The organism is Mycobacterium sp. E3339 (assembly GCF_001666915.1).
In the GTDB taxonomy this organism is placed as follows: Bacteria; Actinomycetota; Actinomycetes; order Mycobacteriales; family Mycobacteriaceae; genus Mycobacterium.
The window spans coordinates 1-55858 of sequence record NZ_LZIZ01000211.1; the positions used below are offsets into that span (position 1 = coordinate 1).

Below are 55858 nucleotides of genomic sequence, written 5' to 3' on the forward strand. Positions count from 1 at the left end.
ACCGGTTGGCCGCGGTGCGCGCCTCGTTGCGGTTGGTGTCGACGCCCGCCTGCCGCTCCGCCCGGGCGATCGACGGGGGACCGTTGGACGCGGTCGACCACGTGATGACGTACTTCTTCACCGACCCGGCCGGACTGCGCGGATTCAACGAGCTGTCCACGGCACTCGGGAACGCCGGCCGTAAGATCCCGCTGCTGCCGCCCGTCGAGCGCGGAGTTTACGAGGTGCAGAGCAAGGCGGCCTCGCCTCGGGTCAAGGTCGGGTCGGACGTCCTGCCCTGGCTGCCCGTGCGGGGCGCGTTCGTGTTGGTCGAGCGGGGATCGGCGGCGACGGACCCGCTCGTGGAGGTGGCCGGCGTCGCGGGCGTCTGGTCCGCACTCTCGCGGCGGGTCGACGCGAATTTGGCCAGCGCCCAAGGGGGGCAGTCCATCACGTATTGCTTCCTCGACGACGACCCGGTTGACACCGCCATTCGGCTGGGTCCGGTGCTCGCGGCCCGCTGGGCGGACCCGGGTGTCCAACCCTTGTTCGCCGCACCGTTTTTCACGGTGGTGCCGTTCGAGTGGGACCGGTATGTGCCGTAGCGGGGCCGCCTGGCCGCGCTCACTACCGCGCTGTGATCAGCGCGTGAAACCCCACTCCGCCTCGTTCTCTTCGGTTTTCAGGTGCGCGGCGGGATCCTCGGCGTCGGTGAGCGGCGGGTGCGGGGCGGGGGAGGTGCGCTCGCCGATCTCGGCGATCGCGTGCACGGGGCAGTCCATCAGGGCGCGCATGACCGCGTCGCGATCGGACTCCGCTACGGTGCCATCGCCGATGAGGGACGCGTAACCCCAGTCGTCCAGTGAGAAGTATCCGGGCGCGTACTTCGCGCAGATGCCGAAGCCGTCACAGACGGTGCGGTCCAGGCGGATCTTCATGCGTGCCTCCGTTCCGCCTCGTAGGGGCGCTCGGCGCGAAACACGCCGCGGACGCAGCCCTGGCAGGTGCCGTCGAGATGCGCGGCTACTTCGGCGGGGAACTGACAGAGCAAGCTGGCGGCCACGTTGGTGGCGGCGTCCAGCGTCGCGCACGCGCCGCGGCCGCGCAGCAGCACCGACCAGCGGCGCAACCGTTCAACGTCTTCCGTCGTGGCGGCGCCGTCGCGCAACGCGCCGGCGGCGGCCGCCATCGCCGCGGTCCCGTTGAAGCACGATCCGCACTGCCCGGCGTTCTCCCGATCGAAGTAGGCGAGTACCGACGCCGCGACGGCGACGGGGCAGTCGTCGGTGATCACCGAGATCGCGCCGCAGCCCAGACCGCTGCCGAGGCGCCGCATGGTTTCGTGGTCCAAGGTCGTGTCCAGCACGGTGCGGTTGAGCAGGCCGGCAAAGTAGCCGCCCATCAGCGCACCGCGCACCTGGTCGTGCGAAACACCGTGCAGCGCAAGAAGTTCCGTAAACGGCAGACCGTGGGGGAGTTCATAGAGGACGGGCGGGCGGCCTGCCCCGGTGATGGTGGCCAGGAAGGTGCCCGGGGACAGCGACGTGCCTTGCGCGCGGAACGCGGTCGAGCCGTGGCCTCGCAGGAAGGGCAGATTGGCCAGGGTTTCGACGTTGCTCACCAACGTCGGGCGATTGTCGACGCCGGTTTCGAAGGGGCGCGGGGGCTTGTCCGTCGGCTTGGCCGGGCCGCCGTTGATCGCTCGGACGGCGGCGGTCTCCTCGCCGGCCACATAGCCGGGCGGCACGTGAAACATGCCGACCGTGACACCGCCGAGCGCGCCGGAATCGAGCTCGCCCAGGGCGGTTTCGACGCTGTGCGCAGACTCCGGGTCGGACACGTAGACGTGGGCGCGCTCGGCCTCGACCATCGCGGCGGCCAACCGCAGTCCGTCCAGGATCAGGTGGGGTCGGTTGCGCAGCAGCCAGCGGTCTTTGACCGAAGCCGGCTCACCCTCTTCACCGTTGGCGACGACGACGTCGCCGCCGGCGATGCGCCCGTTGTCGCGCACCGCGCGCAACTTCACCGCAAGCGGGAAGGCCGCGCCGCCGCGACCGACCAGCCCGCTGGATTCGACCTCGCGTAGCAATTCCTCGGTGCCGGCGAGGGGCCGGTACCCGGCGAGCCTTCGATAGGCCGCGAGATCTTCCCGCTGGCCGGCCAGCAGCCGGGGTTCGAGCCCGGGCGGGGTGGCGGTGGTGACGGAAGTGGATTGGGTGGTGTTCACGGCTGGCCTGCCATCGTCTTAGTTAGGCTTGCGCACATGCGAACTGCGGTGGTGCGCGTCAACGTCGACCCGGCGAGCTCCTGCACGGCCGCGCAGCTACGAGACGGCATGGCGGAGCTCCTCGGGCTTGCGCGTGCGGCGGGGGCCGATGTGGTCGAGAACGACCTCGCGGCGATGCCCGCGGGCCGCCGTGAAGTCGAATTGCTGATCGGGGCCGAAGACGTGGAAGCGGCCAGGAGTACGGCGATGCGGTTGTGCGCCAAGGTATTCGCCGCAAAACCGGTCCCGGGGGTGGTCACCTTCATCAGCCGGGGCACCGACGACGACGCGCACGGGGTGCTGTCCGGCTTCGGGCTCACCGGTGACATCGAGCGGACGCCGGGCGACGACGGTTTCGACATTGTGTACGTGACGCTGCGGGAGTCCGACCTCGAACGCATCCCGGAGAGCCGGGTGCACACGGCCCTGGAGGCGTCGCTCAACTGCGAGGTTCACATCCGCACCCGCTAGCGCCGTCACGAGCCGAGGAACTCGAGGATCGCGGGCGCGGCCTGCACCCACGTGTCGAACATGTTGAAGTGCTGCACCCGGCCCGCCGCACGGTCCTCGGCCGCCCTTTCCCACGCGTCCTCCGGCCACGGCGGATCGATCAGCTTCGATCCCTTGATCAGGCAACTGACCTCGAGCGAGGTCCGCTTGGGGTGATCCATGTCGTTCTCGCCGCCACGAATGATCAACGTGGGCACCTTGATTCGGTCGAACATCTCGTCCTCGACGCCCGGGATCGTCTGCCCCGGTTTGGAAACGAAAGCGTTGAGCCAGCGCAGCATCACCTTGAGGAACTCGCCGGAGTCGAAGTCGAGGAAGCGCTGCTTGTTGTTCGGGTTCTCCTCGATGCGATCGCGCCACTCGGCCACCTTCACCACGCCGTCCATCCCGGTGCCGCGCACCGCGAGAATGCTCGGCACGATGTAGAAGGAGCCGAGCACGAAGGTGCCGTAGATGCCGCCGACGATGTTCCACACCACGAGCTTGGTGACCATCTCGGGGTAGAGCATCGTGGTGAGCATGGAATCCCTTGCGCCGCCGGAGCCGCCGGCGAGAATGCAGCGCTCGAAGCCCAGCCCGGTTACCAGCTTGTGCAGCGTCTCGGCGCGCATGTGCGATTCGCTCTGGCCGTAGAACTGCACATCGGAGGCGCCACAGTTGGGCCGGTCCCACAACAACACGCGGTAGCCGCCGGCGGCAAGCGCGTCGGCAAGCGGGCGCAGGCCCTCGATCTCCTTGCTGAACCGGCCGCCCGGCGTCAGGGCAATGAGATCTCCGGATTCCCCGAGGATTTCGTAGACGACATTTCCCCCGTTGATCTCGATTGAAGGCACCCGAATTCTCCTGTGGTTAGGCCTGCACCAGAACGTCGTTGCCGACGACGCGCACCGGGTAGGTGCGGATACTCCATTCGGGCTTGACCGCGGTGGTGCCGGTCGCCAGCTCGAAACCCCATTGATGCCAAGGGCAATAGATGTACTCCAGGTCACGAACCATGACCGAGTCGCCCGGGGTGGTCTCGTCGACGATCGTGCGTCCCCGCGCGCGGCCCGAACAGAGCGGACCGCCCTGGTGCGGGCAATAATTGGCGATGGCATAGAAGCTGCCGTTGACGTTGTAGACGCCGACGCCGTGGCGCCCGATGGGCACGAGTTTGTGCTTGCCCGGCGGGATCTCGTCGACCGTGGCGACAACGTGCTCACGGCCCTGGGCGAGACGGGGCTCGGGCCGCTTGGTTTCTTCCGTCAACTCAGAGCACCCGGGTCTGACCCTCGAGGACCGGCACGGTCTCGGGCAGGTGATAGGTGGCGATGCCGTTCTTGTACATCACCGCGTCTCGGGCCGCCTTGGGCAGGTGCTTGACCAACCATCGGGGGTCGTCGAACGTCCAGTGTGGGTAGTCCGAGGAGAACAGCAGGATCTTCTCGCACTCCATCCATTCCAACGCGCGGGTCAGCTCCGTCTTGTCCTCGGGATAGTCCAGCGGCTGGGTGGTGAACTTGATGTGGTCCTTGACGTACTCCGAGGGCTTGCGTTTGATCTCCACCCACGATTTGCGGGCCTCATAGATCGAATCCATGCGCCACATCAGCGGCAGGATCCAGCTGAACGCGTGCTCCACGAAGACGATCCGCAGCGTCGGGAACCGGTCGAACACGCCGTCGAAGATCAGGCTCATCACCTGGTTTGCCGCCAACAGCGAGTAGGTCACCATGAAGTCGTGGTTGTAGCTGGGGAACCCCACCGGCGGGATGGGCAGCTCGTCGAATTGGCTGCGCGACAGGTGGCAGCTCACGGTGATGTCGTGCTTGGTGGCGGCGGCCCAGATCGGGTCGTATTTCGGGTGACCCCAGGACGGCCGCGGCTCGGCCTTGATCAGGATCTGGGCCATATAGGGGTGCCCGGCCCATTTCTCGATCTCGCGGACCGATTCTTCCGGCTCCTCGATGGCGCAACAAATTGAACCCCGCCACCGTTGGTGCCAGTTGTTGTGGCTGTCCAGCCAGTGATTGGCCTGCCACTCGTTCAGCGCGCTCGACATCGCGTGCTGCGCCTCGGGCAGGCGCGCCGGGTAGGCGGCGGGTTCCAGGATCGCGATGTCGGAACCGGCCTCCATGATCAGCTGGCGAAACGCCATATCCGGGTCGCTGCAAGGGAATTCGCCGTTGGGGGGAAAGGAGTCCACTCGCATCGCGTAGGAGTGGGCGTAGTCGGGGGCGTCGTAGTAGATCTGCTCACCCACGGTGCGCGTGAGGAAGTATTTGCTGCGCCAGGGCTCTGGGATGTAGGGCAGGAGTTCGCCGCGCTTGGGTGCGGGGTGGACGTCTGAGTCGACGCAGCGGACGGCTATGCGCTCGGCAGCGGGGACCCGCTCCTGCGAATGGGTCAACGTCATCGCAAACTCCTCGGTCTCACGTCGTGCTTCTACTGTGCGCCAACTCCGGCGGGGATGTCTATGTTGTAGAGCTGCGCCGCGTTGCGCCAGCACAGCTTCTCGCGCTGTTGCGCCGACAGCGCGCGGGGAAGCTTCGCGATGTCACCGCACTGCCAGTGCGGGTAGCTGGAGCCGAACATCACCATGTCGTCCTTGCCGGTGAAGCCGAACCATTCGCCGGCGAACTCGGTGTCACCGGGGCCGTCGAGGCTGCCCTGAACGAAATACACGTGGCCGGGCAGGTAGTCGCTGGGGATCCGCGGCGCCCACGGCGTCTGCTCGAGGTGGGGCCGGCCGAAGGTGTCCATCCGCCAGATGAACGGCGTCAAGAAGTCCGCCGCTCCGTCGCCCCAGACGAATTTCAGGCCGTCGAAGCGCTCGAACACGCCCTCGGCGATCATGTTCATCAGGTGATAGATGTAATTCAGCGCCATGAAGCTGACGTACTGCTCGTAGGTGCGGGTGTTGCCGTTCGGGGTTGGCGGAAAGGCGATGCCGGAGCCGACTTCGATGTGGGCGGCCACCGGGAGGCCGGCGTCGACGGCGGCTTCCCACAGCGGCCAGAACTGCGGCTTGCCGTAGAGGTCGCGGGATTGCAGGGGGACGCCGATCTGGACCACCCGCGGGTGCGCGCGCCACCGCTCAATCTCGCGCAGCGCGCCTGCGATGTCGTCGGGGTTCACCCGGATGGTGCCGCGGAACCGCTCGCCGAACTCGTTGGATTCCAGCCAGTTCGACACCATCATCTCGTTGTGCGCGGCGTGCAAGGCGCTGCCCAGGTGGCGGTCCGGCATGATGCCGCGCGCCATCGGGTGCAGCACCGCGATGTCGACGCCGCGCTTCGAAAAGAGTTCGCTGGCAACGAATTCCGGGTCCGAGCCGGGGTACTGGCGGTCCGGGCCCTCGGTGTCGGGCGCGTATTCACCGCCCGGTGCCCCGTACCAGTCCATCTCGTAATCGGGGAAGCCGCGGCTCTTGAACGGCTCGCGCAGGGTCTCCCGCAGCGCCTTGTTGGACGGAAAGAAGATGTGCACGCTCGCGTCGATGAGCGGTGTGCGGGTTCCGTCGGCGTGTTCGATCACGAAGGCCATCCATCGGCAGTCGAAGCGACCCCACTCGGGTCATATGATAGATAATCTAACATTTTCTTCAGCGGTCCATCAATGTGTTTCCCGTAAGCGTTTCGTTTAACCATCGTCCCTGGTGGAGGGCACTTTCGCAGTTAGCGTGCAAGTATCGTTCTTAAATCGGAATAATACCATTCTCGTCGTCGCGACCGCAGGTCCGGCGCCGGTCGAAGCGCGCCGACGGACTTACTCGTTCGGGCTGCCCACGGTCACCCCGGCGGCCTTCTCGAAAGGTTTGATCACCGCGGTGAAGTCGGAATCGGCGCCCTGGTCATCCGCGGTCCGCTCCCAGAGGCGGGCGATGGTTGCGGCGACGTCCGTCGGCACGCCGAGCGCCTCCGCCTCCTCCAGATACAGGCGCACGTCCTTGACCATCAACCCGGTGGCAAACCCGTAGTCGAAGGTCCGCGGGAGGATCGCGCGGGGGAATTTGTCGCGGCTCGCGCTGGTCGCGCCCGAGCCGGCGTTGAGCACCTCAATCATCACGCCGGGGTCGAGACCGGCCTTGACGCCCATCACGACGACCTCTGCGGTGGCGGCCAGGACGTTGGCCGCCAGGATGTTGTTGGCCAGCTTCATCGTCTGCGCCGAGCCGGGTTTGGGCCCGACGTAGAAGGGCCGGCCGATCACCGCGAGTGTGGTTCGCACAGCGTCGAATTCGGCGCGCGGGCCGGACACCATGACCGCGAGCGCGCCCTTCTCCGCTCCGCCGACCCCGCCGCTGACCGGACTGTCGAGTGCCGCGATGTTTCGCTCGGCGAGTCGGTCATGGATCTGCACGGCGGTGCGGCTGCCGACGGTGGACAGGTCGACATAGCGCTTGACCCGCGCCCCCTCGAGAACGCGCGTCGCGACCTCGAGCGAGGCGAGCGGCGTCGGGAGGCTGGCCATTACGGTTTCGGTACGGTCGGCGACTTCCTTCGGTGACGACGCGGCGCGCGCGCCGAGGTCGACGATGCGCCGCAGCGCCGCCTCGCGGGTGTCGAAGGCGACGACCTCATGGCTTTCCTGAATCAGGCGGCGCGCCATGGGAAAGCCCATGTTGCCGAGCCCGATGAATCCCACCTCCACGACGCGGCCCTAGTCCCCTAGCTCGGCGAAGGCCTCGCGCGCGATGCGGAAGCTGTCGACGGCCGCCGGCACCCCGGCGTAGATCGCCACCTGCAGGAAGATTTCGCGGATCTCCTCGCGGCTGACGCCATTGGTCAGCGCCGCCTTGACGTGCGTGCGTAATTCGTTCGGCCGGTTCAATACCGAGATCATCGCCAGGTTGAGCATGCTGCGCGTCTTCCGGGGCAGCTCTTCGCGACCCCAGATGGCTCCCCAGCAGTATTCGGTGACGAGATCCTGTAGCGGCCTGGTGAAGTCGTCCGCGTCGGCCAGGGCGCGGTTGACGTACTCCTCGCCGAGCACCTCGGAGCGGACGTGCAGTCCCCGCTGGTAGGTTTCGCGATCCAATGGTCTTCTCCTTCGTCGTGGCGGCGTCGGCGCTTGCATTCGCCCCGACCGCAGTCTCCCATCGCCGCCGGAGACACCGGCCGCCGCGCCCGCACCTACCGGGCGACCTACGAATTGCATGACCCCGCCGGTGAATTCATGTCGGTGCTTGGCCGCCCGCGCCCACGGCCTGGACGCCTGCCTCACAAGCTGGGCGTCCTACGGCGGCGCACTGCTGGCCGACGGTTAACGCCCCCCAACTGCCGTTGGTGAGCTCATGCCCGGATTCCGAGATTATTACTTCCACATCGGAGAATGTTATTCTCGCAATGGCGGTGACGACAGGAGGCGGCGCGGATGCTGTTGGAATTCGATGCTGATCAGCGGCTGTGGCAGAGCACCGTGCGCGACGCCGTCGCCAAGCAGTGCCCGCCCTCGCTGGTCCGGAGCGTGGCCGAGGACGATGGCGACCCAACGCCCCTCTGGGAAGGATTGTGGAAGGCCTATGTCGACCAGGGCTGGACCGAGCTGAACGACCCCGAGAGCACGGTGGAGCTCGCCATCATCCTCGAGGAGCTGGGGCACGCCACCGACCCCACCCCGTTCCTGGCGACGATGAGTCAGTTCGCGCCGCTGGCGGCCGAGCATTTCGATCCGCACCAGTCGGGCACCGCCGTGTACGCCGGTGTCGTGGCGCACCGGGACGCCGAGGGTTGGGTGCTGGACGGGACCGCGCGCCATGTGCTCGACGGCGATCGGGTCGACCGGCTGGCGGTGGTGACCGACGCCGGGGTATTCCTCGCCGGGGCCAATCAGGTAACCGCCCGGCGGGTCGCGGTGTTCGACCCCGTCCTGCACGTCGCCGACTTGTCGTTCAACGAAGTCCGCGTACCCGACACCGCCCGCCTCGCCGTCGATTGCGAGCGCGCGAGGCATATTGCCTTGACGGGCATGGCGATCACGATGGTCGGCGCCTGCCAACGGATCCTCGATCTGGCGCTCGAACACGTGCGTAGCCGTCAGCAGTTCGGTGTGCCGATCGGCTCGTTCCAGGCCGTCCAGCACAAGGCGGCCGACATGCACGTCGCGGTGGAACGCGCCCGCGCGCTTGCGTACTTCGCCGCGCTGACGATCGCCGCCAACGATCCGCGCCGCCGGCTGGCGGCGGCGATGGCCAAGGCGTCGGCGGGGGAATGCCAGTCGCTGGTGTTCCGGCACGGCCTACAGCTGCATGGCGCAATGGGATTCACGTGGGAGAACGATCTGCAGTTCGCGCTGAAGCGGGCCAAAGCGGGTGAGCTGATGCTCGGCGGCGCGGCCGAGCACCGGGCGCGGATCGCGGAGGAATACCGTGCAGCTGACTTTTGATTCCGACGTCGAGGAGTTCCGGGCCGAGTTTTCGGCGTTCCTCGACGAAAACCTGCCCCCCGCAAGCGAAACGCTCGAGCGACCGCGCTCCGTCTCGCACATGCCGCAGTGGGCGCGCGACTGGCAGCGGCTGCTGTTCGACAACGGCTGGCTGCTGCCGAGCCAGCCGCCGGAGTTCGGCGGCCGCAACGCGACGGTCATCCAGCAGTTCGTTTACCTCGAGGAACTCAGCCGCCGGCGGATCTACCACAGCTTCAACCCGCAGGGCGTGAATATCGTTGCCGCTTCGCTGTTGTCGTTCGGAAGCGACGAGCAGAAGCGGCGCTGGGCCGTGCCAATCCTGCGGGCCGAGATCACCGCATCGCTGGGGATGAGCGAACCCAGCGCGGGCTCCGATTTGGCGTCGCTGCGCACGCGCGCGGTGCTGGACGGTGATCACTTCGTGGTCAACGGGCAGAAGGTGTGGACCTCGGGCGCCCACGATGCCGACGTCCTGCTGACATTCGTTCGGACCAATCCAGATGTGCCGAAACACAAGGGAATCAGCGTGCTGATCATCCCCACCGACACCCCCGGTGTGGTGCGCCGGCCGTTCCCGTCGATCTGCGGTGCCGACGACCTGGATTTCAATGAGGTCTTCTTCACCGATGTCCGCGTGCCGGCGGAGAATCTGGTCGGTGAACTCGACCAGGGCTGGCGGGTCGCCAACGGTTCGCTGGGCCACGAACGCACGATGATGTGGCTGGGTTTCGCCGATCGACTCGACAACATGATCGACGACTTCCACCCCAGCACGGAGGTCGAGCGCGATCAGTACGCCAGCACGATCATGGACAAGCAGGCGCTGCGGCTGCTGGGTTCAGTGGCCCTGGCCCGCGCCGCGCGCGGCGAAGATGACGTGGCGGCGATCTCGGTTCTGAAGCTGCTCGGATCCGAGGCCGAGCTGCGCGGCATGGAGCTCGCGCTCACGTCGGCGGGATCCGACGGGCTCGTCCATCCCGGGCTGACGGGGCCGTACGCGCACATGAACCTCGACCACTACTTCGCCAGTTGGTTCGAGCGCTACGCCCGCAGCTTCTCCGGCACGATCGCCGGGGGCACCTCGGAGATCCAGCGCAACATCATCGCCCAACGGGTGCTCGGGCTCCCGCGAGGCTAGCCGCCCCGGGCAATGCGGCGGGCTAGACCGGGTCGAACTTGGTGATCAGCCACTGGCCGTTGACCCGGGCCATACTCACCAGCACGCTGCTGGACGCCATCGCGGGGTCGGGGTTGTCCTTGCTGGTGGTGCTCTGGTCGACCAGCACCAGCACGACCGCCGAGTCGGGCCGCAACTCCGAGACGGCGGCGCCTATCACCCGGGCGCTGGTCTTCAGCGACTTCTGTTTGGCCGCCGGCGCGACGATCTGGTCGGTGAACTGGTTGTAGTACGACAGGAAATCGCCGGACAGGTGCGTCTTGGCGGCGGCGAAGTCCTTGTCGAGGGTGTCGGGCGAATACGACAGCAAGGCGACCGTTCCGTCGGACGCCGCGCTTACGACGGTGTTCGCGACGCGGGTGTCGGTTTGTTTATCGGGCCGGTATTGCTTGAAATACAGCCAGGTCGCCACGCCACCGGTAATCAACAGCAGTGAAATCAGGGCGACGGGAACGGCTTTCACTTTCCGCCGCGCGCGAGGCTCGCTGCTTTCATCGCGGTCGATCTGTTCGGCAGAGTCGTCGGCGGTGTCGGTGCTCTGCTTGTCCTCGCTCATGGGATGAACTCCACGTTGGACATCTTGTATTGCCCGGCTTCGTCTTTGACGGTCACCTTGAGTCGCCAATTGCGCGGTTCGTCTTTGGCGCCCGCTGCGTTGGTGATGTGCGATGTCGCCGCGACGAGAACCAACGCGAAATCCCCGTTTATGGATTGCACGGCCGCCGCATTCACGGTTCCCTGGGTGACCACTTTGGACTGCTCGACGACGGTCGTGAAATCCTTTGCACGGGCCTGGAAGTCGTCCCGGAACTGGCCGGTCGAGCTGTCGATCACCCGCTGGACATCCTCCTTAGCCTTGTTGAAGTCCATAGAGGTCAGGTTGACGACACCCTGGCGGGCCCCCGCGATGAAGTTCGCGGCGCGCTGATTGCGCTCGACGGTTTCATGGCGGTTCCACATCATGTATCCGCTGGCCGCGGTGAAGGCAACGATGAGCACGATGGCGGCCGCTTTCCACGCCGCCGACAGCGATGGCAGGTGCAGCCGCCGCCGGGACCGTGCGGGCTCGGCCTCCGATTCCGCGTCTTCCGGGGGCTCGTCGGACGCTTCCTCCTCGGTCTGCGGTTCGTCGCCATCCGTGGCTTCGACAGTTTGGGTGACGTCGTCCTCGATCTCCGCTTCGGCGGTGCCGGTTGCGTCCTGGCCGGCGTCGGGCGATTTGTCCTCGCCGGCTTCGGCGGCCGCAGCGTCCTCGGCCGCCTGCGCTTCGCGGCGGAGCCGGGCGGCACGAGCGCGGGCGCGCGCCGCGTCGGCCAGCGCTTCGGCTTCGGCTGCCTCGGCCTCGGCTTCCTCGAGTAACGCCTTCACGTCAGTTTTCGAAGTGGCCGAATCGTCCCGCGTTTTCTTTGCCTCAGCCATCGTGCTTACTGCCCGCAGCCCTCATGATCAACCGACTCCTGTACCTCTCACGCGGCTACCATCGCACGAGCGAGAAGGGCCAACTGCTGGTGCCCCCCGGTCCGCCGCCGCAGCCGGTGTCGAACGTCGAGTCGACTTGACCCGCCAGCGTCACCGCATCCCACGAGTACACGTCGTGCGAGGGAAAGAACTGGACCACGCAGCGCACACCGTCGGGCACATCAACGGACAGGGTGTAGCGGCCGTTGGACAGACGGGCGTCTCCCCGGTAGGGCGCCGCTTGCCCGTTGGGCTGCGGAGTTGCGTACACGCTCACGCATTCCGGCTCCGGGTGGGCGCACGGGTTGATCGACCAAATCCAGCTGTGGCCGGGGTCCCGGGTCGTGTCCACCCTGTAATTGGCATACGGCATGCCCGCGTGGGCGCTGGGCGGGACAGTCAGCGCGACCATGGCAAGCGCAAGGCTCACTGCGAAAGTCTTCACCGATGCGTCTCCCATCTCTGCATACGCGCTTGGCCCAAATATAGGGTGCGGCCACCGTGAACATGGCTACTCGTAATAATTGGCGCCGTCGGCGTCCGGCTGTCGCCGGGGTGAAGTCGCGCGCCCACCTAGTCGATAACCGCGGCTTCCTTGCGTTCGGTGATCGGCCTGGCGAGCTCTTGTTCGTCGCAGATGCGCTGCAGCTTCTCCAGCGTCGCGTCCAGGCCCTCGCCGATTTTTCGGCCGGGGGTGAAGGTGGCCGGCAACTTGCGCATGCCCTGGATGACGCCGATGGTCTCGTAGTGAACGGTGCCCTCGGGGTCGCACTTGTAGTCGGGTATCCGGTCCAGAACCGCGGTCAGCATGGATTTGAACACGGTGCGTGCCACGTTCGATCCGGCGCACCGGTGCACGCCCAATCCGAAGCTGAAGTGGCGGTTGCCTTTACGGTCCAGGACGATGTCGTCCGGGTCGTGGAACACCGCCGGGTCGCGGTTGGCCATCGCCCAGGAAATCCATAGGCGCTCCCCCTCTTTGAATCGCGTGCCGTCGAGTTCGACGTCGTCGGAGAATGTCCGGCCGTCGCCGGGCGCGGGGGTGAAGTAACGCAGGAATTCCTCGGTCGCGGGGTCCAGCAGCGTCTTGCGTTGCTCGCTGAGCAGTTCGCGTTCGGCGGGATGCTCGGAGAGCCATTCCAGCGAGTGGGCGGTCAGCGCGGTGGTGGTGTCGAATCCACCCCCGATGACCAGGCCGAGGTTGCCGAGGATCTCCAGATCCGGGGCGGGCTCGCCGTCGATGCGCATCTGCAGCAGCGCGTTGACGATTCCAGGCCGCGGGTTCTCGCGAATCTCGATCATGGTGTTGACCATGTCGAGCCCCATCTGGCGGTGCATCTCGGTGACGCGCTCGATGTCCGGGGAGTGCTCGGGGGTGTAGACCGCGGCGTGCACCGGCTCGCTGTACATGTTCCACTTCTTCAGCGGAATGCCCAGCATGGCCAGCGTCAGGACGGCCGGCACGATGTTGGCCAGGTCGTCGACGAAGTCGATCCTGCCCTCCTCGATCTTCTCGTCCAGGCAGGCGCGCGTCACGTCGTCGATGAAGGGTTCCCAGCGCTTGACTGCGGCGGGCGACAGGTAGGGGTTGAGCACCGTGCGATAGATGCGGTGCTCGGGTTCGTCCATCTCGAGGATGCCGCCCCGGACCGCGCTGACGCGGCTGGCGGTGGGGATCGAAATGCCTTTATAGCCGCGGCGTTCCCCGTGGATGTCGTGATCGTTGGACACCGCGGGGCAGCGGGCCAGCTCGAAGACCTCGTGGCTGCCGGCCGCGACCCAGTGCCCGCCGTAAGTGTCACTCCATGCCATCGGGCACTTGGCGTGCATCTCCTTGGTGATCGCCTTGAACTGCGACCGGTACTCCGGCGAATGCCGGTCGAAGTGGAAGGTGTTTTTCTTGCGGTCGCTGCCGCTGACGACGTCGTCGACACTCAACGCTCTGTCTCCCTACGTGTTTCGTCGGTCAGTATCTGCCGGCTCAGGCGTCGTCGGTGATGATGATGGCCTGCTCCGGGCAGGATTGCGCGGCTTCACGAACCTGGTCCTGCCGATCTTCCGGCACCACTTCGTCGACCGCGGACGAGCTGCCGTCGATGTCGCTGAGCTCGAACGACTCCGGCGCGATCATCGCGCACAGGGTGTGGCCCTGACAGCGCTCCGGATCAACCCAGACCTTCACGGTGTCTCCTTGCGGTGGTTCGTTGGGGCTCGAGTACGTAGCCGAGGCCGGACGGCTCAGGTGTTGCGCCCGCCGTTGACGCCCAAGATCTGCCCGGTGATGTAGCCGGCTTCCTCGGATATCAGGAAGGCGCAGGCCGCCGCGATGTCTTCCGGCCTGCCGATCCGGCGGACAGGCGTTCGGGCGATGGTTTCGTCGATGTCGCCCAGGAATCCCTTCTCCGCCGCGGCGCGCAGCATCGGGGTGTCGATGAAACCGGGTGGCACGGCGTTGACGGTGATGCCGCTGGGGCCGTATTCGAGTGCCAGGGATTTGGTGAGCCCGTTGACGGCGGACTTGGCCGCCACGTAGTGACTCATGTAGGGCGCGCCGGAATGCGTGCTCGACGACGAGATGTTGACGATCCGCCCCCACTTCGCCTCGAGCATGTCGGGCAACACCGCCTGGATGGTGTGGAAGACCCCGTTGAGGTTGACGTCGATCACCCGCTGCCAGTCGTCGAAGGTGATGTTGTTGAAGCGCTTGAATCCGTCCAGCCCGGCCGCGTTGACGAGCACGGTGACCGGCCCGAGCTGGGCGCGGATCGCCGCCAGGGCGGCATCCACCTGCGATCGGTTGGTGACGTCCGCGGTGAAAGAGTGGTCGTCGTCCGAGGGCCGGAGGTCGATCGTGGCGACGTCCAGCCCGTCGGCGCGCAGCCGTTGCACGACGGCAAGACCGATGCCGGACCCGCCACCGGTGACCACCGCAGTCTTCACGTTGAGACCTTTACTCCCGAGGTGACCGTCTCAGCCACAAAGAATCTCGCTTACAATTATGAGAACCTTACTCTCAGGCCGAAGCGGCGTGCAACACACTCGGGAAACCGTGTTTGGCCTGCGTCAAACTGCGTTGTCCGGCGCCCCGCTTGCGGTTGCGGCGCTGGTCAGTGGCCCGGTCCCATTCCTGAGAGTTTCTTGAATTATCGAGACTCGAATGTAAGATTCGCCGGGAAGGAGAATGAAATTATCGTGACCGTCACCACATTAGGGAGTGCGGATGCCGGCCCAGAACACGGCAGAGCCTGCGATCACCGCGAGCATTGAGAACGCCGCGCCCGAGTCACCCGTCGACCGCCGGCTCTTGATCGGTGGCCGACTGGTCGCCACCGACAGGACGTTCCCGTCCAGCAATCCCGCGACCGGCGCCGTCATCGGGTACGCCCCTGACGGGGAGTTCCTGGAGCGCAAGACGTTTGCGGTGCCGGCGGCGGTGGCCCGGGCATGAGGCCGCTGGAGGGGATCCGCGTCCTGGAAGTGGCCATGTACGGCTTCGTCCCTTCGGCCGGCGCCGTGCTCGCCGAGTGGGGCGCGGACGTGGTCAAGGTCGAGCACGCGGTGACGGGCGACCCCCAGCGCGGACTGCGCCAGACCGGCATGCTGCGCGTCGAGGGCGACCCGAACCCCAACATCGAGCACGCCAACCGGGGCAAGCGCAGCATCGGCCTGGACATGTCCGTGCCCGAGGGCAAGGAGGTGCTCTACGAGCTTGCCCGCCGGGCCGATGTGTTCTTGACCAGTTTTCTTCCCGCTCACCGGAAGAAATTCGGCATCGACGTCGAGGACATTCGTACGGTCAACCCGAAAATCGTCTACGCCCGCGGGAGCGCGCTCGGTCCGCGCGGCCCCGAGTCAGAAAAGGGCGGCTACGACATGACCGCGTTCTGGTGCAGGGCCGGAACCGCCGCGACCATCACCCCGGCGGGAATGCCCGGCATGATCGCGCCCCCCGGCCCGGCCTACGGCGACACCATCTCAGGCACCAACCTCGCCGGCGGCATCGCGGCGGCGCTGCTCAAGCGCGAACGCACCGGCGACCCGTCGGTCGTCGATGTGTCGCTGCTGGGCAGTGGCTTCTGGGCGATGGGCCACACGGTCGCGCTGACAAAGCACTTGGGACAGCGGATGGAAGCGCCGCCGCCGGGCGTGCACGGCGCTCCGAACAATCCGTTGGTGGGCCTGTACACCACCTCCGACGGCCGCTACATCTCGTTCGTGATGATGCAGCCCACCAAGTTCTGGGCCGACGTCTGCCGGCATGTCGACCTGCCTGAGCTGGCCGATGATCCCCGCTTCGTCACCGTGGAATCGATCGCCGCGAACACCGCGGACGCCGTGGAGATGCTGACGAAGGCGATCGCGACCCGCACGCTGGCCGAGTGGAGCGAACGCTTCGCCACGCTCGCCGGGCCGTGGGCCCCGGTGCAGGACACCCTGCAGGCCGCGGACGACGCGCAGATTCGGGCGAACGACTACCTGGTGCGCGCGGGCGAGCTGGAACTGGTCGCCAACCCGGTCCAGTTCGACGTGGCGGCGCCGCAGACCGGTCCCGCGCCCGGCTTCGCCGAGCAGACCGACGAGATCCTGATGGAACTCGGGCTGGACTGGGATCGAATCATCGAACTGAAGACGGCCGGCGCCGTCACTTGAGTACGACAGCGACCGGAGGTGTCCCACATGTTCGAGCCAACCGTCGCGCCGGTTGCGACCAAGCTGCCCCGGATAAGCGGTGTGCTGATGGCTTGTCGGATAACGGTTATGCGTTTTCCATTCCGCCCGGACTCGGCATGAGTCATAATCGCCGGACGCTTCAAGACATGGGGCCCCACGTTTTGATGCGGCGACTCACGCAACAGAACGGAGGGCCTGGCGTGAGGATGGACAGTGCTGTCATGCCCGACGAGGTCGCTGAATTCGGGCTGCCGACTGGGCTTTTCACCGTCGACCGCTCGCCCTCTTGGCTGTTGCTTGAGCCGAATCTACCGCAGCACGCGGCGCACAACAAGACCATCGGTCTCATAACTCAGGAAAGGGTTTGAGGCCGATGGCAACCAGGGGAGCAGACCGCTGGTCGGCGGGATTGCCTCAGCTGAAACTGAAATGGGACATTTCGGGGCCCATGCAGGCCGTCGGAGCCTTATTCGCGATGTCGGCCGATGCGGTCAAGTTCGCATTCCGCCGACCGTTCCAGTGGCGCGAGTTCTTGGAGCAGTCCTGGTTTGTCGCGCGAGTGTCGCTGGCCCCCACCTTGTTGGTCGCGATCCCGTTCACCGTCCTCGTCAGCTTCACGCTCAACATCCTCCTGCGGGAACTGGGCGCCGCGGACCTATCGGGTGCGGGCGCCGCGTTCGGTGCGGTCACCCAGCTCGGACCACTGGTCACGGTGCTGATCGTGGCGGGCGCGGGAGCCACCGCGATGTGTGCAGACCTGGGGGCGCGAACAATTCGCGAGGAAATCGACGCGATGGAAGTGCTGGGCATCAACCCGGTGCAACGGCTCGTCACCCCGCGCATGCTGGCCTCCGGGTTGGTCGCCTTCCTGCTGAACAGCCTCGTCGTCATCATCGGCGTGCTGGGCGGCTACGTCTTTTCGGTGTTCGTGCAGGACGTCAACCCCGGCGCTTTCGCCGCGGGCATCACCTTGCTCACCGGCGTGCCCGAGGTCATCATTTCGTGCGTCAAGGCAGCGCTTTTCGGCCTTATCGCGGGCTTGGTCGCCTGCTATCGGGGTCTGTCGATCACCGGCGGGGGCGCCAAAGCCGTTGGCAACGCGGTCAATGAAACCGTGGTTTATGCCTTCATGTCCCTGTTCGTCGTCAACGTGGTCGTCACCGCGATCGGCATCAAGATGACGGCGAAGTAGGGGCTGCCAATGGCGCTGAGGGCCGCATACCCGCGTTTGTTCCGCCAATTCGAGAGGCCGGTCGCCTCGTTGGGCCGGATTGGCGACCACACCCTGTTCTACGGCAAGGCACTCGCCGGGGTGCCGTTCGCGGCCACCCACTACACGCGCGAGGTCGTTCGGCTGGTGGCCGAGATCAGCATGGGCGCGGGCACTTTGGCGATGATCGGCGGCACCGTGGTGATCGTCGGCTTCCTGACGCTGGCGGCGGGCGGCACCCTGGCCATTCAGGGTTACACCTCGCTGGGCAACATCGGGATCGAGGCGCTGACGGGCTTTCTGGCCGCGTTCATCAACGTGCGCATCGCGGCGCCGGTGGTTGCCGGGATCGGCCTGGCGGCGACCTTCGGCGCCGGGGTGACCGCTCAGCTGGGCGCCATGCGGATCAACGAGGAAGTCGACGCGCTGGAAAGCATGGCCATTCGGCCGGTTTCGTACTTGGTCAGCACCAGGATCCTGGCGGGAATGATGGCGATCACGCCGCTGTACAGCATCGCCGTGATCCTGTCGTTTTTGGCCAGTCAGTTCACCACGACGTTCCTGCTCGGTCAGTCGCAGGGGCTGTACCAGCACTACTTCAACACGTTCCTGAACCCGATAGACCTGTTGTGGTCGTTCCTGCAGGCCATCCTGATGGCGCTCACCATCCTGCTGATCCACACGTACTACGGCTATTTCGCCTCCGGCGGGCCGGCCGGTGTCGGCAACGCGACCGGCAACGCCGTGCGCACCTCGCTGATCGTCGTGGTGTCGGTAACGCTGTTGGTCTCGCTGTCTATCTACGGTACGAACGGCAACTTCAACCTGTCCGGTTAGTAAAGGAGGTGAAAGGGCAGTGACGCAGAGTGTGCCAGCGGGTCGCGGCGCCGTCGGCGGCCGGCACCCGCGCGCCGGTCACGCCCGGCCACCGGTCGGACGCAACTACCTGCCGCCCCTGCTCGGGTTGGCCACGGTTCTCATCATTGGCGTGATTTTCGCCGTGGCGGTCGGTCTGTTTCAGGGCTCCTTCACCGAAACCGTGCCGGTGACGGTGATCTCGCAACGAGCCGGCCTTGTCATGAATCCCGACGCCAAGGTCAAGATGCGCGGCGTGCAGGTGGGCAAGGTCTCCTCGATCGAGCCGCTGCCCAACGGCGAGGCCGCCATTCATCTGGCGATGGACCCGTCGCAATTGCGCTTCATCCCAAGCAACGTGCTCGTCGACATCGCGTCGTCGACAGTGTTCGGCGCGAAGTCCGTCCAGCTGGTGGAGCCCGCCCAGCCCGCGGCCCAGCGTCTGCACGGGGGCCAGACGCTGCAAGGCCAGCACGTCATGGTCGAAATCAATACCGTGTTCCAGCAACTGGTTTCGGTGCTCAGCCACATCGACCCGCCCAAGCTCAACGAGTCACTGGGCGCCCTCGCCCAAGCGTTCAGCGGGCGGGGCCCACAGCTTGGTCAGTCGCTGAGCGACCTGGATTCGTTCCTGGCCAAACTGGAGCCGAGCCTGCCCGCGTTCCGTCATGACTTCTCGGTCTTACCGGCGGTAGCCAACGCCTATGCCGACGCGGCACCCGACCTAGTGAAGACCGCGGCCAACGCGACCCGAATCAGCAAGACGATTGTCGATGAGCAGCACAACCTGGATGCGTTGCTGATCAGCACGATCGGATTGGCCGACATCGGCAACGACGTCCTGTCGACGAACCGCCAACCGCTGACGGACGTCATGCATCTGTTGGTGCCAACCACCGATCTGACCAATGAGTACAACCCCGCGCTTACCTGCGCTTTTGGCGGACTCGTACGCCTATCGCACGCGGCGCCACTGTCGGAACCCAGTATCAACATCTCGGCGAGTCTCGTCTGGGGTGCCGAACGTTATCGGTATCCGACGAACCTGCCCAAGGTTGCGGCGACGGGCGGTCCGCGCTGCGTGGGTCTGCCGTCGCTGCCGTTCAATACGGCTCCCCCGCAGCTGATTGCCGACATCGGCGCGGACCCGGTGGTGTACGGAAATCCGCAGCTGATGATCAATTCCGATCTGCTCAAAGAGCTGCTGTACGGACCGATCGCCGGACCGCCGCGCAACTCCGCCCAGATCGGACAACCGGGATGAGAACACGCGCCACGCTGGTCAAATTCACGATCTTCGCGATCGTGATGGCGACGCTGACCGCCTTCCTGTTCTTCATCTTCGGCCAGTACCGGACGGGTGCGACGAACGGGTATTCGGCGGTGTTCACCGATGTTTCGCGTCTCAAGCCGGGGCAGTCGGTGCGGGTCGCCGGGATCCGGGTCGGCACCGTCAACGGCGTCTCTCTGCAGCCGGACAAGAAAGTCGTGGTGAAGTTCGACGTCGACCGCAACATCGTCTTGACGGAGGGCTCCCGGGCGGCGGTCCGCTACCTGAACCTGGTGGGCGACCGCTACCTCGAACTCGTCGATGGCCCGGGCTCGACCAAGCGGCTGCCGGCCGGCGGGCAGATCCCCGTCAACCGGACGGCGCCAGCGCTAGACCTCGATCTGCTACTCGGTGGACTCAAACCCGTCACCCAAGGCCTGAATGCGCGTGACGTCAACGCGTTGACCGCGGGATTGTTACAAGTTTTCCAGGGGCAGGGCGGGACCCTCGACTCGCTGTTCGCCAAGACGACGTCGTTCTCAAACGCTCTGGCCGACAACGATCAAACCGTGCAGCAACTGATCGACAACCTCAACATCGTGATCGGCACGGTTTCCAAAGACGGCAAACAGTTCTCTGGCACGATCGATCGACTCGAGCAGCTTGTCAGCGGCCTGTCGAATGACCGCGACACGATCGGCTCCGCCATCGACGCCTTGGACAAGGGAACCGCGTCGTTGGCGGATCTGCTTGCCGAGGCCCGCCCGCCGCTGTCTGGCACAGTAGCTCAGCTGAATCGGCTGGCGCCGATTCTCGATAACGACAGGGACCGCCTCGACGGCGCACTTCAGAAGGCGCCGAAGAACTACCGCAAGCTGGTCCGGCTCGGCGTGAACGGCGCCACCATCCCGTACTACCTCTGCCAGTTCGGGATCCGCGGCACAGATCTTCAGGGCAAGACAGTGCGCGCCAACATCTATCGGTCAGATGCAGGAAGGTGCACGGAACCCTGATGCTCAAGTATCGCGGAGCTCAGCTCGTGAAGCCTGGCTTCATCGGCGTCATCCTGGCGGTGATGGTCATCCTGGTCGGCCTGTCACCCGACCGATTCATCCAATGGGCGACGATGGTCAGGTACCAGGCGCTGTTCACCGAAGCCGGCGGCCTAGCGAAGGGCAATCCGGTAATCGTGTCGGGGATGAAGGTCGGCACGGTGTCGGACGTGAAGCTGCGGCAAGGCGACGCTCTCGTGACGTTCGCGATGAAGGGCAACGTCCTGCTCGGCTCGGAAACGTCCGCCCACATCCGCACGGGCACACTGCTCGGCGAGCGCATGCTGACGGTGGAGTCCGCCGGCACCGGCACGATGCACCCGATGGCTCTCATCCCCGTCTCGCGCACCTCTTCTCCGTACTCGCTGACGGAAGCGGTCAGCGACTTCACGTCGGATACGGCCGGCACCAACACCGCCGCGCTGAATCAATCGTTGGACACGCTGGCGGCCACGCTCGACCAGATCGCACCCCAAATGGGGCCGGCCTTCGACGCGCTCACCCGGCTATCGCGAACCCTCAACAGCCGCAACAAGAACCTGGGCGAGTTATTCAAAAGCGCCAGCGATGTCACCGGGATACTCTCCGAACGCAGCATGCAGGTCAACAAGCTCATCCTCAACTCCGATTCCCTGCTCCAAGTGCTGGTCGCACGCCGGCAAGAGATCGTGGACCTGCTGGCCAACACCTCGGCAGTGGCCAAGCAGCTGACGGGCTTGGTGCACGACAACGAAAGCACCTTGGCGCCAACGCTGGAGAGGCTGAACAGGGTCCTCGCGGTCTTGGAAAAGAACCGAGACAACATCGGCAAGGCCCTTCCGGGCCTCGCCAAATTCCAGATCACGGTCGGTGAGGCCATCGCCGGTATGTACGCCTACCAGGCGTTCGTCCCGAACTTCCTTGTCCCGCAACTTTTCCAGGAGTTCTTCGACTACCTCTGGGGATTCCGCACCTTCGATACTTCAAAGGGTCCGGGCTTCCCGTCACCGGTACCTCGGGCGCTGACCCCCTGGCCGTACAACTCCATTCCGCAGTGCCCTGGCTGCACGTTGGGCGGACGGATCGGGGGATCACAATGACCTCTCGGATTCCGCGCAAGCGGCTGGCGGCCGTCACGGCGGTTGTCTTGGTCGGGCTGACAATTGCCGCCGCCGCCGTGCTGGTCCGTAATACGTTTTTCGGCCCACGAACGATCACCGCCTACTTCACCACCGCCACCGCGATCTATCCCCATGACGAGGTACGGGTCTCGGGCGTCAAGGTCGGCAGCATCAAGTCCATTGCGCCGCAAGGCACCCAGGCCAAGATGGTCCTCACGGTCGACCGCGGCGTGCCCATCCCGGCCGACGCGAAGGCCGTTATCGTCGCCCCGAATCTGGTGGCTTCCCGCTACGTCCAGCTCACGCCGGCTTACCGCGACAGTGGGCCGGTGATGCGCGACGGGGCGGTCATCGGAGTCGAACGGACCGCGGTGCCGGTTGAGTGGGACGAGGTCAAAACCCAGTTGATGCGGCTGGCAACGGATTTGGGGCCCAAGAGCGGGGTATCGGGCACGTCGGTGGGCCGATTCATCGACAGCGCCGCCAATGCGCTCGACGGCAACGGCGACAAGCTGCGCCAGACGCTCGGTCAATTGTCGGGCGTGGGCCGGATCCTCGCCAACGGCAGCGGCAACATCGTCGACATCATCAAAAACCTGCAGACCTTTGTCGGCGCCCTGCGCGACAGCAACGTCCAGCTCGTGCAGTTCAATGACCGCCTGGCCACGCTCACCAGTGTGGTCAATGACAGCAAATCCGAACTGGACGCGGCTCTGACCGATCTGTCGACGGCGGTCGGCGAGGTGCAGCGATTCATCGCCGGGACTCGCAACCAGACCAGCGAGCAAATCGCCAGGCTGGCCGATGTCACGCAGAACCTGGTCGATCACCACATGGCCCTGGAAAACATTCTGCACGCGGCGCCGAACGCGTTCGGCAACTTCTTCAACGACTACAACGCCGACACCGGAACCATCATCGGAGGATTCGGGCTCATGAATGCGGCGAATCCGACATGGGGCGGTCAGGTTCTGCTGTCCGTACCGGGCTGCACGCAAATCGGCGCCATCGAGAACATCACGGCGGTCGAATCCGGCAAGCTGTGCTCGCTGTTCCTCGGACCCGGACTGCGGCAGACCAACTGGAATAACTCTCCCATTCCCATCAACCCGTTCCTACACAAGTCGATTGACCCGTCCAAGGTTCTCTACACCGAACAGCGCCTGGCGCCCGGCGGCGAGGGTCCGAAACCCGGACCGCCCGAGATCCCGCCCGCGGTGTCGGCCTACACCGGGCTGCCGGGCGATCCGGTCGGCCCCCCGGGGGCGGTGCCGCCGGAGCGGATACCGGGCGCGGCGATGCCGCTGCCGCCCCCGCCTTCGACACCGCCACCACCGCCGGCGCCCAGCGTGTCGGGCATGCTGCTGCCAGACGGAGGGCCACAACAATGAGCGCATGGGTTGCGGCCAAGCGGGTATTCGCCACCGGCTGTTGCGTGGTGGTGACGGCCACGGGATGCGCATTCCACGGCCTGAATTCGCTACCGCTGCCCGGCGCGGTCGGACGCGGGCCAGGGGCCAACATCTACCACGTCGAACTCCCGAATGTCGGTACGATGGAGTCGAATTCGCCGGTGATGATCGATGACGTCGTCGTCGGAAGTGTCGGTGCGATGAAGGTGCAAGGCTGGCACGCGGACGTCGAGATCTCGGTCAAGCGCGATGTGGTGGTCCCAGCCAATGTGGTAGCCACCGTCGGTCAGACGAGCCTGCTGGGCTCGATGCATGTGGAGCTCAATACTCCGCCGGGTCAGCAGGGAAGCGGACGGCTGCAGCCGGGCGCCACCATCCCGCTGAGTCGGTCATCGGCCTACCCGTCGACCGAGCAGACGCTGTCGTCGCTGGGCGCGGTCGTCAACGGCGGTGGACTGGGACAGATCGGGGAGGTCATCCACAACTTCTCGGCCGCCCTGTCCGGGCACGAGGGCGCCGTGCGTGATCTGATTACCCGCCTGGACACATTCGTCGGGACTTTGGACGACCAGCGCGACGACATCGTCGCCTCCATCCAGGCGCTGAATCGGCTGTCGGCAACGTTCGCCGACCAACGCGACGTTCTTACCGATGCGCTGCGTAAAATACCGCCGGCGCTCGAGGTGTTGACCAGGGAGCGGCCTCGTCTGACGGCCGCCCTGGACCACCTCCGTGTGTTCAGCAACACCGCCAACAGACTGGTCAACGATGCCCAGGCCGATCTGGTCACGAACCTCAAAAACCTGGAGCCGACCATCAAGGCGCTCGCCGACGTCGGACCGGAGTTCGGCGCTGCCATCGCGGGGTCGTTCGTGTTCCCGTTCACGCAGAACTTTGTCGACCGAGCGGTCCGAGGCGACTTCTTCAACCTGCATTTCGACTTCGACCTGACGATTCCCCGGCTTAAGCGAGGACTGATGCTGGGGACGCACTGGGGACAGCTGGATATGCCCGAGCCGCCGGTGCCCGGGGACCCGTATCGCCTGAATTACACACTCGATCCGCTGCATAACCCGCTACGGCCGCCGTGGATCGATCCCAATGCCTTACCGCTGCCCCCGCCACCGCCGGGTGCGGTACCGGGACCGGGGCTGGGGAATTATGGACCGCTGCCCGGACCTCCGCCGGCTGCGGCCTCGCCGCCCGACGCGGGTCCTGGTCAGACGCCGGCGCCCGCAGAGGCGCCTGGAACGGGAGCCGGTGGATAGATGCTGACGCGCTTCGTTCGGATCCAGCTGGCGATCTTCGCGATCGCCGGGACCATTGGCGTGATCGCGATGGTCCTGTTCTACATCCAAGCGCCGACGCTACTGGGCATCGGTCGGATGACGGTGACGCTGGAGCTGCCGGCCACCGGCGGCCTGTATCGGTTCTCCAACGTGACCTATCGTGGAGTTCAGCTCGGCAAGGTCACCGCCGTGGGTTTGACGCCGAACGGCGCCAAAGCGACGCTGTCGCTTAGCACTTCACCCAAGGTCCCGGCGGACTTGACCGCCGAGGTGCTCAGTGTCTCCGCGGTGGGTGAACAGTACGTGGACCTTCGGCCCAGAAACGACTCGCCGCCCTACCTGCACGACGGCTCGGTTATTGCCATGCGCGACACGACAATTCCGCAACCGGTCGCCCCAATGCTCGAGCAGGTCAATGCGTTGGTCCAGAGCATCCCGAAGACCAAACTCGGCCAATTACTCGACGAGTCATTCCAGGGCTTCAACGGTTCCGGTTACGACCTGGGGTCACTGCTCGACTCGTCACAGACGTTGTCCCGCGACGCCAACGGCGTGGTCGATCGCACCCGGGCCCTCACCGAAGACACCGGGCCGCTGCTGGACAGCCAGGCGCGCACCCTCGATTCGATAAGAACGTGGGCGCGTAGCTTCGCAGGCATTTCGGATACGTTGGTGACCAACGATTCTCACTTCCGCACCATCCTGCAAACGGGTCCGGAGACTGCGAACGAAGCATCCCGGCTTTTCGAACAAATCAAACCGACGCTGCCGGTGTTGCTTGCCAACCTCACCACCATCGGCCAGATCGGCGTCACCTACCATCCCTCGCTCGAGCAGCTGCTCGTATTGCTTCCGTCGGGCGTGGCAATCGAGCAGGCCGCTGCGGGTGAGAACCACCCCGACGGTAGGGCTTACGGTGACTTCGCAGCCACGGTCGAGGATCCACCCATCTGCACGGTCGGCTTCATGCCGCCCAACACATGGCGATCCCCGGACGACCTCACCGACATCGACACACCGGACGGGTTGTATTGCAAACTCCCGCAGGATTCACCGATCGCGGTTCGCGGCGCCCGCAACTACCCCTGCATGGGTCACCCGGGTAAGCGGGCGCCGACCGTCGAAATCTGTAACAGCGACAAGCCGTTCATGCCGTTGGCGATGCGCCAGCACGCCCTCGGTCCCTATCCGCTGGATCCGAATCTACTATCCCAGGGCGTCCCGCCCGATGACCGGATCACCACCAACGACAGGATTTTCGGCCCAGTCGAGGGAACGCCGCTGCCGCCTGGGGCCGTACCGCGCGGCTCACCCGCGGGGCCCCGGGGCGAAAATCCCCCACCGGGCACGGTGGGAGCTGCTGTACCGCCCGTGCCGTCGTCCGGACCCCTTGCGCTGGCGCCCATGTCGAGAATGTCGGCGGAGCTTCCGCCCATCGCGCCACTCGACGTCCCTGCGCCGGGAGAGCTTCCCGCACCGCCCGCCGCGCCAGCACCGCCTTTGGCCCCGCCCGTTCCTTCCGATCCGGCACCGGCAGACACAGCTGGCGGCGGAGGACCCCAGGCTGCGCCAAGCTCGTTCGGAGCCAACGCATCCAAACCCGCGCCCTCGGTCGTGGTGGCAAAGTACGATCCGCGCACCGGTCGTTATATCGGCCCGGACGGGAAGCTGTATCAGCAGTCGGACCTCGTTGCTCCGAAAGCGCCCAGGACGTGGAAGGACATGCTCCCCACCTGAATTCGCCCCGACATGAAGCGGTCGGCAGGGCCGGCCTGCGGCTACGACCGCCCGGTCAGGAGAGCTGGTCCAGGCGCAACGGCATCGTGATATCAAGCCAATTGTTCTGCCCGCAGGCGCCGCTTGGGCCGACCGTCTTGTCCTTGCCCGAGAAGACGCGCGACCCGAGTTGGAATCCACCATTGTCATTCACCGGATAGAAAAAGAAGGCCTGCATCCCGGAAAACGCGGTACCGTCTTCGCACCGCTCCCAGTTCGGCACTTCGTGTTTCACCTTCCACATCTGGCCATCATTCATATACATGGGCGCGCTCCAGCCCTGGTCGCTCGTGACCGTGCCATGGCATTCCTGGGTGGTTTCGCACGTCGAGTTGATGGTCCACACTTGGTAGACCGTCGGTTCGCCGAAGTACTGGTCATTTCTCTGGGCCCAGTCGCCGATGGACGTGGCACGGTAAGTCCCGTTGATCGCCACGTCTTCCTTGGTTATAGCCTTGGCCGTGGATGCAGTGCTCAGACCGCCGAAGGCGGTGAGAGCCACCAGCGTTGCAGTGCTGAGTGTTTTGGCTGGACGCATCGGCTGCTCCTCGAACCGGGTAATCCGAGAGTGCCTGTGGCACCTTTTCGCCGTCGGTTGCGGCGCTCTTGAGCGATGACGTTACACCGCTTCGGGCCGCCGGTTAACGGTTAGGGCAAGATCAGCCGCGCTTATCCGGAGGGGTCGAATTTCGCGATCAGCCAGGAGCCGTTGACTTTCGACAGCGTGACCAGGACGCTGCTCTGCGTGTTCTCAGGATCCTTCTTTTGCTCGCTTTTCGTCGTCTGGTTGACGAAAACCAGCACGACGGCCGAATCGGGATGCAATTCCGAGACCGCGGCCCGAATCACCTTGGCAGACGCCGTCAGCTGTCCCTTCTGCGCCGTCGGCGCGACGACATCGTCGCTGAATTTGCTGTAATACCGTAGAAGGTCACCGGTGAGATGTGACTTCGCGTTGGTGAAATCGCGGTTCAAATGGTCATAGGAATACGACAACACGGCCACGGCGCCATCTGACGCTGCCTGGATCGCCCGGTGCGCCGCCACATCGTCGACCTGCTGATCCGGCCGGTACACGATGAAGTACACGCCGCCAGCGACTCCCAGTGCGGCAATAACCAACGTTGTCGCGACGATCGAACGCCAACTCGCCGCATACCGGCGGGCGCGGCGCCCGATCTCGGCCAGCCGGTGCAAGCGCGCCGGTCCCACTCCAGCGCGCGCCAGTTCGTCCTCGCCGTCGGGCGAAGTATGGGCGCCGTCAATCGCCTTTCCGGTCCCGTCCGGCGGCGAGCCGGGTTCGACAGTCATCGCACGAATTCAACTTTCGACATCTTGAGCTGGCCGCCGTCGCGGTCCATATTGACGCTGAGCCGAAACAGGGCGGGCGGCGGTTTGGCGGTATCTGGCCCAATGGGATCGGTTTTCGCCGCCACAAGCACGACTCCGGAATTGTCGCTAAACGACTGGACGGCGACGGCTTCGATGGTGACCTTGGCGCCGACCTTAGTCTCCTCGGCCCTCTTGACCATCAGGGCCGACAGCACGGAGAGCTGGTCCTTTTGGTCGCCCGTGGAGGCATCGATGGCGCGCTGGACACTCTCCTTGGCGCGATCGGGGTCAATCGACATGAAGGCCGTAATCCCTTGCCGGGCGGCTGCACTGAACTCCGCGGCGAGTTGGCGATTATGCAACGCGGTGTGATGCTGCCACAGCATGTAGCCGCTCGCGGCGAGAGAAGTGGAGAAGAGAACGATGCCGATGCCGGCGGCTACAGTCTTCCGCCCTGGGCGCCTTAGCCACCGTGGCCGCCTGGGGCGTCGCGGCAAACGTAGCCGTTTCCGGGTGGACGTCGCCGATCGCTGCTCGACGTCGTGGGCGTCGTCCTCCGCGCCCCCGGATTCGGCTGCCCCGAGCAGGCTTTCCAGGCGCGCCCGAGCCGCCGCGGCCCGCGCTTCGGCGTTGGCAACTTCGTCTTCTTCCGGATGCTCTCCGGATGCGGCCGCTACGTCGCCGCTCTCAGCCCCTGCGTTTGACTGCGGTTCGTCGGGATCGGTCGCATCCCTCGGGTCACCACAATCGTCGGTGTCGGGTCCCACCGGATCGTGCACGGGGAGGAAGCTTATCACTCCGACCTGGGGTCAACGCCGTCACCGGGCGGCTGGGTTGTGCCCCTGACATGCGGAACTGCTCCCCCCGGGAGGCGCGCGGAGCGGCGTTCGAGACGGCCCGGCGCCGCCCCCGGTCGCCCGAGTTGATCTCTCCAAGCAGGAGAATTTTCTTTTCGGGTGTGGCAAAGTAATTGGGTGCGATTCATCGTGGCGATGGCGGCCGCGTTGGTCGGCGCCCGCGTGCTGGCGGCGCCGCCATCCTTTGCGGGGCCAACGGTCTGCGACTACCCCGCCTGCACCCCGGGGATCATGCCCCACCAGGTTCTAGGTGCGCCTTGCGAAAACACCACCTACTACGCCTTCGGTGTCGCCGATGGATACGTGTCGTTCGCCTCGGAGCCCGGACGGCTGATGTTCTGCGGTTCACCTAGGAGGTACCAGCCCCGATGGTTCCGCTCACCTCCGATGGCGGGGGTCAAGGATGAGAACGCAAACTGCCAGAACTACCTGAACTACGTCGCGCAGGCACCTGACGGTCTATTCCTGATCTGTATCGCTCACGACGGCATAGCGAGTTGGGTCCGCGCCGACACCTAGCCACAGCGTTTCGGGTCAGCCTGGCCCGCCCCGGGGCAGACCGAGCAGGCGCCGGCTCAAATCGGTGACCCTGTCGAGCAACGTCTCGTCGTCGATGTCGGCAACCAGCGGATGCATGACGGCGGTGCTGAGCGCGCCGGAGAACATGGCCGCCTCGATCCGCCCGTCCAGGCCCGCATCACTCAGCAGCACGCTGTACAGCCGGTCCATGAAGACCTGAAAGGGCCTGTGCTCGGCCAGCAATCGGACGACGACGGGATCGAATTGCAGCGTGCGCACCAACCGGCGGTCGCGCACGGCCATCTCAATCACGCTGACCAGCAAGGCATCTCGCGCTTGCGGACCGTCGCCGTAGGCCTCGGCCTCCTCGAGCGCCGGCTCGAGCCGGCCGAGCTCGCGCTCGGTCACAGCGATGACGATCTGCTCCTTGGTCCGGAATTGATGGTAGACAGCGGCTTTGGTGATGCCGACGGCGTCGGCGATCATCTGCAGCGACGTACCGCTGACGCCGTGAGTGGCGAACAGATCCAGCGCGGCATCGAGTACCCGCGTCCTGGCCGGGCTGTGCTCGATCAGCCAGAATTGCTCAGCGGTAACTGGTCGCCGTGCTGTTCCCACGCACCGAGACTAGACGATGCTATTGACTCCAAGCTAGCCGATCGGCTAGCTTCGCTGACTAGCCGTGTGTGCAGCCGATTTCGGGAGGGGTGCTGATGTCCGACGCCGACGGGGAGGATGCACCGGGCCGGGGGACGACGCGGGCCGCGCCGCGGCGGACCGACGGTGAGCTGATCCTGCTGTGGACGCTGCCCGCGGCCCTGATCCTCTGGATCGCGGCGTTCTTTCTCTTCCCGGGTTTCAACCCGCCGATGTCGCCGTCGATGCCCGCGGAACAGGTCGCCGCGTTCTACCGCGATCCGGCCCACCTGCCGGAGATCCGGTACAGCATGATCGTGTTCAACTGGTTCGGCGTATGCCTGGTCCCGATCCTGGCCCTGATCGTGCTGCAGATCCGCAGGATGGCGCACCGGACGCCGATCTTCTCCTACGCGATGCTGGGTTGCGCGGCCGGCGGCCCGACCCTCTTCCTCGTCGCCAACGTCTGCTGGTTACTGGCCGCCTTTCGGCCGGAGCGCAGTCCCGCGCTGACCCAGCTGCTCAACGACCTCGGCTGGATCACCTTCACGATCCTGGTTCCTTTCCTGATCGGCCAGAGCGTGATCCTCGCCCTGGCAATCTATTTCGATGATCAGCCGCGCCCGGTGTTCGGCCGCTGGGTGGCTTACTTCAACCTTCTCGTGGCCGCCGCATTGGTGCCCGCCGCGTTCGTCGGCGTTTCGCTGACCGGGCCGCTGGCGTGGGACGGCTTTCTGTCGTTCTGGGTGAAGAACACCGCGATCGCCGTCTGGATCGTCGTAATGGGCGTCGTCCTGGCGCGCGCCGTTTATCGCGAGCGCGTCGAGAACCTCGGGCGCTCAGGCGAACTGGTTGACGCGTGAGCGCGGTGACCACATCGCCGACATCCGCCGCCCCACCCCCCACGGGGTCGCTGCCCCGGCGGATCCGCTGGCACATCAGGCATAACCCCAAGCGAGAACTGTGGCTGGCGTGGGGCTTCCTGATGGTGTTCTACACGCTCTTCTTCCCGATGTTCTTCATCGTGGCGCAGGTCCAGCCCCCGCCGGAGCCCACCTGGGATCTCGCCACGCAGGCGCACTGGTTCTCCGAGCGCCACCTAGGGATACCCGTCGGCTTCGGCGTCATCTTCGCGATCAGCGGCATGATCGCGTTCAACAATGCGATCATCGCCTACTCGATGCGGCGCATGTCGGTCAGCCGCGCCTTCGCGTATTCGTATCTGCTCATCTATTCGCTCAGCGCGGTTCCCGGCATGCTGCTGCTCAACATCGCGCTGATCGTCGGCACCCTGCGACCCGAGCGCGACCCCGAGGCGATCGGCTGGCTGTACGACTTCGCCTTCTTGTCTTTTGACGGCACCATGGGGGTGTTCCTGATCGGCTCGCTGATCTGGATGCTCGCCATCCTGCTCGACAAGAATCGGGTGTTCCCCAAGTGGTTCGGGTATTTGAACCTGTGCAACGCACTGACCGAGGTGGTGGTTGCGCCGTGCTGGATCTTCCGGCGTGGCGTGTTCGCGTGGGACGGCGAGATCGCCTGGTGGCTGGACATGGTCGTATTCGGCTTCTACCAAGTAACTTTCATCGTCATGCTGTTCCAAATGATCCGCCGCGAAGACTTCGGCACCGGGCCACTGCCCGAGCTGGCGGCAAGAGAGGCAGCCGCCTGATGACCGAGACGGCCGACGAGAACCGACGGGCCAGATTCGTGCCCGGTCAACCCGACATGTGGGCCTTCGTGCTGTTCGAGACCCTAGTCTTCACCGCGTATTTCGGCTTCTACCTGTTCTCCCGAGCTCGCAACCCCGAACTGTTCCTGCAGTCGCAGGCGCACCTCGACCTGCGCATCGGGGTATTCAACACCCTTGTCCTGCTGCTGAGCTCGTGGTCGGTGGCGCGGTGTGTCCAGTCCGCCCGCGCCGGCGCCTACCCGGCGGCACTGCGGGACGCCTTCATCACGGCCGGGTTCGCGGTGCTCTTCCTGCTCGGCAAGGTTTTCGAATGGGCCCGGTTGGTCCGCATGGGAAATGGCCTGGGCAGTAACGACTTTTTCACCTACTACTTCTTCCTCACCGGCATCCACTTCGTGCACCTGCTGATCGGTTTCGTCGCCCTCGGCGTCATCGTCTACCAACTTCGCCTCAAGGCGCGAAAAGCCCACGAGTCGAAGGAGTCTCAGCAGCTCGTCGAAACCTGCGCCACCTATTGGCACACCGTCGACTTCTTGTGGGTGCTCATCTTCGCGCTGCTCTACGTGGTGAGGTGATCGGAATCAAATTCAACAAACGGCTGCTGGTGGTGTGGCTGATGCTGGCGTCGCTGACGCTGGCCTATCTGTGGATAGACCATTCCGCCGGCGGATCGCTGAGATCCAGCGCGGTGGTCACGTCGAGCGTCATCGTGATCGCACTTGTCAAAGTGCGCATCATTTTTCGCGAGTTCATGGAGGTCCGCAACGCTCCGGTGGTGCTGTGCCGGCTGACCGACGCGTGGGTTGCGGTGATGGCCGCCGCGATGCTCGGCTGCTATTTCGTCGGCTTGAACCTCTGAGTCAGCCCGCGACCGCCACCGCGTCCGCGGTGGTGAACCTCAGGTGCAGTTCGCTCAGGCCGCGCAAGATGTACGTCGGCTCGTAGGTGTAGCGACGGTCGGCGCTCGGCCCGTGGTGGGCTTCGTCGATCTCGATGTGCGACATCCGGTCCAGCAGACGCTCGATCGAGACGCGGCCCTCCACTCGGGCGAGCGGTCCGCCGGGGCAGGAATGCACGCCGCGGGCGAACGCCATGTGCTCGCGCACGTTGCGCCGGTGCAGGTCGAATTCGTGCGGGTTGGAGAACCGGCGCGGGTCGCGGTTGGCCGCCCCCGGCAGCACCATGACGACCGTGCCGGCCGGAATGTCGACTCCGCCAACGGTGGTGGCCCTTCTGGCCAGCCGGGAGTCGCTCTTGACCGGGCTGTCCATCCGCAGCGATTCCTCGATGAACCCGGGGATGAGGCTGCGGTCGTCACGCAGCTCCTGCTGGATGTCCGGCCGGTCGCCGAGCACCTGCAGCGCCGCGCTGAGCAGCTTGGCCGTGGTTTCCTGGCCGGCGGCGAAGAGGAACGTCGCCGAGCGGACGACTTCGATCACGGGCGGCGTCGAGCCGTCGGGGTACTTCGCCGACGCCAACGAGGTCAGGACGTCGTTGCGCGGCTCGCGCCGCCGATCCTCGATGTAGTCGCAGAACTTCTCGTCGAGCCACTCCAGCGGGTTGATACCGACCGACTCGTGGTCCAGCGCTCCCACCCGGGCCTCGGGGCGATCGGCACCCAACACGCTGCGGAACTCCTTGTGGTCGGATTCCGGCACGCCCAGCAGGTCGGCGATCACCAAGGTGGCGAACGGCTTTGAGTATTCGGCGATGAATTCGCATTCGCCGTTGTCCAGGAATTCGTCGAGCTGCCGGTCAGCCAGGCGCCACATGAACTCCTCGTTGTGCTTCAGCCGGCTTGGGGTCAGCAGCTTCGCCAGCACCGACCGGGCCTTGGTGTGGTCCGGCGGATCCATGGTGACCATGTGCTCGAACATGGGGAAGGAGCTGCGGTGCGCGTCGATCTGGTGGCTGATGTCGTCGCCTTCGGGCGTGAAGGGGAGCGGCGGGAAGGGCCCGCCGAGCGCGACGATGTTGGAGAACGTCTCCGGGTCCTTGTAGATCTCGCAGGCCTCGTCGTACCCGGTGACCGCGACGACGCCGTAATGGGGCAGCCGCAAGACCGGGTTTTGACTGCGCAGGTAGTCGAAATAGGGGTGCGGGTCGGGGACGAGAGACGGATCGGTGAAGAAGTCGATCGACTCGTAGTTACTCATCGGATTGCGTCTCCCTGGGCTGGGTTACCGGTCATGTTCGGCGGCAGGAAGTGGCGCCGCGGTGATTCCGAGATCGAAAATCTGCTGAGCACCTGCTTAGCATGGCGGTAATGTCAGGGTCAAGGTCGGGGCCGGCGCGCCACGATACGATCCGAGTGGTCGGCACGGGATGGCACACAGTACGGAGCGGGGACATGACATCTGCCTCTTCCGGGGCCCGCAGGATCGGGGCACCGGACGCGAAAAATCGCGGCCTGTTGCTCGATGCCGCCGAGCAGCTGATGCTCGAGGAGGGCTATGCCGCGGTGACGTCGCGACGCCTGGCGAGCAAGGCGGGGCTGAAACCTCAGCTCGTGCACTACTACTTCCGCACCATGGAGGAGTTGTTCGTCGAGGTCTTCCGCCGCCGCGCCGAGGAGGGCCTCGAAGTGCAGGCCCGAGCGCTGCGGTCGGACCAGCCATTGTGGGCGCTTTGGCGGTTCGGCACCGATCCGGGGTTCACCCGGATTTCGATGGAGTTCATGGCGCTGGCCAATCATCGCAAAGACATGCGGGCCGAAATCGCTTACTACGCCGAACGTTTTCGCGACGAGCAGCGCAAGACGGTGGCCGCCGCGTTACAGCGCTACGGTGCGGAGAACGAAGATGTGCCGGCGGTGGTCTGGACGGTGCTGATGACCAGCTTGTCGCGAATGCTGGTGCTCGAGCAGGCGATCGGCATGTCCGGCGGTCACGCCGAGACCGTGGCGTTGGTCGAGGAATACCTCCGCCGCCTGGAAGGCGACCCGCGACCCATCGAAGGTGTCCCGCCGACCTGGGTGGTTCACCAGTTGCGCAGTGAGCAGAGCACGCCTTTGGGGCCGTCTTTGGATACGACGACCGCTCCGTCCACCGCCAGATCACAGTGAAGCCCAGGCGTGCCGGGCTCGGTGCCCGTGCTCGCCACGACCATCGCGTAGTCATCGGGGTTCGACATGTCCAGATCGAAGCTCCACGGTTTGCCCGGGCCGAGATCAACGTCGACGTGCGGTGTGAACGAGTAGGGGTTGTGGCTGTAGTCGGAGAACTTCTCCGGCTGGTGGTCCAGGTAATAGATGTCGGTGTAGATCGGATTCTGCGCCGTGACGGTGTATCTCACGTGGTGCATCACCGGGTCGGCCAGGGCGTGGCCGGCGCTCACGACCGAACCGGTCGCAGCGGCCAGCAACGCCGACAGGGTCGCGGCGCCCACGCCCAACCGTCTGCCCGTCATCTCGCTCCTCCGACGGCCCGTGGCGCACTTGCGGTGCGGTTCATCACCCGCTCTGCGGCCCGCCAATGCGCGTCGGCAACCCACAGCCGTGCAAAGGATGCTATCGCTTCGTCCGCCGAAACCCCGCTGATTACGCGCTTTATCTCGACCCCCGGATGGCGGGCCAGCGACCTGGCAACCGACTGCCAACCCTGGTCGAACGAGGCGCGGGGCAGCACCCGGTCCACCAGGCCCACCCGCTCGGCCTCCTGTGCGGTGAGGGCGGTTCCGGTGCCGGCCAGCAGCAGCGCCCGGCTCTTCCCGACGAGCGCGGCCAGCCGCTCGGCGCCGCCCCAGGCCGGCATGATCGCGAGTTCCACCTGGTTGAAGGCGATCTTGATGTCGTCGGCCGCCAGCCGGATGTCGGCCGCGACGGCGACCTCGGCGCCACCGCCGAAGGCGTGGCCGTTCAGCGCGGCGATCACCGGCGCGGGGAAGCTGGCCAGCTGATCGCAGATCGCGCGCATCCGCTTGGCCATCGCCGCGGCATCCTCCTCGGTGCGCAGCGCGCGCAACTCCTTGAGATCGCCGCCGGATACAAAGGCCCGATCGCCCGCGCCCTTGATCACCAGGGTCCTGGCGCCCGCCGCCGCGTCCAGCGCCTTCTCCAGCTGCTGCATGGTGTCCAGCGCGATCGCATTGCGCGCGTGCGGCCGATCGATGGTCAGCACCGCCAACCCGTCATCGATCTCCAGGTCCACCATGCGTTATTGCTCCTTGGACGAGAACGGACGATATTGGCATTCTCCCGGTGCGAGAATAACATCGTCGCTGCAGGCCGAAGAGCTATCGGCAGCGAAGATAGGAGTGCCGGGTGCCGGACCGAAGGACGGCCGCGGTTGTCGCGGCACTCGCCGTCGCGCTGCTTGGGGCGTGCTCCTCGCGACCACCATCCCAGATCGCCAGCACGGCGTCGGTGACCATCGACGGCAACGATCGGAATTTCCACATCGTCAAGTGCGGCCAGTTGGAGTGGACCCGGACGATCGACATCGGCGGCGACTTTGCCGGGGCCAAGGTCGTCATCGACGAGAGCGGGCAACAGCCCGCAGCCACGTCCGTACACATCCGAAACCTGGGCGGGTTCAGCGGGATGTACTCCCGGGGCGGCGACGGCACCGCCGATACGAGCATGAGTGGCGGCAAGTACACCATCAGCGGCACCGCCAACGGCTACAAGACCGACAAACCCGGTGAACCAGCCAGCGCGCCGTTCAAAATCGTCGTGACGTGCTGACGACGTAGAACCCGATTTCAGGGGGCGCGTTGCGGTCGGGCGCCCGTAGAGAATACAATTCTCAAAAATCGCGAAGGAGGATCTCATGGGCCAGTTGTCGCACCGGGAGGACGTCCCGTTTCCGATCTTTGACGCGGACAACCACCTCTACGAGCCGCCGGAGGCGCTGACCAAATTCCTGCCCAAGGAGTACAAGGACTACGTCCAGTACGTCCAGATCAACGGGCGGACGAAGATCGCGATCCGCGGCCACATCAGCAACTACATCCCCAATCCGACCTTCGAGGTTGTCGCCCGGCCGGGTGCCTGGGAGGAGTACTTCAAGTACGGCAACCCCGAGGGCAAGAGCAAGCGCGAGCTGTTCGGCGAGCCGATGCGCGCGATCCCGGCGTTCTTCGAGCCCGGCCCGCGCCTGGAGAAGATGAACGAGCTGGGTCTGGACCGCACCCTGATGTTCCCGACGCTGGCCAGCCTGCTCGAGGAGCGGTTGCGCGACGACCCGGTCGCCATCCACGTCCTGATCCACGCGCTGAACGAGTGGCTCGACGAGGTCTGGGGCTTCAACTACCAGAACCGCATCTTCACCACCCCGGTCATCACCCTGCCGATCGTCGAGAAGGCGATCGAGGAGCTGGAGTGGGCCGTCAAGCGCGGTGCGCGTTGCATCCTGATCCGCCCGGCGCCGGTTCCCGGCTTCCGCGGCCCCCGGTCGTTCGCCGTGCCCGAGTTCGACCCGTTCTGGGAGCGGGTCGTCGAGCACGACGTGCTGGTCGGCATGCACTCGTCCGACAGCGGCTACTCCCGCTACACCTCGGAGTGGGACGGTGCCGAGCAGGAGATGCTCCCGTTCCAGACCAACGCGATGGGCATCCTCAACGAGTGGCGGCCGATCCAGGATGCGGTGGGGTCGTGGGTGATTCACGGCGCGCTCTACCGGCACCCCAAGCTGAAGGTCGCGATCGTCGAGGCGGGCTCGAAGTGGATGACCCCGCTGTTGGACGGTCTGACCGAGGTCTTCCGAAAGGCCCCGGAAGCCTTCCCGAGCGACCCCGTCGAGATGGTCAAGAACCGGATCCACGTGAGCCCGTTCTTCGAGGACGGCATCGACGACCTGATCAACCTCGTCGGCGTGGATCAGGTGCTGTACGGCTCGGACTGGCCGCACCCCGAGGGACTGGCCGAGCCGACCTTCTACGTCAACGCGTTGTCCCACCTGTCCACCGACGACCAGGCAAAGATCATGGGCGGCAACCTCGGTCGGCTCGTCACGGTGTGACAGGCCGGCCAAATCAGGTATGGCAGACCATCCCCGAGATGGTCTTGAGCGCGGCGGACCGCTTCGGCGACGCGGAGGCGGCCGTCGACGGTCCGCTGCGCTTCACTTTCACCGAGCTCGTCGAGCGGATTCGTTGTGCCGCGGGCGCATTCGCGGACCTCGGCGTCGGCAAGGGTGACCGGGTCGCCGTTTGGGCGCCGAACTCCGTCGAGTGGATCATCGCGGCCTTCGGGCTGCTCACCGCCGGCGGTGTGCTGGTGCCGGTCAATACCCGGTTCAAGACGGAAGAGGCCGGCGACATCATCGCCCGCAGCGGCGCGAAGGCCGTCCTGGTGCAGAAGGGCTTTTTGGGCCAGGACTACACCGTGCCCGCCGGGACGCCGGTCATCGATCTGAAATCCGACTTCCTTTCCAGCGGTTCGCCGTTCGAGCGGGCGGTGAGCGGGACCGACATCTGCGACATCATCTTCACCTCGGGCACGACCGGTCGCCCCAAGGGCGCGATGATGAATCACCGCCAGACGCTGCGCATGTACTCCGAATGGGCGACGCTCGCGGATCTGCGCGAGGGTGACCGCTACCTACAGATCAACCCGTACTTCCACACGTTCGGCCTTAAGGCGGGACTCGTCACCTCCTTCCTGCGCGGTGCGACGATGCTGCCGGTCGCGGTCTTCGACGTCGACACAGTGGTGGATCTCATTGACCGCGAACGCATCACGATGCTGCCCGGCCCGCCGACGCTGTATCACTCGCTGCTGACGGTGCGTGACAAGGCCAGGCTGTCGACGTTACGGGCCGGCGTGACCGGCGCCGCCGACATTCCCGTCGAACTGGTGCGCCGCATCCACGGCGAACTGCCCTTCCAGACGCTGATGACCGGCTACGGGCTGACCGAGGCCGGCAACGTCACCCTGTCCCGGCCCGGCGACTCGTTCGAGGACGTGGCCACCACGGCGGGCCTGCCGTGCGACGGGGTCGAGGTGCGCATCGCCGACGACGGCGAGGTGCTGGTTCGCGGCTACGGGGTTATGCAGGGCTACCTCGACGACCCCGAGGGCACCGCCGCGGCGATCGACCCCGACGGCTGGTTGCACACCGGCGATCTGGGCCGCCTCGATGCCGCCGGCCGGCTGCGGATCGACGGCCGCAAGAAGGACATGTTCATCGTCGGCGGGTTCAACGCCTACCCGGCGGAGATCGAGGGCTACCTGCTTCAGCATCCGGCGGTGGCGCAAGCCGCTGTCATCGGGGTCCCCGACGACCGCCTCGGCCAGGTCGGCAAAGCATTCGTGGTGGCGAAAAGCCAGGTCTCCGAGGAGGACCTGCTGCTATGGTGCCGAGAGCGGATGGCTGGATTCAAGGCGCCGAGATCCATCGCGTTCCTCGACCAGCTGCCGCTCAACGCCACCGGAAAAGTGATGAAGGACCAACTCCGTTGACTGACGGCGACATTCATTCGATGGTGATCGCGTCGGACTATCGCGTTCCCGATCCCAGCCGGGTATGGCCGCTGCTCGAGCGCCGCAAGGGGGCCTTGGCCGACATCGGCGCCCACCACGTGCTCGTCTACACCTCGACGCATGACTACGGCCGCGTGCTGGTGATGATCGGAGTGCACAGCCGCGAGCCGATCGTGGAACTGCTGCGCTCCCGGGTCTTCTTCGACTGGTTCGACGCGGCGGGCGTCGACGACATTCCCGCGGTCTTCGCCGGCGAGATCGTCCACCGATTCGTCCCGGCGCCCACGGCCAGCCCCGAGGCACCCGGCGTCGTGGTTGCCACCATCGCCTCGGTTCACGACGTGTCGGCGCTGACCGCCGAAGTCGCCTCGGCCACAGACAGATTCGTAGCGGCCGGCATCCGCAAGACCTGGATCTTCCAAGCCTTCGACGATGAGCACGAGGTGCTGATCATGTCGGAGTTGGGGGACGAAGAGAGTGCGCAGCGGTGGATCGAGCATCCGGACGCCGCGGCCGAGTGGATGTCCGGTGCCGGGGTGGGGCCCTATCCGCCGATTTTCGTCGGCCAATTCACCAACATGATGCGCATCGAGGCGGACTGAGCGGCCACCTGGATGTTCGTCTGCCTGTGTAACGGAGTCACCAGCCAAACGGTGGCCGAGGTGGTAGAGGCCGGGGCCTGCACGACCAAGGACGTCGCCCGGGCCTGCGGGGCGGGCGCCGACTGCGGGCGCTGCCGGCGAACCGTGCAGGCGATACTGCGATCGTCCGATCCGAACGGCGCACCCAGCAGATCCTGACGCGGCGGCCTCAGCGGCGAACGCTGCCGTCCGGTGACATCGGCTGGACGAGTTCGACTAGCAGCGGCGGGATTTCGAGCCGCGGCAAGACCACCTCGACGAGCACCATCCGGTCCTGGTGCAGCGCGGCGGCGGTCAGGGCGTCATCGAGCTCACCGAAGGTCCGCACCCGGAACGCCAGGTGGTCGGCGACGCCCAGCGCGTTCGGGATGTCCGTCCACCTCCAATTGACAATGTCGTTGTAGGGCGCCGACTCTCCGTGGATCGCGCGCTCGACGGTGTACCCGTCGTTGTTGACCACCACGATGACCGGGGACAGCCCCTCACGCGAGAAGTTGCCGAGTTCCTGGACCGTCAGTTGCGCCGCGCCGTCGCCGATCAGCAACACCGTCCGTCGCTCCGGATGCGCCACCCCGGCCCCGAGCGCCGCGGGCAGCGTGTAACCGATTGAGCCCCAAAGCGGTTGACCGATGAAGGTCACGCCCTGGGGCAGGCGGTGGTCGGCCATGCCGTAGAACGAGGTGCCCTGATCGGCCAGGACCACATTGCCCGGCGTCAGGGCTGTGCACAGGCGGTCCCACAGCAGCTGTTGGGTCAGCGGTTGATCGCGCGGCGGAGGCGGGGGCAGGGCGGCGGCGGGCGGCGACACCACCGGCGGCGACGCGATTTTTCGCCGGGACAGGATGGTGGCCAACGCCTCCAGCGCGGCCCCCATTTCCAGCGGCGCGAAAACCTCGCCCGCCACACTGCTTTGGTACTGCCCGACGTCGATCGTCCGCGCCGGGTCGATCCGCTGGCTGAAGAAGCCGCTGACCATGTCGGTGAACACGACCCCGGCGGTCACCAGAACCGGCGCCTCCTCGATCGCGGCGCGCACCGCCGGGGCGCTTGCCGATCCGGCATAGATCCCCAGGTAGTTCGGCGAGCTCTCGTCGAGCAGGCTCTTGCCCCACATCAGAGTGGCGTAGGGCACCACGTCGGCGGCCAGCAGGGCTTCGAGTTCCTTGACCACCTGTAACCGATGGACCAGCAGGTCGGCCAGCACGGTCAGTTGGTGATCGGCGATGAGATCGGAGGCGGCCTCGACGAACAGCGACAGCGCGCGGGGGCTGGTGCCACCGGTGTAGCGGGGTAGCGGCGCGCCGGGGGGCTCGGTGGGGAAACGGGCCACGTCTGTGGAAAGCAGGATGTAGCCGGGCCGCTTCTGCTCGCGCACCTCGGACAACACCCGGTCGATCTCGCGGCGGGCGGTCGCGGGCATGAGGTTGGCTTGGGCACAGGTGATCTCGCGGCTGACGCGCAGGAAGTGCTCGAAGTCCCCGTCGCCCAGCGAGTGGTGCAGCGCGCGCCTGGTGCCCTGGGCGTCCTTGGAGGGCCCGCCGACGATGTGCACGACGGGCACCTGCTCGGCGTAGCTGCCGGCGATGGCGTTGGCAGCCGACAGTTCACCCACCCCGAAAGTCGTTACCACTGCCGACATTCCGCGCAGGCGACCGTACCCGTCCGCGGCGTAGCCGGCGTTGAGCTCGTTGGCGTTGCCCACCCAGCGGATCGCGGGATGGGCGACGATGTGATCCAGGAATTCCAGGTTGTAGTCCCCGGGTACGCCGAAGATCTCGGTGACGCCGAGTTCGGCGAGGCGGTCCAGCAGATAGTCGCCGACGGTGTAGAGGGGCTGGTTGACGGCGTCAGTCACAAGCACGACGGTACCTGCCGAATTCATTCCGAGCGGGACGCCGTTTCAGTATCGTGCGGGCCATGGCACTCAAAGAATCCCGCGACATCGTCATCGAAGCCAGTCCGAAGGAGATTCTGGACGTCATCGCCGATTTCGAGGCGATGCCCGAATGGTCCGAGCCCCACCAAAGCGCGGAGATCTTGTCGACCGGCGACGACGGGCGGCCAAGCCAAGTGAAGATGAAGGTGCGGGTCGCCGGCATCACCGACGAACAGGTGGTGGCCTACACCTGGACCGACGACGCGGTGAGCTGGAAGCTGGTGAGCTCCTCCCAGCAGAAGGCGCAGGACGGGAAGTACACTCTGATCCCGCAGGGGGACGCCACGCTGGTCAAGTTCGAACTGCTCGCCGACCCGAACGTGCCCTTGCCGGGCTTCGTCCTGAAGCGGGCGGTGAAGGGGACGATCGATTCGGCGACCAAAGCGCTGCGCGAGCGGGTGCTGCAGGTGAAGAAGGGCAAGTAGCCGCGGTGGGCGGCGGCGGGCCCCTGGCCGGGGTGAGGGTGATCGAGCTCGGCGGAATCGGACCGGGACCGCACGCGGGCATGATGCTGGCCGACCTGGGGGCCGACGTGGTGCGGGTGCGCCGGCCCGGCGGGTTGACGATGCCGGCCGAGGACCGCGATCTGCTGCACCGTGGCAAGCGGGTCGTCGACCTGGACGTCAAGACCCAACCGGGGGTCCTGCTCGAGCTGGTCGTCAAGGTCGATGTGCTGCTGGATTGCTTCCGGCCCGGCACCTGCGAGCGACTCGGCATCGGTCCGGACGAATGCGCGGCGGTCAATCCGCGGTTGATCTACGCGCGGATCACCGGCTGGGGGCAGGAGGGACCGCTGGCCCGCACGGCGGGCCACGACATCAACTACCTGTCGCAAACCGGCGCCCTGTCCGCCCTGGGCTACGCGGACCGGCCGCCGATGCCGCCGCTGAACCTGGTCGCCGACTTCGGCGGCGGTTCGATGTTGGTGCTGCTCGGCATCGCGGCCGCGTTGTACGAGCGGGAACGTTCGGGCAAGGGGCAGGTCATCGACGCGGCGATGGTGGACGGCGTCAGCCTGCTGGCCCAGATGATGTGGACCATGAAGTCGACCGGGTCGCTGCGCGACCGGCGCGAGTCATTCCTGCTCGACGGCGGCGCCCCGTTCTATCGCTGCTATGAGACCGCCGACGGCGGGTACATGGCGGTCGGCGCCATCGAGCCGCAGTTCTTCGCGGCGTTGCTGAACGGGCTCGGCCTCTCGCCCGAGGAGGTGCCCGGCCAGCTCGACATCGGCTCCTACCCGCGGATGTACGACGTCTTCGCGAAACGCTTCGCCAGCCGCACCCGCGACGAGTGGACGGCCACCTTCGCCGGCACCGACGCCTGCGTCACCCCGGTGCTGACGTGGAGCGAAGCGGCCACCGACGAGCACTTGCGGGCGCGGTCCACGGTGATCACCGCTTACGGCGTGGACCAGGCCGCGCCCGGACCGCGCTTCTCGCGCACCCCGGCGGCTCCGGTCGGGCGGCCGCCGGCGGCCACCACGCCCCTTTCCGAAATCGATTGGTAGTCAACGTCTTAGACGGTATCGACCCCGCCGGCGCTCCGATGTTGCTAGGTTGAGCTCAGTGGCCGTAAAAGCATCACGCGAATTCGTCGTCGACGCGCCGCCAGAAGTGGTCATGGAGGCGCTGACAGATGTCGGCGTCCTGTCGACGTGGTCACCGTTGCACAAGAACATCGAAGTGATCGACCGTTATCCCGACGGTCGGCCCCACCACGTCAAGACCACGATCAAGATTCTGGGCCTCGTCGACAGGGAGATCCTGGAGTATCACTGGGGCCCCGATTGGGTTGTCTACGACGCGAAAGGGACCTCCCAGCAGCACGGCCAGCATGTCGAGTACAACCTCAAACCCGAGGGCCTCGACAAGACCCGGGTGCGCTTCGATGTCACGGTCGAACCGGGCCGGCCCATGCCCGCCTTCATCGTCCGGCGCGCCAGCGAAAGCGTCCTCGACTCGGCGGTAAAGGGATTGTGCGAACTGGTAAAGCGCGGCAACGACGCGGAGTCGGAATAGCCTTCGGGAGGGCCTGAGCGGTTGCTAACTTATTAGCAGTGGCCGTCCAAGCATCGTCGGAAATCGTGATCGACGCGCCTCCGGAAGTGATCCTGGAGGCGCTGGCCGACATGGACGCCGTCCCGTCATGGTCGCCGGTGCACAAGCGGGTCGAGGTCGTCGATAAATATCCCGACGGTCGCCCGCACCATGTGAAGGTCACCATCGCCGTCACGGGCATTCACGACACGGAACTGCTCGAATACCACTGGGGCCCGGACTGGATGGTGTGGGACGCCGCCCGGACGGCTCAGCAACGTGGCCAGCACGGGGAGTACAACCTGAGCCGGGTGAGCGACGACAAGACCCGGGTCCGATTCACCATCACGGTCGAACCGTGGGCGCCGCTGCCCGAGTTCTGGGTCAACCGGGCCCGCAAGAAGATCCTGCATGCCGCGCTGGAGGGCCTGCGCAAGCGCGTGCTCGAGGGCTTCGGGCCGGCGAGCTAGCGGACGTCACCGCAGGACGCCCAGCCGCCGGATCGCCTCGTCGAGGGTCTCCTCTCGTTTGCAGAAGGTGAAGCGCACCAAGTGATTCCACACTTGGGCCTGCGCCGAGGCGTGCGCGGCGGCGGGGTCGCAGAACGGTGAAAGCGGGATGGCGGCCACGCCCGCCTTCTCGGGCAGGGCCGCGCAGAAGGCGGTGCTGTCGTCGTAGCCCAGGGGGCGCGGGTCGGCGCACAGGAAGTAGGTGCCGGCGCTGTCGTGCACCTCGAAGCCGATGTCGGACAGCCCGGCGGCCAGCCGGTCGCGTCGCGCCGCCAACGAGTCGCGCAGCTCGGCCACCCACGCGTCCTCGGTGTCGAGCGCCAAGGCCACCGCGGGCTGGAACGGTGCGCCGCCGACGTAGCTCAGATACTGCTTCGCCGCGCGCACCCCGGCGATGAGTTCCGCTGGGCCGCAAGCCCATCCGATCTTCCAGCCGGTGCAGTTGAACATCTTGGCCGCGCTGGAGATGGTGACCGTGCGCTCGGCCATCCCCGCGAATCCGGCCAGTGGCAGATGCCGGTGGGCGTCGAACACCAGGTGCTCGTAGACCTCGTCGGTGATCACCAACAGGTCGGCGGCGACCGCGACCTCGGCGATGGCCCGCAGCTCCGCCTCGCTGAGCACGGTGCCGGTCGGGTTGTGCGGCGAGTTGACGATCAAAGCGCGGGTACGCGGCGTCACCGCGGCGCGCAGGGCGTCGGCGTCCAGGGCGAAGCCGCGGCCGTGCGGGACCAGCGGCACGGCCACCCGGTGCGCGCCGGCCATCGCCAGCACCGGCGAGTAGGAGTCGTAGAACGGCTCGACGAGCAGGACCTCCGAGCCGGGTTCGATCAGGCCGAGCACGGCGGACGCGATCGCCTCGGTGGCCCCGACCGTCACCAGCACCTCGGAGTCCGGGTCGTACTCGATGCCGAAGTGCCGCCGCCGCTGGGCGGCGATGGCGTGCCGCAGCGACGCCACCCCGATGCCGGGCGGGTACTGGTTGTTGCCCTCGGCGATGGCGTCCTGGGCGGCCTTCAACATGGCCGCGGGCCCTTCCTCGTCGGGAAAACCCTGACCGAGGTTGACCGCACCGACGCGCGCGGCCAGCGCCGACATCTCGGCGAACACCGTGGTGGCGTACGGACGCAGGCGCGAGACCGTCATGGGGGTCGAGCTTAGGGGGCCGTCATGCTCGAGCGTCACGCCCGTGTGGCGTGCGTGCGTCGCGGCCACGCTGGCGTGACGCTCGTGACCGGGGGACGCCCGCGCTCGAGCTGCGCCGATCGGCCCAACCAACAGGTTGGCCGGGCACTTTGTTAGGGTGCGGTATCTGGACCTACCTTTAATACGGATCCGAACCCCCATTTGCGAAGAGGAACTCGACATGTCCGAAGAAGCCTTCATCTACGAGGCGATCCGCACGCCCCGCGGCAAGCAGAAGAACGGCTCGTTGAACGAGGTCAAGCCGCTGAACCTGGTCGTCGGCCTGATCGAGGAGCTGCGCAGGCGCCACCCCGATCTGGACGAGAGCCTGATCAGCGACGTCATCCTGGGCTGCGTTTCACCCGTGGGCGACCAGGGCGGCGACATCGCCCGCACCGCCGTGATCGCGGCCGGCATGCCCGACACCGTCGGTGGCGTGCAGCTCAACCGCTTCTGCGCCTCCGGGCTGGAGGCCGTCAACACCGCCGCGCAGAAGGTCCGCTCCGGCTGGGACGACCTGGTGCTCGCCGGCGGTGTGGAGTCGATGAGCCGCGTCCCGATGGGCTCCGACGGCGGCGCCATGATGGCCGACCCGGCCACCTCCTACGACGCCTACATCGTTCCGCAGGGCATCGGCGCCGACCTGATCGCGACCATCGAGGGCTTCTCCCGCGATGACGTCGACGCCTACGCGCTGCGCTCGCAGGAGCTGGCGGCCGCGGCCTGGTCGGGCGGCTACTTCGCCAAGTCGGTGGTGCCGGTCCGCGACCAGAACGGTTTGCTCATCCTCGACCACGACGAGCACATGCGGCCCGAGACCACCATGGAGGGCCTGGCCAAGCTGAAGCCCGCGTTCGAGGGCCTCGCCGCCATGGCGGGCTTCGACGACGTGGCGCTGCAGAAGTACCACTGGGTCGAAAAGATCAACCACGTCCACACCGGGGGTAACAGCTCGGGAATCGTGGACGGCTCGGCCTTGGTGCTGATCGGCTCGGAAAAGATGGCGAAGGCCGGCAGTTTGACCCCCCGCGCCCGCATCGTCGCCACCGCCACCACGGGCGCCGACCCGACGATCATGCTGACCGGCCCGACGCCGGCCACGCAGAAGGTGCTCGACCGCGCCGGGCTGACCGTCGACGACATCGACCTGTTCGAGCTGAACGAGGCGTTCGCGTCGGTCGTCCTGAAGTTCCAGAAGGACCTGAACATCCCTGACGAGAAGCTCAACGTCAACGGTGGCGCCATCGCGATGGGCCACCCGCTGGGCGCCACCGGCGCCATGATCCTGGGCACCATGGTCGACGAGCTCGAGCGCCGCTGCGCCCGGCGCGCGCTGATCACGCTGTGCATCGGCGGCGGCATGGGTGTCGCCACCATCATCGAGAGGGTTTAAGACCATGGCAGAGAACACCATCCAGTGGGACAAGGACGCCGACGGCATCGTCACGCTGACGTTGGACGACCCGACCGGGTCGGCCAACGTGATGAACGAGCATTACAAGGAATCGATGCACAAGGCCGTCGAACGCCTTGTCGCCGAAAAGGATTCGATCACCGGTGTGGTGATCTCCAGCGCCAAGAAGACGTTCTTCGCCGGCGGTGACCTCAAGAGCATGATCACCGCCGGACCCGAGAACGCCGGTGAGGTCTTCGCCGAGGTCGAGGACATCAAGCGCGACCTGCGCACCCTGGAGACCCTGGGCAAGCCGGTGGTGGCCGCCATCAACGGCGCGGCGCTCGGCGGCGGTCTGGAGATCGCGCTCGCTTGCCACCACCGCATCGTCGCCGACGTCAAGGGCGTCCAGCTGGGTCTGCCCGAGGTCACGTTGGGCCTGCTGCCCGGCGGCGGCGGCGTCACCCGGGTGACGCGGATGCTCGGCATCCAGAACGGCTTCCTCAACGTGCTGAGCCAGGGCACCCGGTTCAAGCCGGCCGCGGCCAAGGACAACGGCCTCGTCGACGAGATCGTCGGCAGCGTAGACGAATTGGTGCCCGCGGCAAAGGCGTGGATCAAGGCCAACCCCGAGTCGCACACCCAGCCGTGGGACGTCAAGGGCTACAAGATTCCCGGCGGCACGCCGTCGTCACCGGCGCTGGCGGCCATCCTGCCGTCGTTCCCGTCGCTGCTGCGCAAGCAGCTCAAGGGCGCGCCGATGCCGGCGCCGCGGGCCATCCTGGCCGCGGCCGTCGAGGGCACGCAGGTGGACTTCGACACCGCCACCCGCATCGAGAGCCGCTACTTCACCGAGCTGGTCACCGGCCAGGTCGCCAAGAACATGATCCAGGCGTTCTTCTTCGACCTGCAGCACATCAACGGTGGCGGTTCGCGGCCGGACGGCATCGCGCCGGTCAAGATCAACAAGATCGGTGTGCTCGGCGCGGGCATGATGGGCGCCGGCATCGCCTACGTGTCGGCCAAGGCCGGCTACGACGTGGTGCTCAAGGACGTCAGCCTCGAGGCCGCGCAGAAGGGCAAGGGCTACTCGGAAAAGCTTGAGGCCAAAGCGCTTCAGCGCGGTAAGACCACCGAGGAGAAGAGCAAGGCGCTGCTGGACCGCATCACGCCGTCGGCCGACCCCGCCGATTTCAAGGGCGTCGACTTCGTGATCGAGGCGGTGTTCGAGAACCAGGAACTCAAGCACAAGGTGTTCCAGGAGATCGAGGACATCGTCGAACCCAACGCGCTGCTCGGGTCCAACACCTCCACGCTGCCGATCACCGGCCTGGCGACCGGCGTCAAGCGGCAGGAGGACTTCATCGGGATCCACTTCTTCTCGCCGGTCGACAAGATGCCGCTGGTCGAAATCATCAAGGGCGAGAAGACTTCCGACGAGGCGCTGGCCCGCGTGTTCGACTACACGCTGGCCATCGGCAAGACCCCGATCGTGGTCAACGACAGCCGCGGTTTCTTCACCAGCCGCGTCATCGGCACCTTCGTCAACGAGGCGCTCGCGATGCTCGGCGAGGGTGTCGAGCCGGCCAGCATCGAGCACGCCGGCTCGCAGGCCGGCTACCCGGCGCCGCCGCTGCAGCTGTCCGACGAGCTCAACTTGGAGCTGATGCACAAGATCGCGACGGCTACCCGCAAGGGCGTGGAGGACGCCGGTGGCACCTACGAGCCGCACCCGGCAGAAGCCGTGGTGGAGAAGATGATCGAGCTCGGCCGCCCCTCGCGGTTGAAGGGCGCCGGCTTCTACGAGTACGTCGACGGCAAGCGCACCGGCCTCTGGCCGGGCCTGCGCGAGACGTTCAAGTCGGGCAGCGCTGAGATTCCGTTGCAGGACATGATCGATCGCATGCTGTTCGCCGAGGCGCTGGAAACCCAGAAGTGCCTCGACGAAGGCGTGCTGACGTCGACCGCCGACGCCAACATCGGCTCGATCATGGGCATCGGCTTCCCCCCGTACACCGGTGGTAGCGCGCAGTTCATCGTCGGTTACCAGGGGCCGGGCGGCATCGGCAAGGAGGCCTTCGTGGCCCGCGCCCGCGAACTGGCCGCCAAGTACGGCGACCGCTTCCTGCCGCCGGACTCGCTGACGTAGTTCTGCCGAGAAGACGCAGAATCGCGTAACGCGGGGCCTCCGCGTGCGATTCTGCGTCTGCTCGCGGTCGGAGCGGTCGGAGGGGTCACCCCTTGAGGGCCGCGGCGATCCGGCGCCATTCCTCGCGCGGGAAGGCCTTCGGATCCGCCAGCAGCACTTGCACGCAGACGTGGTCGGCGCCGGCCGCGCGGTGGTCGGCGACCCTGCGCATGATCGCGTCCTCGTCCCCCCACGCGATGATGGCGTCGAATAGCCGGTCGCTGACCTGCGCCACCTCGTCTTCGGAGAAGCCGCTGCGCAGCAGGTTGTTGGCGTAGTTGGGCAGCGCCAAATACGAACGCAGCCAATCCGTTCCGAGGCGGTGCGCCTCGTCGGCGCTGTCGGTGAGGATCACCGTCTGCTCGGGCAGCAGCAGCGGGCCCTCGCCCAGCGTCGAACGCGCGGAGGCGGTGTGCTCCGGGGTGACCAGGTAGGGGTGCGCCCCGGCGGCGCGGGTGGCGGACAGGGTCAGCATCTTCGGCCCGAGCGCGGCGAGGACCCGTCGCCCGGTGGGGACGGGCCGCGGCGCGGCGTCCAGCCCGTCCAGGAACGACGCCGTCGCCGCCAGCGGCTTGCGGTAGCGCCCGGGTTGGCCGGCGTCGATCAGCGGTGCGTGGCTGACCCCGATGCCGAGCAGGAAGCGGTCCCCGTGCTCGTCGGTGAGCGCCGCGTACGAATCGGCGACGTCGCCGGGCGGATGCATCCACAGGTTGAGGATCCCGGTGGCGATCACGGTCCGCTTGGTCGCGGCAAGCAGATTGCCGACCGCGTCGAACACCGGTCCGCCGACGTCGGGGATCCACAGCGCAGGGAAGCCCAACTCGTCCAATTCCGCTGCGGCCTCGGCGGATTCGGACGGGTCGCCGTAACGCAGTTGGCTGCTCCAGATTCCGACACCGGTCAGTTCCATGGGGCGTCCTTCCTCTCGTCGTCTTCGCCGTAATCGGGTACCGGCATCGAATCGTGCATCCGGACGCCGCTGGTGTTCAGCTTCGCCAGCGACCGGGACAGGGTCCCGGGCAGCCGCGACACCAGCTGGGCGCCGCGGGTCAAGGCCCACACCCCCAGTCGCGAGCCGGGAATGATGCCCTTGGCGGCGCCGCGCGCGAAGGCCCGGCTGCGGTGCACCGGTTCGCGCATCTGCAGTTCGTAGGCCGCGAACGCGCGCAGGTGATCGCCGTCCGCCCGGGCCAGCTCCCCGGCCAGCACGTAGGCGCCGAGCACCGCGAGGCTGGTGCTGCCGCCGACCGCGGGCCCGGGGCAGTACCCCGCGTCGCCGACGAGGGTGACCCGCCGCCGCGACCACCCGTCCAGCCGCAGCTGGCTGATCGCGTCGAAGTAGAACGCGGGCGTGCGGTCGATTTCGCCCAGCCAGCCGTCCACCTGCTCGTGCATGCGCGCGAACGCGTCGCGCACGAATTCCTTCTGCCGCAACGCATCCCGATGGTTGTAGTCTAGCTCCCGCTCGCTGCGGAACAGGAAGACCGCCCGCGCGTCGGCCAAGTGCTCGGCGGTGTAGATGCCGGCGAGGCGGCCCACGCCGACGTGGCAGGTCATCTCGCCGGCGCTGGCCAGTGCCTTCGGTGCCGACGCCACCGCCAGGTAACCGCCGAGGAACCGGGTGAGGCCGGCTTCGTCGCCGAACGTCAGCTGCCGGACGTTGGAGTGCAGGCCGTCGGCGCCGACGATGACGTCGAATCGGCGGGCGGGGGCCCGCTCGAACGTCACGTCGCCGTCATGGTCGATCGCGGTGATCGAGTCGCCGAACAGGTACTCGACGTCGTCGCGGCCGGCGGTGTAGTAGATCTCGCTGAGGTCGTCGCGCATGATCTCCACGTGCCGGTCCGACGTGGCGGCATAGATCTTCGTGAGGTCGATCTCGAAGGGCCGCGACCGGCCCTCGCGGTGCATGGTCATCCGGTTCATTCCGGTGGCGAGCGCCTCGATCTGGGGCAGGACACCCATGTTCGCCGAGATCTCCATCGCGGGGCGGAACAGGTCGACGGCGTGGCCGCCGGTCTTGCGCAGGGCGGGCGCCCGTTCGACGACGGTGACGTCGAAGCCGCGGCGGGCCAGCCAGTAGGCCAGCACGGGGCCGGCGATGCTGGCGCCCGAGACGAGGACCCGCACGACGACCTCCCGCTTGCCTGACGATGGACAAGCCTAGCGGCGGACCCCGCCGAACGATCGGGCTAGAGTCCGTTGCTATGCGCTTCGGTCTCTTCATCCCGCAAGGTTGGCGAATGGATCTGGTCGACATCGAACCGGAGCGGCACTGGGCGGTGATGCGCGACCTGGCCACCTACGCCGACAACAGCGCCTGGGACTCGCTGTGGGTGTACGACCACTTCCACACCGTCCCGATGCCGACGGACGAAGCCACCCACGAGGCGTGGTCGCTGATGGCCGCGTACGCGGCGGTCACGTCGCGGATCAAGCTCGGCCAGATGTGCACCGCGATGAGCTACCGCAACCCGGTGTACCTGGCCAAGGTCGCGGCGACCGCCGACGTCATCTCCGGTGGGCGGATCCAGATGGGCATCGGTGGTGGCTGGTACGAACACGAATGGCGCGCTTACGGTTACGGCTTCCCCTCGGCGGGTGTGCGGCTGGGCCGGCTGGACGAGGGTGTGCAGATCATGCGCGACGCCTGGCGCGACGGCAGGGTCAGCTTCGACGGCAAGCACTACCAGGTCGACGGCGCTATCGTGTCACCGAAACCCCTGCAGGACAACGGGATTCCGCTGTGGATCGCCGGCGGTGGCGAGAAGGTCACCCTGCGCATCGCGGCGAAGTACGCGCAGTACACCAACTTCGCGCCGGAACCCGAGGCGTTCGCCCACAAGTCGGAGGTGCTCGCGCGGCACTGCGAGCAGGTGGGCACCGACTTCGATGCCATCGTGCGCTCGGCCAACGTCAACGCGGTCGTCGGCACGTCGGACGCCGACGTCAAGGACCGGCTGCAGCGGGTGCGCGACCGTATCGTGCGCTACGTGCCCGAGGCCGCCGCCGACGCGATGCTCGCCGCGGGCAGCGGGCCCGATTCGGCGACGGGCACCCCGGAACAGGTGATCGAGCGGCTCGCCGGGCTGCGCGACCTCGGATGCGAGTACGCCATCTGCTATTTCCCGGAGGCGGCGTACGACCGGTCCGGCATCGAGTTGTTCGAGCGCGAGGTGATTCCCGCGCTGAGCTAGATGTCGGTGGTCGCGTACCGCTTCTTGACGGGGGGCGCGGCCAGCAGTGGGGGCAGCTCGGTCAGTTTTCCTTCGCCGGCGCGGAACGCGCGATAGGCCTCGTCATGCTCGACCGAGTCCCACAGTTCGTAGATCAGCCAGTGGGCTTCGTCGTCCTCGTCGACGAGCACGTCGGTCTGGACGTTCCCGGCGAACGCGCGGGTGTCCCGCAGCGCCCGGCCCATGACGTCGCGCGCCTGCGGCACCGCATCGGGCTTGAACTTCAGTTCGAGTATCACCGTGACTGGCATGGTCTCAAGATATCCGCGGGGCCCGGCCGCGCGGCATCGGGCGCAACTAATGAGAATGCGGTTTCCACTTTTCGGAAGGCTGTTATACGGTTGCGTGAGCAACATTCTGTTCGGCGCCGCTGGAGGACCCCCGATGCAAAAGGCCCTTGCCCCCGAGATCTCTACCTGGCCCGACGAGAGCCCACAGCTGATCGGCAGCCGGTGCGGCAGCTGCGGCGCGACCACCTTTCCGGTGCAACAGTGGTGCCCGCGCTGCAGCCTCGGCGAGATGACCGACGTGCTGCTGCCGCGCCGCGGAACCCTGGTCGCGTGGACCACCCAGGGCTTCCCGCCCGGGGCCCCGTACGCCGGGCCCACCGGCAAGGACTTCGTCCCGTTCGGCGTCGGCCTCGTGCAGCTCGACGACGTGATCCGCGTCGAGGGCCGGTTGACCGAGAACGACCCGGCCAAGCTGCAGTTCGGTCAGGAGGTCGAGCTGACCATGGTGCCGTTTACCACCGACGGCGACGGCAACGAGATCGTCACCTTCGCGTTCCAGCCGGTATAAGGAGACCTGAGATGACCAACGATGTCGCCATCATCGGCGTGGGCCTGCACCCGTTCGGCAGGTTCGACAAGACCGCGATGCAGATGGGCGCCGAGGCCATCCAGTCCGCGCTGGCGGACGCCGGGGTGGACTGGAAGGACATCCAGTTCGGCTTTGGCGGTAGCCACGAGGTCTCCAACCCCGACGCGGTGACCCGCCTGGTGGGGCTGACCGGCATCACCTTCACCAACGTGTTCAACGCCTGCGCCACCGCCGCCAGCGCGATCCAGCAAACGGCGGACACCATCCGGCTGGGCAAGTACGACATCGGCATCGCCATCGGCCTGGACAAGCACCCGCGCGGCGCGTTCACCGACGACCCCGCCAAGCTGGCGCTGCCGCAGTGGTACGCGCAGAACGGTCAGTTCGTCACCACCAAGTTCTTCGGGATGAAGGCCAACAAGTACCTGCACGACCACAACATTTCGCAGGCCACGTTGGCGAAGGTGGCGGCCAAGAACTTCCGCAACGGCGCGCTGAACCCGAACGCGTTCCGCCGCAAGCCGATTCCCGAGGAGGAGATCCTCAACTCGCCCGTGCTCAACTACCCGCTGACGCAGTACATGTTCTGCGCGCCCGACGAGGGCGCCGCCGCAGTGATCATGTGCCGGGCCGACCTCGCGCACAAGTACACCGACAAGCCGGTGTACGTGCGGGCCTGCGAGATTCGCACCCGCCGCTACGGCGCCTACGAGGTGCACGCCACCTTCGCTCCGCTGGATGAGGACGTCTCACCGACGGTGTACGCGTCCAAGGCGGCCTACGAGGCCGCCGGCATCGGGCCCGAGGACGTCGACGTCGCGCAGCTGCAGGACACCGACGCCGGCAACGAGGTCATCCACATGGCCGAGACCGGCCTGTGCGCCGACGGCGAGCAGGAGAAGCTGCTGGCCGACGGCGCCACCGAGATCCACGGTTCGATGCCCGTAAACACCGACGGCGGGTTGATCGCCAACGGCGAGCCGATCGGCGCGTCGGGACTGCGGCAGATGCACGAGCTGGTGCGCCAGCTGCGCGGTGAGGCGGGCGAGCGTCAGGTGCCCGGCAACCCGCGCGTGGGCTTGGCCCAGGTGTATGGCGCACCCGGCACCGCATCGGCGACCATCCTGTCGCTCTAGGCGGCCGGTGCCGGCTATGCGGCGTATTCCGGTATCGCTATGTCGTCACGGAATTCGCTGCGCACGACCCAGTCGGCCAGTCGCGGGATGTTGAGCAGTTTGGACGCCTGATTGCGGGTCAACAGACCCAGGGCCGTCTTTGGTGCGAATGTCGCCGCGAATGCGCGCGCCGAGCGCTGCCTGGCCTCGACAATCGGACGCAGTGTGCGCTCATAACGACGAAAGGCGTCCTGGTGGTCGTCCCCCGCGCGATTGAGCTCCCCCGCCAGCGTGTACGCCTGCACCATCGCCAGGCCCGTCCCCTCACCCGCGAGCAGGGAGACCGCGGCCGCGGCGTCCCCGATCAGCGCCACCCGCCCGTCCGACCAACGGTCCATGACGATTTGGCTGGTGCGGTCGAAGTAAACCTCGGACGCCCGGTCGAGGTGGAGCAGGATCTCCGGGCATTCCCAGCCCGCGTCGCCGAACACCCGACGCAGGGTCGCCTTGGCCTCTGACACACCCTGCGGATCGGGACCGCTCATCTTCTCGGCGGTGAAAACGAAGAGAAACATGGTCTTTTCGTCGCGCATCGAGAATCGGGCGACCATGCGTCCCGGCATGGTGTAGGCGAGGTAGACGAGTTCGTCACGCGGCTGGTAGCCCTGGGCTTCGAATGCCGCGACTCGATAGCCCAGATCCGTCTCGAATCTGTTTTGGGGTCCGAACACCAAGCCCCGCACGGGAGAATGGATGCCGCCCGCGCCGATCAGCAGGTCGAAGTGCCTTGACCCGCCGCCCTCCAGGGTGACCGACACGCCCGAGTCGTGTTGCTCGACGGCCGAAACGCTTTCACCGAACAGCGTTTCAGCATGGTTCTCGATGGAGTGATAGATCATGGCCGCCAGGTCGCCACGCGGCACAGTGGTGAATCGGCCATCGAGGTTGCGCCGGAACGGTTCAGTCGAAAAGCCGCCCACCCGTTGCGAATTCCGGTTCACGAGTCGCACTTCGCGCACCTGGTATCCCTCGGCGTGCAGGTCGGTCGTGAGCCCCATGCGTTCAGCGACGGCGTAGCCGCCACCCCAGAAGTCCACCACATAGCCGCCGGTGCGCAGGCGCGGCGCCTTCTCGATCAGGGTTGGCTCGTGGCCGTAGCGGGCCAGCCAATACGCGAGCGTTGGGCCGGCGATGCCGGCGCCGACGATGCCGATTCTCATGTACGTACCTCCTTTGCGGGGTGACGTCTCCATTATCATAGCACTATGCAATAGTTGCAATAGGCAATAAAATGCACATTGGCGTTCCCGTCGGCACCAGAGAGGGGACGGCTGTGCTGAAGGAACTTTCGGGCATGCCCGCGGGCGTTCAGGCGCTGGAGGCCGTTGGGCTGGTGACGGCAGCCGATTACGAACGGGTCTTTGCGCCGATGATCGAACGGGCGGAGCGCGCAGGCGGTCGGATGCGGCTGTTGTATCAGTTCGGCCCGGGCTTTGAGCGCATCACCGCGGGAGCGTTGTGGGCGGACGCGCGCCTCGGAGCGGGGTATGTGCGGTTGCTCGACGGGTGCGCAGTCGTAACTGATATCGGCTGGATTCGGGCGCCAAGCCGCGCAATCGGCCCCTGGATGCCATGCCCACTTCGGCTGTACGACAACGACGAATGCGATGACGCCGTCAGATGGCTGGCCTCGTTACCGGCACGCGCCGACGTGTCCGACCGCGATATGGCCAAGGCCTATATCGGGGGAGTCGGCGCAGCTCTCGTGAGCCTGGCCGGGCATGTCTTCTCGACGAAGGTCAGATTGCCGGTCCGAGCAGGTCGTCGGCGTCGCGGATGATGTACCCGTAACCCTGTTCGGCGAGGAAGCGCTGCCGGTGCGCGGCGTATTCGGCGTCCAGGCTGTCGCGGGCCACGATGGAATA

General features: G+C 66.4%; 63 protein-coding genes and 2 pseudogenes (1 of these 65 cut by a window edge). 37 read left to right on the top strand and 28 right to left on the bottom strand.

Translation table 11 applies throughout. The features are described 5' to 3' along the window. Positions 1-584: hypothetical protein (locus tag A5702_RS19275; protein WP_068222787.1), on the top strand; the 584-nt coding region annotated here is incomplete at its 5' end. Between the two features lie 36 nt (positions 585-620). Here the strand turns inward: A5702_RS19275 and A5702_RS19280 are convergent. Then, positions 621-917, bottom strand: coding sequence for a ferredoxin (locus A5702_RS19280; RefSeq protein WP_055405454.1), 297 nt, complete (start codon positions 915-917; stop codon positions 621-623). Beyond that, the gene (locus tag A5702_RS19285; RefSeq protein ID WP_068222789.1) at positions 914-2206 is read right to left on the bottom strand and encodes an NADH-ubiquinone oxidoreductase-F iron-sulfur binding region domain-containing protein; all 1293 of its coding nucleotides are present in this window, start codon (positions 2204-2206) and stop codon (positions 914-916) included. The genes A5702_RS19280 and A5702_RS19285 overlap by 4 nt, the downstream gene beginning before the upstream one ends. Before the next feature lie 36 nt (positions 2207-2242). Between A5702_RS19285 and A5702_RS19290 the strand changes: the two genes are divergently transcribed. Beyond that, positions 2243-2716: a hypothetical protein gene (locus tag A5702_RS19290; protein WP_055405452.1), complete on the top strand. Its 474-nt coding sequence runs from the start codon at positions 2243-2245 to the stop codon at positions 2714-2716. Between the two features lie 5 nt (positions 2717-2721). On the opposite strand, the gene A5702_RS19295 is transcribed toward A5702_RS19290, so the two are convergent. The 6 genes from A5702_RS19295 to A5702_RS19320 all read right to left on the bottom strand — a co-directional run bounded on the left by A5702_RS19295 (position 2722) and on the right by A5702_RS19320 (position 7774). Then, positions 2722-3588: an alpha/beta fold hydrolase gene (locus A5702_RS19295; RefSeq protein ID WP_055405451.1), complete on the bottom strand. Its 867-nt coding sequence runs from the start codon at positions 3586-3588 to the stop codon at positions 2722-2724. A gap of 16 nt (positions 3589-3604) precedes the next feature. Then, complete coding sequence (locus A5702_RS19300) at positions 3605-4003, bottom strand: Rieske 2Fe-2S domain-containing protein (RefSeq protein WP_055405450.1); 399 nt, start codon at positions 4001-4003, stop codon at positions 3605-3607. A 1-nt stretch (position 4004) separates the two neighbouring features. Further along, entirely contained in the window at positions 4005-5150 is a 1146-nt protein-coding gene (locus A5702_RS19305) for an amidohydrolase family protein (RefSeq protein ID WP_055405449.1), read from the bottom strand. A gap of 29 nt (positions 5151-5179) precedes the next feature. Further along, a complete protein-coding gene (locus A5702_RS19310) occupies positions 5180-6271 on the bottom strand; it encodes an amidohydrolase family protein (protein WP_068222840.1) in 1092 nt (363 codons plus the stop codon). Positions 6272-6502: 231 nt separating this feature from the next. Continuing rightward, positions 6503-7387: an NAD(P)-dependent oxidoreductase gene (locus A5702_RS19315; RefSeq protein WP_055405386.1), complete on the bottom strand. Its 885-nt coding sequence runs from the start codon at positions 7385-7387 to the stop codon at positions 6503-6505. Positions 7388-7396: 9 nt separating this feature from the next. After that, a complete protein-coding gene (locus A5702_RS19320) occupies positions 7397-7774 on the bottom strand; it encodes a carboxymuconolactone decarboxylase family protein (RefSeq protein WP_055405385.1) in 378 nt (125 codons plus the stop codon). Between the two features lie 63 nt (positions 7775-7837). Here A5702_RS19320 and A5702_RS25865 point away from each other — a divergent pair. The 3 genes and pseudogenes from A5702_RS25865 to A5702_RS19330 all read left to right on the top strand — a co-directional run. After that, positions 7838-7991, top strand: a pseudogene (locus A5702_RS25865) (nitroreductase); the annotation flags it as partial. A 119-nt stretch (positions 7992-8110) separates the two neighbouring features. Beyond that, positions 8111-9121, top strand: coding sequence for an acyl-CoA dehydrogenase family protein (locus A5702_RS19325; RefSeq protein ID WP_068222791.1), 1011 nt, complete (start codon positions 8111-8113; stop codon positions 9119-9121). Continuing rightward, positions 9105-10280, top strand: a complete 1176-nt coding sequence (locus tag A5702_RS19330) for an acyl-CoA dehydrogenase family protein (protein ID WP_067817251.1) — start codon at positions 9105-9107, stop codon at positions 10278-10280. The genes A5702_RS19325 and A5702_RS19330 overlap by 17 nt, the downstream gene beginning before the upstream one ends. 22 nt (positions 10281-10302) lie before the next feature. Here the strand turns inward: A5702_RS19330 and A5702_RS19335 are convergent, their stop codons facing one another. The 6 genes from A5702_RS19335 to A5702_RS19360 all read right to left on the bottom strand — a co-directional run bounded on the left by A5702_RS19335 (position 10303) and on the right by A5702_RS19360 (position 14717). Beyond that, positions 10303-10875 carry a hypothetical protein gene (locus A5702_RS19335; protein WP_068222794.1) on the bottom strand — a complete coding sequence of 191 codons (573 nt, stop codon included), beginning with the start codon at positions 10873-10875 and terminating at the stop codon, positions 10303-10305. Further along, positions 10872-11738, bottom strand: coding sequence for a hypothetical protein (locus tag A5702_RS19340; RefSeq protein WP_068222797.1), 867 nt, complete (start codon positions 11736-11738; stop codon positions 10872-10874). The genes A5702_RS19335 and A5702_RS19340 overlap by 4 nt, the downstream gene beginning before the upstream one ends. A gap of 55 nt (positions 11739-11793) precedes the next feature. Beyond that, positions 11794-12237, bottom strand: coding sequence for a hypothetical protein (locus A5702_RS19345; RefSeq protein WP_197281331.1), 444 nt, complete (start codon positions 12235-12237; stop codon positions 11794-11796). 113 nt (positions 12238-12350) lie between these two features. Next, positions 12351-13715, bottom strand: coding sequence for a cytochrome P450 (locus A5702_RS19350; protein WP_055405379.1), 1365 nt, complete (start codon positions 13713-13715; stop codon positions 12351-12353). A 43-nt stretch (positions 13716-13758) separates the two neighbouring features. After that, positions 13759-13959, bottom strand: a complete 201-nt coding sequence (locus A5702_RS19355; protein WP_055405378.1) for a ferredoxin — start codon at positions 13957-13959, stop codon at positions 13759-13761. Positions 13960-14015: 56 nt separating this feature from the next. Beyond that, positions 14016-14717, bottom strand: a complete 702-nt coding sequence (locus A5702_RS19360) for an SDR family NAD(P)-dependent oxidoreductase (protein ID WP_055405713.1) — start codon at positions 14715-14717, stop codon at positions 14016-14018. 280 nt (positions 14718-14997) lie between these two features. Here A5702_RS19360 and A5702_RS19365 point away from each other — a divergent pair. The 11 genes and pseudogenes from A5702_RS19365 to A5702_RS19410 all read left to right on the top strand — a co-directional run. After that, positions 14998-15222 (top strand): annotated as a pseudogene (locus tag A5702_RS19365) (aldehyde dehydrogenase); the annotation flags it as partial. After that, positions 15222-16427 carry a CaiB/BaiF CoA-transferase family protein gene (locus A5702_RS19370; RefSeq protein WP_055400318.1) on the top strand — a complete coding sequence of 402 codons (1206 nt, stop codon included), beginning with the start codon at positions 15222-15224 and terminating at the stop codon, positions 16425-16427. The pseudogene A5702_RS19365 and the gene A5702_RS19370, both read left to right, overlap by 1 nt. 242 nt (positions 16428-16669) lie before the next feature. Further along, positions 16670-16816 carry a hypothetical protein gene (locus A5702_RS26475; protein WP_156349438.1) on the top strand — a complete coding sequence of 49 codons (147 nt, stop codon included), beginning with the start codon at positions 16670-16672 and terminating at the stop codon, positions 16814-16816. Between the two features lie 5 nt (positions 16817-16821). Further along, positions 16822-17640, top strand: a complete 819-nt coding sequence (locus A5702_RS19375; RefSeq protein ID WP_055400316.1) for an ABC transporter permease — start codon at positions 16822-16824, stop codon at positions 17638-17640. Between the two features lie 9 nt (positions 17641-17649). Further along, entirely contained in the window at positions 17650-18495 is an 846-nt protein-coding gene (locus tag A5702_RS19380; RefSeq protein WP_055400314.1) for an ABC transporter permease, read from the top strand. Between the two features lie 19 nt (positions 18496-18514). Beyond that, a complete protein-coding gene (locus A5702_RS19385; RefSeq protein ID WP_055400313.1) occupies positions 18515-19777 on the top strand; it encodes an MCE family protein in 1263 nt (420 codons plus the stop codon). Then, positions 19774-20796 (top strand): MCE family protein, encoded by a 1023-nt coding sequence (locus tag A5702_RS19390; protein WP_068222799.1) that lies wholly within the window; start codon positions 19774-19776, stop codon positions 20794-20796. The genes A5702_RS19385 and A5702_RS19390 overlap by 4 nt, the downstream gene beginning before the upstream one ends. Further along, positions 20796-21914: an MCE family protein gene (locus A5702_RS19395; RefSeq protein WP_068222842.1), complete on the top strand. Its 1119-nt coding sequence runs from the start codon at positions 20796-20798 to the stop codon at positions 21912-21914. The genes A5702_RS19390 and A5702_RS19395 overlap by 1 nt, the downstream gene beginning before the upstream one ends. After that, positions 21911-23326, top strand: coding sequence for an MCE family protein (locus tag A5702_RS19400; protein WP_055400309.1), 1416 nt, complete (start codon positions 21911-21913; stop codon positions 23324-23326). The genes A5702_RS19395 and A5702_RS19400 overlap by 4 nt, the downstream gene beginning before the upstream one ends. Then, on the top strand, positions 23323-24615 hold the full coding sequence (locus tag A5702_RS19405; RefSeq protein ID WP_068222801.1) for an MCE family protein: 1293 nt from the start codon (positions 23323-23325) through the stop codon (positions 24613-24615). Before A5702_RS19400 ends, A5702_RS19405 begins: the two co-directional genes overlap by 4 nt. Next, positions 24616-26373, top strand: coding sequence for an MCE family protein (locus tag A5702_RS19410; protein ID WP_068222803.1), 1758 nt, complete (start codon positions 24616-24618; stop codon positions 26371-26373). 55 nt (positions 26374-26428) lie between these two features. Here the strand turns inward: A5702_RS19410 and A5702_RS19415 are convergent, their stop codons facing one another. The 3 genes from A5702_RS19415 to A5702_RS19425 form a co-directional block, all read right to left on the bottom strand. After that, on the bottom strand, positions 26429-26950 hold the full coding sequence (locus A5702_RS19415; protein ID WP_067817282.1) for a hypothetical protein: 522 nt from the start codon (positions 26948-26950) through the stop codon (positions 26429-26431). A 131-nt stretch (positions 26951-27081) separates the two neighbouring features. Continuing rightward, complete coding sequence (locus A5702_RS19420; protein ID WP_055400302.1) at positions 27082-27723, bottom strand: hypothetical protein; 642 nt, start codon at positions 27721-27723, stop codon at positions 27082-27084. Further along, the gene (locus A5702_RS19425) at positions 27720-28523 is read right to left on the bottom strand and encodes a hypothetical protein (RefSeq protein ID WP_068222844.1); all 804 of its coding nucleotides are present in this window, start codon (positions 28521-28523) and stop codon (positions 27720-27722) included. The genes A5702_RS19420 and A5702_RS19425 overlap by 4 nt, the downstream gene beginning before the upstream one ends. Positions 28524-28736: 213 nt before the next feature. Here A5702_RS19425 and A5702_RS19430 point away from each other — a divergent pair, with 213 nt between their 5' ends. Continuing rightward, on the top strand, positions 28737-29120 hold the full coding sequence (locus A5702_RS19430) for a hypothetical protein (protein ID WP_197506639.1): 384 nt from the start codon (positions 28737-28739) through the stop codon (positions 29118-29120). Positions 29121-29135: 15 nt separating this feature from the next. Here A5702_RS19430 and A5702_RS19435 read toward each other — a convergent pair whose 3' ends face one another. After that, the gene (locus A5702_RS19435) at positions 29136-29738 is read right to left on the bottom strand and encodes a TetR/AcrR family transcriptional regulator (protein ID WP_068222805.1); all 603 of its coding nucleotides are present in this window, start codon (positions 29736-29738) and stop codon (positions 29136-29138) included. A 95-nt stretch (positions 29739-29833) separates the two neighbouring features. Here A5702_RS19435 and A5702_RS19440 point away from each other — a divergent pair, with 95 nt between their 5' ends. The 4 genes from A5702_RS19440 to A5702_RS19455 are packed head-to-tail and all read left to right on the top strand — an operon-like array spanning position 29834 to position 32308. Next, a complete protein-coding gene (locus A5702_RS19440) occupies positions 29834-30619 on the top strand; it encodes a hypothetical protein (RefSeq protein ID WP_068222852.1) in 786 nt (261 codons plus the stop codon). After that, positions 30616-31428 (top strand): hypothetical protein, encoded by an 813-nt coding sequence (locus tag A5702_RS19445; RefSeq protein WP_068222807.1) that lies wholly within the window; start codon positions 30616-30618, stop codon positions 31426-31428. Before A5702_RS19440 ends, A5702_RS19445 begins: the two co-directional genes overlap by 4 nt. Then, a complete protein-coding gene (locus tag A5702_RS19450) occupies positions 31428-32024 on the top strand; it encodes a cytochrome c oxidase subunit 3 family protein (RefSeq protein WP_068222809.1) in 597 nt (198 codons plus the stop codon). The genes A5702_RS19445 and A5702_RS19450 overlap by 1 nt, the downstream gene beginning before the upstream one ends. Further along, a complete protein-coding gene (locus A5702_RS19455) occupies positions 32024-32308 on the top strand; it encodes a cytochrome C oxidase subunit IV family protein (RefSeq protein ID WP_068222855.1) in 285 nt (94 codons plus the stop codon). The genes A5702_RS19450 and A5702_RS19455 overlap by 1 nt, the downstream gene beginning before the upstream one ends. A 1-nt stretch (position 32309) precedes the next feature. Here A5702_RS19455 and A5702_RS19460 read toward each other — a convergent pair whose 3' ends face one another. Then, entirely contained in the window at positions 32310-33605 is a 1296-nt protein-coding gene (locus tag A5702_RS19460; protein WP_068222811.1) for a cytochrome P450, read from the bottom strand. A 194-nt stretch (positions 33606-33799) separates the two neighbouring features. Between A5702_RS19460 and A5702_RS19465 the strand changes: the two genes are divergently transcribed. Next, positions 33800-34513, top strand: coding sequence for a TetR/AcrR family transcriptional regulator (locus tag A5702_RS19465; RefSeq protein ID WP_055400292.1), 714 nt, complete (start codon positions 33800-33802; stop codon positions 34511-34513). On the opposite strand, the gene A5702_RS19470 is transcribed toward A5702_RS19465, so the two are convergent. Continuing rightward, positions 34429-34752 carry a hypothetical protein gene (locus A5702_RS19470; RefSeq protein ID WP_082956133.1) on the bottom strand — a complete coding sequence of 108 codons (324 nt, stop codon included), beginning with the start codon at positions 34750-34752 and terminating at the stop codon, positions 34429-34431. The two genes, A5702_RS19465 and A5702_RS19470, sit on opposite strands and share 85 nt — an antisense overlap. A 101-nt stretch (positions 34753-34853) precedes the next feature. Beyond that, complete coding sequence (locus A5702_RS19475; protein WP_055400288.1) at positions 34854-35600, bottom strand: enoyl-CoA hydratase/isomerase family protein; 747 nt, start codon at positions 35598-35600, stop codon at positions 34854-34856. A 110-nt stretch (positions 35601-35710) separates the two neighbouring features. Between A5702_RS19475 and A5702_RS19480 the strand changes: the two genes are divergently transcribed. From A5702_RS19480 to A5702_RS25875, 5 genes are all read left to right on the top strand, one after another. Further along, positions 35711-36133 carry a lipoprotein LpqH gene (locus A5702_RS19480; RefSeq protein ID WP_082459732.1) on the top strand — a complete coding sequence of 141 codons (423 nt, stop codon included), beginning with the start codon at positions 35711-35713 and terminating at the stop codon, positions 36131-36133. Positions 36134-36218: 85 nt separating this feature from the next. Continuing rightward, positions 36219-37409, top strand: coding sequence for an amidohydrolase family protein (locus A5702_RS19485; RefSeq protein WP_055400286.1), 1191 nt, complete (start codon positions 36219-36221; stop codon positions 37407-37409). A 38-nt stretch (positions 37410-37447) separates the two neighbouring features. After that, positions 37448-38851: a FadD3 family acyl-CoA ligase gene (locus tag A5702_RS19490; RefSeq protein ID WP_068222815.1), complete on the top strand. Its 1404-nt coding sequence runs from the start codon at positions 37448-37450 to the stop codon at positions 38849-38851. Continuing rightward, complete coding sequence (locus A5702_RS19495) at positions 38848-39474, top strand: fatty-acid--CoA ligase (protein ID WP_068222818.1); 627 nt, start codon at positions 38848-38850, stop codon at positions 39472-39474. Before A5702_RS19490 ends, A5702_RS19495 begins: the two co-directional genes overlap by 4 nt. Positions 39475-39486: 12 nt before the next feature. Beyond that, complete coding sequence (locus tag A5702_RS25875) at positions 39487-39672, top strand: bacterioferritin-associated ferredoxin (protein ID WP_082459730.1); 186 nt, start codon at positions 39487-39489, stop codon at positions 39670-39672. A 10-nt stretch (positions 39673-39682) separates the two neighbouring features. Here A5702_RS25875 and A5702_RS19500 read toward each other — a convergent pair whose 3' ends face one another. Continuing rightward, entirely contained in the window at positions 39683-41395 is a 1713-nt protein-coding gene (locus A5702_RS19500; RefSeq protein ID WP_055400280.1) for an alpha-keto acid decarboxylase family protein, read from the bottom strand. Between the two features lie 35 nt (positions 41396-41430). On the opposite strand from A5702_RS19500, the gene A5702_RS19505 reads away from it, so the two are divergent. Genes A5702_RS19505 through A5702_RS19520 form a run of 4 tightly spaced genes read left to right on the top strand, consistent with a single transcriptional unit; the run spans position 41431 to position 43958 of the window. Then, positions 41431-41874 carry an SRPBCC family protein gene (locus A5702_RS19505; RefSeq protein ID WP_055400277.1) on the top strand — a complete coding sequence of 148 codons (444 nt, stop codon included), beginning with the start codon at positions 41431-41433 and terminating at the stop codon, positions 41872-41874. A 5-nt stretch (positions 41875-41879) separates the two neighbouring features. Next, complete coding sequence (locus A5702_RS19510; protein WP_068222821.1) at positions 41880-42959, top strand: CaiB/BaiF CoA-transferase family protein; 1080 nt, start codon at positions 41880-41882, stop codon at positions 42957-42959. A gap of 58 nt (positions 42960-43017) precedes the next feature. Beyond that, positions 43018-43470: an SRPBCC family protein gene (locus tag A5702_RS19515; RefSeq protein ID WP_082459729.1), complete on the top strand. Its 453-nt coding sequence runs from the start codon at positions 43018-43020 to the stop codon at positions 43468-43470. 38 nt (positions 43471-43508) lie between these two features. Next, positions 43509-43958, top strand: a complete 450-nt coding sequence (locus A5702_RS19520) for an SRPBCC family protein (protein ID WP_082956132.1) — start codon at positions 43509-43511, stop codon at positions 43956-43958. A 6-nt stretch (positions 43959-43964) separates the two neighbouring features. Here A5702_RS19520 and A5702_RS19525 read toward each other — a convergent pair whose 3' ends face one another. Next, positions 43965-45143 carry a pyridoxal phosphate-dependent aminotransferase gene (locus A5702_RS19525; RefSeq protein ID WP_068222824.1) on the bottom strand — a complete coding sequence of 393 codons (1179 nt, stop codon included), beginning with the start codon at positions 45141-45143 and terminating at the stop codon, positions 43965-43967. A gap of 220 nt (positions 45144-45363) precedes the next feature. On the opposite strand from A5702_RS19525, the gene A5702_RS19530 reads away from it, so the two are divergent. Beyond that, positions 45364-46575 carry an acetyl-CoA C-acetyltransferase gene (locus A5702_RS19530; protein WP_068222826.1) on the top strand — a complete coding sequence of 404 codons (1212 nt, stop codon included), beginning with the start codon at positions 45364-45366 and terminating at the stop codon, positions 46573-46575. Positions 46576-46579: 4 nt separating this feature from the next. Continuing rightward, entirely contained in the window at positions 46580-48724 is a 2145-nt protein-coding gene (locus A5702_RS19535; RefSeq protein ID WP_068222827.1) for a 3-hydroxyacyl-CoA dehydrogenase NAD-binding domain-containing protein, read from the top strand. An 85-nt stretch (positions 48725-48809) separates the two neighbouring features. On the opposite strand, the gene A5702_RS19540 is transcribed toward A5702_RS19535, so the two are convergent. Together A5702_RS19540 and A5702_RS19545 are read right to left on the bottom strand one after the other, a co-directional pair. Continuing rightward, positions 48810-49673 carry an LLM class F420-dependent oxidoreductase gene (locus tag A5702_RS19540; protein WP_068222828.1) on the bottom strand — a complete coding sequence of 288 codons (864 nt, stop codon included), beginning with the start codon at positions 49671-49673 and terminating at the stop codon, positions 48810-48812. Then, positions 49664-50893: an FAD-dependent monooxygenase gene (locus A5702_RS19545; protein WP_068222829.1), complete on the bottom strand. Its 1230-nt coding sequence runs from the start codon at positions 50891-50893 to the stop codon at positions 49664-49666. Before A5702_RS19545 ends, A5702_RS19540 begins: the two co-directional genes overlap by 10 nt. 77 nt (positions 50894-50970) lie before the next feature. Between A5702_RS19545 and A5702_RS19550 the strand changes: the two genes are divergently transcribed. Continuing rightward, positions 50971-51960 (top strand): LLM class F420-dependent oxidoreductase, encoded by a 990-nt coding sequence (locus tag A5702_RS19550; protein WP_055400261.1) that lies wholly within the window; start codon positions 50971-50973, stop codon positions 51958-51960. Here the strand turns inward: A5702_RS19550 and A5702_RS19555 are convergent. Further along, entirely contained in the window at positions 51957-52250 is a 294-nt protein-coding gene (locus tag A5702_RS19555) for a putative quinol monooxygenase (RefSeq protein ID WP_055400259.1), read from the bottom strand. The two genes, A5702_RS19550 and A5702_RS19555, sit on opposite strands and share 4 nt — an antisense overlap. A gap of 133 nt (positions 52251-52383) precedes the next feature. On the opposite strand from A5702_RS19555, the gene A5702_RS19560 reads away from it, so the two are divergent. Together A5702_RS19560 and A5702_RS19565 are read left to right on the top strand one after the other, a co-directional pair. Further along, positions 52384-52797, top strand: coding sequence for a Zn-ribbon domain-containing OB-fold protein (locus A5702_RS19560; protein ID WP_055400257.1), 414 nt, complete (start codon positions 52384-52386; stop codon positions 52795-52797). 11 nt (positions 52798-52808) lie between these two features. Next, positions 52809-53954 carry a thiolase family protein gene (locus tag A5702_RS19565; protein WP_055400255.1) on the top strand — a complete coding sequence of 382 codons (1146 nt, stop codon included), beginning with the start codon at positions 52809-52811 and terminating at the stop codon, positions 53952-53954. A 14-nt stretch (positions 53955-53968) separates the two neighbouring features. On the opposite strand, the gene A5702_RS19570 is transcribed toward A5702_RS19565, so the two are convergent. Continuing rightward, positions 53969-55153, bottom strand: a complete 1185-nt coding sequence (locus A5702_RS19570) for an FAD-binding domain (protein ID WP_067816397.1) — start codon at positions 55151-55153, stop codon at positions 53969-53971. 113 nt (positions 55154-55266) lie between these two features. Between A5702_RS19570 and A5702_RS19575 the strand changes: the two genes are divergently transcribed. Beyond that, positions 55267-55773 (top strand): STAS/SEC14 domain-containing protein, encoded by a 507-nt coding sequence (locus tag A5702_RS19575; protein WP_068222832.1) that lies wholly within the window; start codon positions 55267-55269, stop codon positions 55771-55773. On the opposite strand, the gene A5702_RS19580 is transcribed toward A5702_RS19575, so the two are convergent. After that, positions 55733-55858, bottom strand: the final stretch of a protein-coding gene (locus tag A5702_RS19580) for a DNA repair helicase XPB (RefSeq protein ID WP_067816381.1). It continues 1524 nt past the right edge of the window; the window shows 126 of its 1650 coding nt (coding positions 1525-1650); the start codon falls outside the window, past its right edge; its stop codon occupies positions 55733-55735. The two genes, A5702_RS19575 and A5702_RS19580, sit on opposite strands and share 41 nt — an antisense overlap.

Coding starts and splice junctions, on each gene's coding strand:
- A5702_RS19280 (WP_055405454.1), bottom strand. CDS start 917: ATGAAGATCCGCCTGGACCGCACCGTCTGTGACGGCTTCGGCATCTGC.
- A5702_RS19290 (WP_055405452.1), top strand. CDS start 2,243: ATGCGAACTGCGGTGGTGCGCGTCAACGTCGACCCGGCGAGCTCCTGC.
- A5702_RS19305 (WP_055405449.1), bottom strand. CDS start 5,150: ATGACGTTGACCCATTCGCAGGAGCGGGTCCCCGCTGCCGAGCGCATA.
- A5702_RS19325 (WP_068222791.1), top strand. CDS start 8,111: ATGCTGTTGGAATTCGATGCTGATCAGCGGCTGTGGCAGAGCACCGTG.
- A5702_RS19335 (WP_068222794.1), bottom strand. CDS start 10,875: ATGAGCGAGGACAAGCAGAGCACCGACACCGCCGACGACTCTGCCGAA.
- A5702_RS19340 (WP_068222797.1), bottom strand. CDS start 11,738: ATGGCTGAGGCAAAGAAAACGCGGGACGATTCGGCCACTTCGAAAACT.
- A5702_RS19345 (WP_197281331.1), bottom strand. CDS start 12,237: ATGGGAGACGCATCGGTGAAGACTTTCGCAGTGAGCCTTGCGCTTGCC.
- A5702_RS19370 (WP_055400318.1), top strand. CDS start 15,222: ATGAGGCCGCTGGAGGGGATCCGCGTCCTGGAAGTGGCCATGTACGGC.
- A5702_RS26475 (WP_156349438.1), top strand. CDS start 16,670: ATGCCCGACGAGGTCGCTGAATTCGGGCTGCCGACTGGGCTTTTCACC.
- A5702_RS19375 (WP_055400316.1), top strand. CDS start 16,822: ATGGCAACCAGGGGAGCAGACCGCTGGTCGGCGGGATTGCCTCAGCTG.
- A5702_RS19380 (WP_055400314.1), top strand. CDS start 17,650: ATGGCGCTGAGGGCCGCATACCCGCGTTTGTTCCGCCAATTCGAGAGG.
- A5702_RS19390 (WP_068222799.1), top strand. CDS start 19,774: ATGAGAACACGCGCCACGCTGGTCAAATTCACGATCTTCGCGATCGTG.
- A5702_RS19395 (WP_068222842.1), top strand. CDS start 20,796: ATGCTCAAGTATCGCGGAGCTCAGCTCGTGAAGCCTGGCTTCATCGGC.
- A5702_RS19400 (WP_055400309.1), top strand. CDS start 21,911: ATGACCTCTCGGATTCCGCGCAAGCGGCTGGCGGCCGTCACGGCGGTT.
- A5702_RS19405 (WP_068222801.1), top strand. CDS start 23,323: ATGAGCGCATGGGTTGCGGCCAAGCGGGTATTCGCCACCGGCTGTTGC.
- A5702_RS19410 (WP_068222803.1), top strand. CDS start 24,616: ATGCTGACGCGCTTCGTTCGGATCCAGCTGGCGATCTTCGCGATCGCC.
- A5702_RS19415 (WP_067817282.1), bottom strand. CDS start 26,950: ATGCGTCCAGCCAAAACACTCAGCACTGCAACGCTGGTGGCTCTCACC.
- A5702_RS19420 (WP_055400302.1), bottom strand. CDS start 27,723: ATGACTGTCGAACCCGGCTCGCCGCCGGACGGGACCGGAAAGGCGATT.
- A5702_RS19430 (WP_197506639.1), top strand. CDS start 28,737: ATGGCGGCCGCGTTGGTCGGCGCCCGCGTGCTGGCGGCGCCGCCATCC.
- A5702_RS19440 (WP_068222852.1), top strand. CDS start 29,834: ATGTCCGACGCCGACGGGGAGGATGCACCGGGCCGGGGGACGACGCGG.
- A5702_RS19450 (WP_068222809.1), top strand. CDS start 31,428: ATGACCGAGACGGCCGACGAGAACCGACGGGCCAGATTCGTGCCCGGT.
- A5702_RS19460 (WP_068222811.1), bottom strand. CDS start 33,605: ATGAGTAACTACGAGTCGATCGACTTCTTCACCGATCCGTCTCTCGTC.
- A5702_RS19465 (WP_055400292.1), top strand. CDS start 33,800: ATGACATCTGCCTCTTCCGGGGCCCGCAGGATCGGGGCACCGGACGCG.
- A5702_RS19470 (WP_082956133.1), bottom strand. CDS start 34,752: ATGCACCACGTGAGATACACCGTCACGGCGCAGAATCCGATCTACACC.
- A5702_RS19475 (WP_055400288.1), bottom strand. CDS start 35,600: ATGGTGGACCTGGAGATCGATGACGGGTTGGCGGTGCTGACCATCGAT.
- A5702_RS19485 (WP_055400286.1), top strand. CDS start 36,219: ATGGGCCAGTTGTCGCACCGGGAGGACGTCCCGTTTCCGATCTTTGAC.
- A5702_RS19490 (WP_068222815.1), top strand. CDS start 37,448: ATGGTCTTGAGCGCGGCGGACCGCTTCGGCGACGCGGAGGCGGCCGTC.
- A5702_RS25875 (WP_082459730.1), top strand. CDS start 39,487: ATGTTCGTCTGCCTGTGTAACGGAGTCACCAGCCAAACGGTGGCCGAG.
- A5702_RS19500 (WP_055400280.1), bottom strand. CDS start 41,395: ATGAATTCGGCAGGTACCGTCGTGCTTGTGACTGACGCCGTCAACCAG.
- A5702_RS19505 (WP_055400277.1), top strand. CDS start 41,431: ATGGCACTCAAAGAATCCCGCGACATCGTCATCGAAGCCAGTCCGAAG.
- A5702_RS19525 (WP_068222824.1), bottom strand. CDS start 45,143: ATGACGGTCTCGCGCCTGCGTCCGTACGCCACCACGGTGTTCGCCGAG.
- A5702_RS19530 (WP_068222826.1), top strand. CDS start 45,364: ATGTCCGAAGAAGCCTTCATCTACGAGGCGATCCGCACGCCCCGCGGC.
- A5702_RS19535 (WP_068222827.1), top strand. CDS start 46,580: ATGGCAGAGAACACCATCCAGTGGGACAAGGACGCCGACGGCATCGTC.
- A5702_RS19540 (WP_068222828.1), bottom strand. CDS start 49,673: ATGGAACTGACCGGTGTCGGAATCTGGAGCAGCCAACTGCGTTACGGC.
- A5702_RS19550 (WP_055400261.1), top strand. CDS start 50,971: ATGCGCTTCGGTCTCTTCATCCCGCAAGGTTGGCGAATGGATCTGGTC.
- A5702_RS19555 (WP_055400259.1), bottom strand. CDS start 52,250: ATGCCAGTCACGGTGATACTCGAACTGAAGTTCAAGCCCGATGCGGTG.
- A5702_RS19560 (WP_055400257.1), top strand. CDS start 52,384: ATGCAAAAGGCCCTTGCCCCCGAGATCTCTACCTGGCCCGACGAGAGC.
- A5702_RS19565 (WP_055400255.1), top strand. CDS start 52,809: ATGACCAACGATGTCGCCATCATCGGCGTGGGCCTGCACCCGTTCGGC.
- A5702_RS19570 (WP_067816397.1), bottom strand. CDS start 55,153: ATGAGAATCGGCATCGTCGGCGCCGGCATCGCCGGCCCAACGCTCGCG.